The sequence below is a fragment of the Seongchinamella sediminis genome, from assembly GCF_003457605.1.
Taxonomy (GTDB): Bacteria; Pseudomonadota; Gammaproteobacteria; order Pseudomonadales; family Halieaceae; genus Halioglobus; species Halioglobus sediminis.
On record NZ_QRAN01000009.1, the window covers coordinates 62762 to 118210 of the forward strand.

Here is a 55449-nt window from a genome sequence, read left to right on the forward strand (position 1 = left end):
ACCCTCTCTTGCGCTTACAGCGCAATTCACCTTGTACCCCAGGGCACCCTCTCTTGCGCTTACAGCGCAATTCACCTTGTGCGCCGGGGTGACATTGGATTCGGCGCGGCTTACTTGACGATTTTGAGCGAGGGCCGTCCCTCGGGTTTGGGGGGTTCCGGTGGCTCATCGTCCGGAGGGGTCGAGCCGGGCTGTTCCGGCTCGAATACCATGCCCTGGCCATTCTCCCGGGCGTAGATGCCAATTACCGCGTTGACCGGCACATAGATGTCCGTGGCCACCCCGCCAAAGCGGCCGTTAAAGGCGACCGCATCGTTGGAGATGTTGAGCTCCACCACCGCCGTGGGGGAAATATTGAGCACGATCTGCCCGTCTTTCACGTACTGCTCGGGAACCATGACATCGTCGCTGCCGGCATCGACCAGAATATAGGGCGTACAGCCGTTGTCCACGATCCACTCGTAGAGAGCCCGCATGATATAGGGTCGACTGGGAGTCATGGACATCCGTGTGCGTTTGCCGCCTGGGCGCTCTAGGAGCGCATCTCCCGCTCCTGCTCGGACAGGCTGTCCTGGAAAGACTCACGGCTGAACAGCGAGTCCATGTAAGCCAGCAAGGGCTTGGTCTGCTTGGAGGAGCGGATATCAATACCCAGCGACGGCAGGCGCCAGAGGATGGGTGCCATGCAGCAATCCACCAGGGTGAACTCTTCACTCATGAAGAACGGCTTCTCGGCGAAAATCGGCGCAATCGCCGTGATCCCTTCTTTCAGTTCCTTGGTCGCTTTCTTGACCACGTTGTCGCTGCGGGTAGTGAGAATGGAGTCTACCAGTGAGCACCAGTCCTTCTCGATACGATGGATCAGCAGACGGCTCTCGGCACGGGCTACCGGGTATACCGGCAGCAGCGGCGGGTGAGGAAAGCGCTCATCCAGGTATTCCATCATCACCTTGGATTCATACAACACCAGGTCGCGGTCCACCAGGGTAGGCAGGCTGTTGTAGGGGTTCAGTTCCGACAGTTCGGCCGGCGGGTGGGCTGAATCAGCTTCAATCAGATCGACAGTAACACCCTTTTCGGCAAGGACGATACGTACTCGGTGACTGTAGTGACTGGTTGGATCGGAGAAAAAGATCATTGAAGATCGTTTTGCCACAACACCCATCGAAAATTCCTCAGTTGGTTTTGCAAAAAATAAAAAGCAGCGTGGCATCGCCACGCTGCCGCGACCGACCGGTCAGGATCAGTGCACGTCTTTCCAGTACTCGCGATTAAGCAGCCAGGCGAAGACGAAGAACAAGGTGATGAACAGCAGTACAAAGATACCGGTGCGCTTGCGTTCTGACGCAATAGGCTCGGCGGTATAGGCGAGGAAGTTGGTCAGGTCATACATCGCGCCATCGAACTCTGCAGCGGTCATGCTGCCCTCGGTGGTAATGCTGTACTGGCCGCAGGGGTCCTCGAGGATATCGTCGCCGGTCAGGGGGTCGCGCTTGACGCCACCATTGCCCGCCTTGACCGGGCCCATGGCGCACTCCTGCATACCCTGCACTTCCAGCATCACGTGCGGCATGCCCACGTCCTTGAATACCCGGTTGTTGACGCCATAGGGGCGGCTGTCATCGCGGTAGAAGTTGCGCAGGTAGGTGTACAGCCACTCGGGCTGGCGAGCGCGGGAAATCAGGGTCAGGTCTGGCGGTGTCGCCCCGAACCAGACCTTGGCAAGGCGGTCGTCCATGGCGTTGTGCATCAGTTCGCCGATCTTGACCTCCGGATCAAATATCAGGTTGGCTTCCATGATGTCGGCGGGAATGCCGAGGTCGGTCGCCACCCGGTTGTAGCGCGAGTATTGCAGCGAGTGACAGCCCATGCAGTAGTTCATATACAGCTTGGCGCCGTTCTGCAGCGATGCCTTGTCGCCGGGATCAGCGGTGAACTCGTCACAGGGGATGGCACCACACTTGTAGGCTGACTCGGCGCCCACCGCCTTCAGCGGCAGGGCCGTCAGCGCCAGGATCAGCACCAGGCCGCCAATACTGCCCCAGAAGCCAATGCCGCCGTCCATGGTGACGCGTTCCGGTACCGGCTTGGTCTTGTCCAGCGACGTCCAGATGGGCATCAGCAGGAAGAAGGCGAAGTAGATTACCGAGCAGATCTGCGCCAGCAGAGTGCGGGCAGGTGTCGGCGCTTTCACGCCCAGCACACCGAGGATCAGGAAGCTGGCAACAAACAGCACCAGCATGACCTTGGTGATATTACCCCGGTAGCGCCACGACTTGACCGGACTGCGGTCCAGCCAGGGCAGCAGGAAGGGAATAGCCACCGAGGCGGCGAAGAACACAAAGCCCCAGAACTTGTCAGGCACCGCACGCAGTACTGAGTAGAACGGGGTGAAGTACCACACCGGCGCAATGTGCGCGGGGGTCTTCAGGGCATTGGCCTCCTCGAAGTTGGCGTATTCCAGGAAATAACCGCCCATTTCCGGCAGGAAGAAGATCACCACGCAGAAGATGAACAGGAATACCGCAATCGCCTGCAGGTCGTGCACCGTGTAATAGGGATGGAAGGCCACGCCGTCCAGGGGCACACCGTTTTCATCCTTGTTCTTCTTGATCTCGATACCGTCCGGGTTGTTGGAGCCGACCTCGTGCAGCGCCAGCAGGTGCAGCACCACCAGGGCCAGCAACACGATGGGCAGGGCCACCACGTGCAGAGCGAAGAAGCGGTTGAGGGTTGCGCCGGAAATCAGGTAGTCACCACGGATCCAGGTAACAAGGTCCTCACCGACCACGGGAATGGCGCCAAACAGGGAGATGATCACCTGCGCACCCCAGTAGGACATCTGGCCCCAGGGCAGGACGTAGCCCACGAAGGCTTCGGCCATCAGCACCACGAAGATGAGCATGCCGAATATCCAGATCAGTTCCCGGGGCTTCTTGTACGAACCGTAGAGCAGGGCTCGGAACATGTGCAGGTAGACCACCACGAAGAAGGCCGAGGCCCCGGTGGAATGCATGTAGCGCAGCAGCCAGCCGTAATCCACATCGCGCATGATGTACTCGACCGAGGCGAAAGCTTCCTCCGCGCTGGCGGTATAGTTCATGGTCAGCCAGATGCCGGTGAGCAGTTGGTTGACCAGCACCAGCAGCGACAGCACCCCGAAGAAGTACCAGAAGTTGAAGTTCTTGGGCGCGTAGTACTTGCCCATGTGGGTGTCCCAGGCCCGCACGATGGGCAGGCGGGCGTCAACCCAGTCACGTAATCCAATCAGCAAATTATTCATCAGGCTGCCTCCGTATCCACGCCGATTACCAGCACGTTGTCGCCCTCGAACGAGTACGGGGGAACCACAAGGTTGGTAGACGCCGGCACGCCCGAGTAAACGCGGCCGGCAAGGTCAAACTTGGAACCGTGGCAGGGGCAGAAGAAGCCGCCCAGCCACTCGTCACCACCGAGGTCGGCGGCGCCGACTTCGGGGCGGAAGGTTGGTGCACAGCCCAGGTGGGTGCACAGGCCGACCAACACCAGGATTTCCGGCTTGAGCGAACGGCTGATGTCGGCGATGTAGGCGGGCTGGTCGGAGATTTCCGAGTTGGGGTCCTTGAGCAGGCCGTCCAGCTTGGACAGGCCCGCCACCTGCTCGGCGGTGCGGTGCATCACGTAAACCGGCTTGCCACGCCACTCCACCACGATCATCTGGCCCGGCTCCAGCTTGCCGATATCGGCCTTCACCGGCGCACCGGCGGCCTTGGCCTTGGCTGACGGGTTCCAGGAACCCAGGAAAGGCACCGCTATGCCCACTGCGCCGGCCACGCCCACCACGCTGGTGGCAGCCGTCAGGAACTTCCTCCTGCCGGAATTTACGCCATCGCTACTCATGCTTTTCTCCCCTAGACTTGAAGCAGTCGGCCCCTGGATTCGGCGCCCCGGATTCCGCTTCTTACAAAATGGTGCAAATACTAATGATTTTACCCCTTTGTGACAAGGTAAACGCCTGGATTCCAAAGACTATTGAAGCGTAACTTGAACTGAATCAATGGCAAATCCGGGACAGCAGTGACCCGCCATTTTGGCTCTGCAAGCCGTGAACCGGGGCTCACCTGGCCCGGCCCTGTTCGCGGGCAGGGCCTGCCCCGCTTTTTTGGGTAGAGCCTGCCCCGCTGTATCGGGCAGAGCCTGCCCCGCTTTTTGGGTATAAAAAAACGTCCACCCGACATCCGGGCGGACGTTTTCGAATCTGTACTGATACCCCGGCTCCCGGGGCCACCCCAACTTAACGCTTGGAGAACTGGGGACGCTTACGGGCTTTGCGCAGACCAACTTTCTTGCGCTCAACCTCACGGGCGTCGCGAGTCACATAACCGGCGCCACGCAGGGTGGGACGCAGGGACTCGTCGTACTCCATCAGCGCCCGGGTGATGCCGTGGCGAATCGCACCGGCCTGACCGAAGCTGCCGCCACCGGCAACAGTCACGTTGATATCGAATTTGTCATTCAATTCAACGAGTTCCAGCGGCTGACGCACAATCATACGCGCCACTTCACGACCAAAATACTGGTCCAGGGGACGCTTGTTGACAGTGATATTGCCCGCGCCGTTCTGCAGGAAAACACGCGCAGTGGAGGTCTTGCGACGTCCGGTTCCGTAATATTGGGTAGCTGACATAGATAATATCCGTTAAATGTTCAGTGCCTGGGGCTGCTGTGCGGCGTGGGGGTGCTCATTGCCCGCGTACACTTTCAGCTTCTTGAACATGGCGCGGCCCAGCGGGTTACGCGGCAACATGCCCTTGACCGCACCCTGGATAACACGCTCCGGCGCCTTGTCGATCAATTTCTCAAAGGAAATCGACTTCAGGCCGCCGGGGTACCCGGTGTGGCTGTGGTAAATCTTGTCGGTCGCCTTGGCGCCGGTTACACGTACTTTCTCAGCGTTGATCACGACGATGTAGTCGCCGGTGTCCACGTGAGGGGTGTATTCGGGTTTGTGCTTACCGCGCAGACGATGCGCAATTTCACTGGCCAGGCGCCCCAGAGTCTTGTCAGAAGCATCGACCACGAACCAGTCGCGGGACACGTCTTCTGCTTTAGCGCTATAAGTTTTCATCAATAACCGCCTCTTGGAGGGCTCCAATTTCGAGAGCGCGAATACTAATCAATAGACCACCCCTTTTCAAGCGGAAAAGCGAATAATTTTCGCTACTTACCGGGCGCCGCGGAGACCGCCGGATTGGCAATATTACAGCTTTTCCCCACCCGGCTCAGGGGCGGTGGCCCCGGGCCAGGTATTCGTGGGATTGCATCTCCTGCAGCCGCGACTGGGTGCGCTGGAACTCGAAGGCCAGGCTGCCGCCGGCATACAGTTCCAGCAGTGGCTTGGCCGCCGTCATCACCAGTTTGACGTTGCGATCATAAAACTCGTCGACCAGGTTGATGAACCGCCGGGCCTGGTCGTTGAGGTCGGCATTGAACTCCGGTACACCGGAAAGCAGCACCGCGTGGAATATCCGCGCCAACTCGATGTAGTCGTTCTGGGAGCGCGGTCCATCGCAGAGCTCGCCAAAGTCAAACCAGGCGACATCGTCCGCCAGGCAGCGCACGGTGAGGTAGCGGCCGTTGATCTGGATGCGCTCCCAGTGCTTGCCCGCCTCCACCGCCAGGGCGTCAAAGCTTTTTCGCAGGCTGGCGTCGGCCGCCTCGTCCAGCGGGCAATGGTACAGTTCCGCCTGCTGCAGGGTGCGCAAGCGGTAGTCGATACCGGCATCCACATTCACCACCCGGGTATATTTTTCCACCAGGGCGATGGCGGGCAGGAAGCGCTGGCGCTGGAGGCCGTTCTCGTATAGCTTTTCCGGGACGATATTGGAGGTGGCCACCAGGGTGACGCCGCGGGCGAACAAGGCCTCCATCAGGCCTCCCAGGATCATCGCATCGCCGATGTCGGTGACAAAGAACTCATCGAAGCAGACCACCAGGGCCTCCTCGGCCAGCCTGTCGGCCACCCGCTCCAGGGGGTTGACCTCCCCTTCCAGGTCGGTCAGCTCACTGTGCACCCGCTGCATGAAGCGGTGAAAGTGAACCCGCAGCTTGCGCTGGAAGGGCAGGCACTCAAAAAACGTATCGACCAGGTAGGTTTTGCCCCGGCCGACGCCCCCCCACAGGTAGAGGCCGATTTCCGGCTCCACCGGCTGCTTGCGGAACTTCCTCAGCAGCGCGGCAAAGCCGCTCTCCCGGCTGCCGTGCCGCGCCAGCAGCCGCTCGTAGAGGTCCTGCAACAGGCGCACCGCCTCCTCCTGGGCAGGGTCGTGGGAAAACCCCTCCCGCTGGAGATCGGACTGGTAGCGCTGCCAGGGTGTGGGCATGAGGTATCCTGTGGGTGATTCCGGGCGCCACACTTTAACCACAGCCCCCGTCGATGGCAACGCCGGGGCATGACCCTATGGCACCCCCCGGGATAAGGAGTATACTGCCCCACTTCTGATCTTGTCGGTAAGAGGAACACACCGTGTACAGCTTGACTATCGTTATCGTCGGGGCCATCGCCGGACTCATCGCAGGACTGGGCCTGGGCATGTTACTGGGGCGCAGCAGTTCCCCGAATGGCCAGAAATATCGCGAGGTGGAGCGCAAGCTGGACCAGGTGCTGCAGGAGAAAAAAAGCTACGAGGACGAGGTGGTCGAGCACTTTTCCGAGACCGCGCGCAAACTCAACAACCTGACCGAGAGCTACCGGGAGGTGCACAACCATCTCGCCAACGGTGCCGCAGAGCTCTGCCATGGCAACGGCCCGGTGGTGCTGGACAAGCTGCAAAACACCCAAGACCCGGCAGAAATTCCCGCCGACCTGGCGGCCATTCACCCACCGCTGGACTACGCCCCGAAAACCTCGCCCGACGAGAAGGGCATGCTCAACGAAGAGTTCGGGCTGGACCGCAACGCGCCGGAAGCGAAAACCGTGGAGACATCGCGGGGCTGAAGGGGCCGCCCTCAGACCGGGTTGTCCTCATCGAAAAACTGGTGGCGCAGGCCGAAGGCCCGCGCCAGCGCCTCTCCTACCGCCTGCACCCCGTAACGCTCGGTGGCGTGGTGACCGGCGGCAATATAGGCAATCCCCTCCTCCCTGGCTGAGTGCACCGTGGGTTCGGAAATTTCACCGCTGATAAATACATCGGCCCCCGCCGTGACCGCGGCGTCGATGTATGACTGGGCGGCACCGGTACACCAGGCCACCCGCCGCAGTTGCCGATCGCTGGCGCCGATCAGCAGCGGCTGGCGGCCGGTGAGGGCTTGCAAGCGCTGGCACAGCTCCCCGGCGCTGATGTCCAGTTCGCCCACATTGCCCACCGACGCCGGATCATCCGGTTGCAGGGGGCCGGGGTCAGCAATGCCCAGCAGTTGCCCCAGCCTGGCGTTGTTGCCCAGTTCCGGATGAGCGTCCAGCGGCAGGTGATAGGCCAGCAGGCTGACCTCATTGGCCAGCAGCGCCGCCAGCCGTCGGCGCTTCATCCCGACCACCGGCTGCGGCTCCCCTTTCCAGAAGTAACCGTGGTGCACCAGCAGCGCATCGGCGCCCCAGGCGATAGCGCGATCCAGCACCCCCTGGTTGGCGGTGACCGCCGTTGCCAGGCGGGCAATAGCGGGACGGCCCTCGACCTGCAAGCCATTGGGGCAATAATCGCGGTAGCGGGCTGGCTGCAGGGTGTCGTCCAGCCACTGCAGGACCGATGAGAGGGACGTGCCCATAGGTGCTATTTCCTGTTCGCGGGGAGTTGGCTTCATATACAATGGCAGTTTGGCCCGCCGTCAACGGACTGCCTCAGGGCCTTACTTTACCCCAGGACAGGGCTTAGCCACCACATGAGAGACAGCCTCAAGTATTTTACCTGGCCGGCGATCACCGGCCTGCTGGCCGCACTGTTAATCCTTGATCGCTGGGTCCTGCCCACTGGCGGTAACGGCGGCAACGGCGCCGACGCGCCCGTTACCTACGCCGCGGCGGTAAACAAAGCCAGCCCCTCGGTGGTTAACATCTACATCGCCAAGCTGGTCACCCCCAGCAACAACACCCTGCTCTACGAACGCATGGCCCGGCGCATGCCCCGCCAGCGCATAGAACGCTCCCTGGGTTCCGGCGTCATCATGACCGGGCAGGGGCACATCCTCACCAACCTCCATGTTATTGCCGGCGCCGACGCCATCCAGGTGCTGCTGCAGGATGGACGCACCGCCAATGCCAGTGTAATCGGCACCGACACCGCCACCGACCTGGCGGTGCTCAAGGTCAACCTGCCGGACCTGGTCCCGGCGGAGCTGGGGGACTCGGACCGCCTCAACGTGGGTGATGTAGTACTGGCGATCGGCAACCCGCTGGGCTTCGGCCATTCGGTCACCCAGGGCATTGTCTCTGCTTTGGGGCGCTATGGCCTGCAGCTCAATGCCTACGAGGACTACATCCAGACTGACGCCATCATCCACCAGGGCAACTCCGGCGGCGCGCTGATCGATACCCGCGGCCGCCTGCTGGGCATCAACTCACTGATTTACACCTCCAGCAGCGCTGGCGGCACCTCCGCCACCGGCATTGGCATCAGCCTCGCCATACCGATCAGCCTCGCCACCTACGTCATGCGCGACCTTATCGACTACGGTGAGGTGATTCGCGGCTGGCTCGGCGTCAGCGTGGAACCCATCCGCCTGACCACCGGGGGCCAGCAACAGGCATTGATGGTGGTGGCAGTGGCGGACAACAGCCCCGCGCAGCGGGCCGGGGTGCAGCTGGGCGACGTTATCACCCACATCGATGGGGAGGCGGTTGATAATGGCCGCCAGACCATGCACAAGATCGCGCTGCTGCGGCCGGGTGACACCATTGCCATTTCAATCCAGCGCGACCAACAGAGCGTGGACCTGCGGGCCATTGTTGGAATCCAGGGCCAGATCAGCCCCGTCGACTAGGCATCACCGGGGGGCTTGAGGCGCATTTCCGCGCTGCGGGCGTGGGCGGTCAGGGACTCGCCCCGGGCCAGCACCGAGGCCACCCGGCCCAGTTGCTGCACCCCCTGCTCACTGCACATGATCAGCGAACTGCGCTTCTGGAAGTCGTAAACCCCCAGCGGCGAGAAGAACCGCGCGCTGCGGGAGGTGGGCAGCACGTGGTTGGGCCCGGCGCAATAATCGCCCAGGGCTTCGGAGGTATACGGGCCCATGAAAATGGCGCCGGCATGGCGCACCTGCGGCAGCAGCCCTTCCGGATCCGCCACCGATAATTCCAGGTGCTCGGGGGCCAGGCGGTTGCTGATAGCCACTGCTTCGTCCAGGTCCCGGGTGAGCACCAGCGCGCCGCGGCCCGCGAGGGAGGCGCGGATGATATCGGCGCGCTCCATCTGCGGCAGCAGTTTGTCGATACTGGCGGCCACCGCGTCCAGGTAGTCGCTGTCCGGGCAGAGCAGAATGGACTGCGCGTTTTCATCGTGCTCGGCCTGGGAAAACAGGTCCATGGCCACCCAGTCAGGGTCGGTACTGCCGTCGCAAATTACCAGGATTTCCGAAGGGCCGGCGATCATGTCGATGCCGACCCGGCCAAACACCTGGCGCTTGGCGGTGGCCACATAAATATTGCCCGGACCGACGATCTTGTCGACCGCGGGCACGGTTTCGGTACCGTGCGCCAGGGCAGCCACCGCCTGGGCGCCGCCAATGGTGAATACCCGGTCGACCCCGGCAATGGCCGCCGCCGCCAGCACCAGGTCATTGAGTTCGCCTGCCGGCGCCGGCACCACCATGACGATGGTCTCCACCCCCGCTACCTTCGCCGGAATGGCGTTCATCAGCACCGATGAGGGATAGCTGGCCTTGCCTCCGGGCACGTAAATGCCCGCGCTTTCGAGCGCGTTGATCCGCTGGCCCAGCAGGTTGCCGGCGGCATCGCGATACTGCCAGCTATCCTGCAGCTGGTGCTGGTGATACTCGCGGATTCGCCCGGCAGCCTCCTCCAGCGCCGCGCGCTGTTCGGCACCGATACTGGCAAGGGCCTGCTGCAGCCGTTCCTGACCCACCTCCAGGTCGGCGACGCTGGCCGCCTCCAGGCGATCGAAACGCCGGGTATACGCCAGCAGCGCCTGGTCTCCCCGGGCGGCGATATCGGCGATCACCTGGCGCACGGTGTCATTGACCTCCAGGTCAAGCTCCTCTTCCCAGGCGGTAAGCCGGGCCAGGCGGGTATCGAAATCCCCGGCGCTGGAATCCAGTCGCTGCATCATGCCGACTCCACCGCGACGGCAAGGCGATCGACCAGCGACTGGATACCCTGGTAACGCGAGCGCATGGCCGCCTTGTTGACGATCAGGCGTGAACTGATGCTGGCGATCTCATCCAGTGGCTCCATGCCGTTGGCCCTGAGCGTGTTGCCGGTATCGACGATGTCCACAATCAGGTCTGCCAGGTCCATCATCGGGGCCAGTTCCATGGCGCCGTAGAGCTTGATCAGTTCGGCGTGGACCCCCTGGCGGGCGAAGTATTCCCGGGCAACATTAACGAACTTGGTGGCGACCCGGATACGCGGACCGCTGGGCTGCCATCCCACCGGCGCCGCTGTCATCAGGCGGCAGCGGGCAATGCCCAGGTCCAGGGGCTCATACACACCACCGGCCCCCTGCTCCAGCAGGATGTCCTTGCCCACCACACCCACATCCGCGGCACCGTGACGCACATAGGTAGGGACATCGGTACCGCGAATCACCACCAGCTGTACGCCCTCGGCAGTGGTCTCGAAAACGAGCTTGCGGCTCTTGCCGATATCCTCCAGCGGCGCTATGCCCGCCGCCGCCAGCAACGGCAGGGTTTCCCTGAGAATGCGCCCCTTGGTGAGGGCGATAGTAATGGTTTCACTCATAGTCAGCCCGGTACACGGCGGATGTCCGCCCCCAGTGATTGCAGTTTTTCCTCGATGGTCTCATAGCCCCGGTCGATATGGTAAATGCGCTCGACCTCGGTGGTCCCCTCGGCCACCAGGCCGGCGATAACCAGGCTGGCCGAAGCGCGCAGGTCCGAGGCCATCACCGGCGCCCCATTGAGTTTTTCCTGCCCGGTGATGATGGCGCTGTGCCCCTCGATCACAATATTGGCCCCCATCCGGTTCATTTCATGGGTCTGGATAAGCCGGTTCTCGAATATGGTCTCGGTGACCACACTGGTGCCCTCGGCAACCGCGTTCATCGCCGTGAACTGGGCCTGCATGTCGGTGGGAAAACCGGGATGCGGTGCGGTCTTGATGTTCACCGCCCGCGGCCGGCGCCCACCCATATCGAGCTCGATCCGGTCCTCTTCCTCGCGAATACTTGCCCCGGCCTCCTCCAGTTTCTTCAGCACCGCTTCCATATCCTGGGCGCAGGCGCCGTGCAGCCTGACTTTGCCCCGGGTGGCAGCGGCGGCCACCAGGTAGGTGCCCGCTTCGATCCGGTCCGCCATGACCCGGTAATTACATCCATGCAGGTGCTCGACCCCGTCGACGATGATGGTGTCGGTACCGTGGCCGCTGATGCGGGCGCCCATGGCGATCAGGCAGTTGGCGAGGTCCACCACCTCCGGTTCCCGCGCCGCATTCTCGATGGTGGTGCGACCCTCGGCCAGGGTCGCGGCCATCAGAATGTTTTCGCTACCGCCCACCGTGACCGTTTCCATCACAATGTGGGCGCCGCGCAAGCGGCCCTCGCTGGTGGCGTTGATATAGCCACCGTCGACCTCGATATGCGCGCCCATCGCCTCCAGCCCGCGAAGGTGCAGATCCACCGGCCGGCTGCCTATGGCGCAGCCCCCCGGAAACGACACGTGGGCCCTGCCGAAGCGAGCCAGCATGGGCCCCAGCACCAGGATCGAGGCGCGCATGGTCTTCACCAGCTCGTAGGGGGCGGAATAATCGCTGATGGTGCTGGTATCCACCTCGACATTGAGTTTTTCATCGACTGTCAGGTTGACGCCCATGCAGCCCAGCAACTCGATCATGGTGGTGATATCGTGCAGGTGCGGCAGGTTGCCGACGGTTACCGGCTCTTCCGCCAGCAGCGTCGCGGCGAGAATCGGCAGTGCCGCATTCTTGGCACCGGACACCCGCAGCTCCCCGGCCAGCGGCCGGCCACCCCGGATCAATAGCTTGTCCATGGTTACCAGCCCCGCCGATTCAGCCCTGGGACTGCCACTCATCTGGCGTGAAGGTACGGATATTCACCGCATGGATACTGCCCTCGGCAATCTCGTCGCTCAGGGCGCCGTAGACCAGCTGCTGTTTTTTCACCGGTCGCAGGCCCGCGAACGCATCACCGATGGCGGTAATGTCATAGTTTGCGCCCTCGCCCTGCACATGAAATTCACAGTCGGGCAGGTGAGTTTGCAGCAAAACCTTGACGGTAGCGGCATCCATAGTGGTCTCCAGATCAGGTAAACGTATTCGGGGGTGGCCGGGAAACGGCGTTCCGCGGCCACAGCAGGCGGCATTTTAGGAGAAATTGCCGCTATAAGCGACCGCGCAGTCTACTCGTCTATCTCGACCGTGGACCACTGGTCGATAACCGCGTCAAGATTGCCATTTTCCTTGCGCGCGGCGGCCTCAAACTGGTTGCGGTAAATCTCTCCCAGGTTGATATTCTCAATAATCATATTGCGCAACTTCCAGTCGCCTTCCCGGTCTCGTCCCATCTGGTACATCACTACGTAGGGCTCGGCCTGGTCGGAGAAAATCAGCTGTTCCACCGAGGCCCGGGACTGCTCGGCCTCATCGGGAGCGGGGCTGGAAATTTCAATGCGGGAGCCACTGAATGCCAGCAGACCCTTGCCATAGGTGCGCACCATACCGACGCGCATGACCTCGGAAAAACGATCCAGCTGGTCCCGCAGCTGCGCCCGGCCGGCCTCGTCCAGCGAGCGGTAGCGCTCACTGGTGGCGTAGTCGCCCATGACGCCGCGGGCGAAGCCGCGAAAGTCCACAACGCCATCAAGGATATCCTGGATCGCCCGGTAGTAGCGCTCCGGGTCCTGATCGGCATAGCTTCGGGCCTCTTCCACCACCGCCATGACCTCGCTGGTGGTCTGCTGCACTATTTCGTGCGCTGTCATCGCCGTGGCCTGGGCCCGGGCCCCTAGCGCCAACAGGCACAGCATGGCCAACGCCCCGGATATTTGTGACTTGAACCTCATTTCTGTTCCCCGCTTGAATTATTGCTACTATTCACCGTCGCAGCGCCCTGTATAATTCTCCCTCAACACCCTGGGCGTCTCATGCAGGCTGCGTGATTCTGAGACAACAGCCTCGCTCCGGCAGTTCCGGCACACAGCGCGGCGCATACTTTAACAGGAAACGGGTACATATGCTGTTAGCTGCCGCAGCCATTCTGGTCGGCTTTATCATCCTGATCTGGAGCGCGGACCTGTTTGTGGCAGGCGCCGCCTCCATCGCCGAAAACATGGGTATGTCGCCCATTATTATCGGCTTGACCATTGTTTCCCTGGGCACTTCCGCACCAGAGATCCTGGTATCGCTGACCGCGGCGGTTTCCAACGCCGGCGATCTCGCCATCGGCAATGCCATTGGCTCGAATATCGCCAACATCGGCCTGGTGCTGGGCATTACCGTGCTGGTGGCACCGATGATGGTGCACCAGAGCTGCATGAAAAAGGAAATGCCGGTGTTGTTGCTGGTCACCTTTGGCGCCGGCATGCTGTTGATCGACGACGAGCTGTCCAACCTTGACGCGGGCCTGATGATGGGCACCCTGGCGCTGATCATTATCTACATGGTGCGCAGCCAGCAACAGGATGCGGTGCTGCTCGAGGAAGCGGAAGAGGAATACCTGCATCACCTGAACCCGCTGCGAGCCTGGCTCACCTTTGCGCTGGGCCTGGCCCTGCTGATTGCCAGCTCGCGCATGCTGGTCTGGGGTTCGGTGACCATCGCCCAGACCCTGGGCGTTTCCGAGCTGGTTATCGGCCTGACAATTGTCGCCATCGGCACCAGCCTGCCCGAGCTGGCGGCGACCATCGCCAGTGCCCTGCGTGGTCACACCGAAATCGCCCTGGGCAATGTCATCGGTTCCAACCTGTTCAACCTGCTGGCGGTAATGGCGATACCGGGCATTGTCGGCCCCGAGAGCCTGGAGCATGCGGTCATCACCCGCGACTACCCCACCATGACCTTCCTCACCGTGTTCCTGGCCCTGGCGATTTTCATCAGCCGCAAGCGCAGTGCCTCCACCCAGGGACATTCCTACGTCGGCCGCACCGTGGGCATGTTGTTAGTGTCTTTCTACGCGGGGTATTATTACTGGCTATACCTCAGTCTTTGATCCGGGGGCACCTCTGACCATGACGGAAGCTCCGTCCACCACCTTCAGCAGCTCCGCGCTGCGCACCATCAGCATGGAGGCGGCAGCCGTTGCTGCCCTGGCCGGGCGCATTGGCGCCGACTTCGAGCAGGCCTGCCGGCTGCTGCTGGCCTGCCGCGGGCGTGTCATCGTCACCGGCATGGGCAAATCCGGGCATATCGCCCGCAAGATTGCCGCCACCCTGGCCAGTACCGGTACCCCCGCCCACTTCGTCCATCCGGGCGAGGCCAGCCACGGCGACATGGGCATGATCACCGGCGAGGATGCCGTCATCGCCCTGTCCAACAGCGGCGAAGTGACCGAGGTGGTGACCCTGCTGCCGCTGCTGAAGCGCCTCGGCGCCAGCATTATCGCCATGACCGGCAATCCCCAGTCCACCCTGGCCAGGGCCGCAGACGCCCACCTGGATACCGGGGTGGAAACCGAGGCCTGTCCGCTGGACCTGGCACCCACTTCAAGCACCACGACCGCACTGGTCATGGGCGACGCCCTGGCCATCGCCCTGCTGGAGGAGCGGGGCTTTACCGCCGAGGATTTTGCCTTTTCCCACCCCGGTGGCACCCTGGGCAAGAAATTGCTGCTCAAGGTCGGCGATGTCATGCAGTCCGGCGACGCCATACCCCGGGTTGCGGCCAGCACTACCCTGTCCCGGGCGCTGCTGGAAATCAGCAGCAAGGGCCTGGGCATGACCACGGTCACCGACGACACGGGCCGGCTGGCCGGGATTTTCACCGACGGCGACCTGCGCCGCACCCTGGACAGGCAGGTGGACATCAATACCACCCCCATGGCTGAACTGATGACAACCAGCGCCAAAACCGCCACCCCCGGCATGCTGGCGGCGGAGGCCCTGCATATCATGGAAGAAAACGAGATCACCTCGCTGGTGGTCGTGGACGACAGCGGCGACACCTGCGGCGTCATCCACCTGATGCACCTGCTGCACGCCGGTATAGCCTGAGCACCATGAGCGACTACTCTGCACAGGCCAGGAACATCCGGCTACTCGCCCTGGACGTGGATGGCGTGCTGACCGACGGCCGCATCTATTACGGTAACGATGGCGAAGAGCTGAAGAGTTTCAGCATCAAGGATGGGCTGGGCATCAAGCTTCTGCAGCGCGACGCTATCGAGGTGGTCATCATTACCGGCCGCAACTCGACTATCGTTGCCCGCCGCGCGGCGGAGCTGGGCATTGGCGAGGTAATCCAGGGGCGGGAAGACAAGCTGCTCGCACTGCAGGAAGTCTGCACCCAGCGTTCCCTGCGGCTGGATCAGTGTGCCTATATGGGCGATGACCTGCCGGACCTGGCGGCGGTGAAAGCCGTGGGCCTGGGCATGGCGCCGGCGGACGCCGTCGCGCAGCTGGTCGCCGCCGCCGACTGGGTCAGTGATTACGGCGGCGGTGGCGGCGCCGTGCGCCAGGCAGCAGAGCAGTTGCTCGCCTGGCGTGGCAGCCTGCACACAATGCTGGGCGACTTCGACTGATGCCCCGTCTGCCCCTGCAAATCCTGCTGGCCATTACCCTGCTGGTCGCGGCGGGTTATTTCTGGCGCCCGCAGACGGCCGGCACACCCGACGTCCAAACCACGCAAAGGCAGCGGGAGCTGCCGCAGACCTACCTGCAGACGGTGCGCGCCTGGAGCTTCGATGAAGACGGTATGCTCACCGACATCGTCGAGGCAGAACAGCTGGAACATTTTCCCCGGCGCAAGCTGACCCTGATCGGTGAACCCCGCTTCTACGCCCACAGCGGCGACGACAAGACCTGGTCCGCCAGCGCCGAGCGGGGGCGCGATGACGGCCGGCGCGAGCGCCTGCTGCTGCGCAGGAACGTGGTCCTGATCCACGACCAGACCGGCACCCGCCTGGATACCCAGGCGCTGAACATCGACCTGGACCGGCAAATCGCCAGTTCCGACCGCAGGGTCACCGTAGTCCAGGGCAACAGTCGCACCGTGGCCGACGGCATCGAGGTGCGGATGCAAGAAGAAACCATCCTAATGAAACCCAATGTGGAGAGCATTTATGCGCAAGCGCCTTGAGCGACTGCTGCCCGCACTGGCCCTGGCTATCGGCCTGGGCATACCGACAGCGACATGGGCTCTGCCCGACGACCGGGAGCAGCCGATTCGCATCGAGGCCGACGAGGCTCTGCGGGATGAGAAACAGGGCTTTACCCGCTACCAGGGTAACGTGCGCATGGATCAGGGCAGCCTGCATATCGAGGCCGAGCAGCTCACCGTCTACCACGATGACAAGGAAGCCGACCGGGTACTGGCGACGGGCAACCCGGCCAAACTGCAACAACAGCCGGAGGTGGACAAGCCGCCAATCAAGGCCAGCGCCGACACCATCGAATACTTCAAGCTCGAGGAGCGGGTACAGCTGCGGGAGAACGCCTACATCGAACAGGACGGTTCCATTGTGACCGGTGATTCCATCGATTACCTGATGAACGAGCAGCTGGTAAAAGCAGGCTCCGACAAGAACAGCGAGTCAAGCCGGGTCAAAGTCATCATCCCGGCGGGTGCCCTCAACCAGGAGGAGGAAACCAGTGGCCCGCCTGCAAGCGAATAATCTCGCCAAGTCCTATCGCGGCCGCGAGGTGGTGCGCGATGTCTCCCTGCAAATCGACAGCGGTCAGGTGGTGGGCCTGCTGGGGCCCAACGGTGCGGGTAAAACCACCTGTTTTTACATGATCATCGGCATCATCCAGGCCGACCGCGGCGTTATCGAGCTCAACGGCGAGGACATTACCGCCCTGTCCATGCACGAACGGGCCCGTCACGGCGTGGGCTACCTGCCCCAGGAAGCCTCCATTTTCCGCAAGCTGTCGGTGGGCGACAACATTCTCGCCATTCTCGAGACCCGGCCGGATCTCAACCGCCAGCAGCGGCTGGAACGCCGCGACCAGTTGCTGGAGGAATTTCACGTCCAGCACCTGCGCGACAGCCTCGGCCAGTCACTCTCCGGCGGCGAGCGGCGCCGTATCGAGATAGCACGGGCCCTGGCGGCGGAGCCGGACTTCATCCTCCTGGACGAGCCCTTTGCCGGCGTCGACCCGATCTCGGTCAGTGACATCAAGAAAATCATCAACCACCTCCGCGATCGCGGCATTGGCGTGCTGATTACCGACCACAATGTGCGCGATACCCTCGACATCTGTGAGAAAGCCTACATAGTGGGCGAAGGTCACATTATCGCCTCCGGCACCGCAGACGACGTGCTCGGCAGCGCACACGTGCGCCGTATCTACCTCGGCGACCAGTTCAAGCTCTGACCGCCGGCACCGGCAGGCGCCGCCGCGGTTTGTCAATAAGCAAATTTCGCGCCAGGCGCTTGCAGGTTCTCCGCAGGCGGCGCTACACTCAAGCTGTTGTTTGACCATGGCGCCCGCCGTTTTCCGGCGCCTGAGGCTTTACCAGACACTCGATGAAACAATCGCTACAGCTAAAAATTGGCCAGCAGCTGACCATGACGCCTCAGCTGCAACAGGCCATCCGGTTGTTGCAGCTCTCCACCCTGGACCTCCAGCAGGAGATCCAGCAGGCCCTGGAGAACAACCCCATGCTGGAGCTCAGCGAGGACGAGGCACCGCAGGACGCCAGTCCCGCCGAGGACAGCAGCGCGAGTACAAATGACGGCCCGCTGGAGAGCCTGGAACATACCGCCACCGGGGAGGGAACAACGGAAACCGCCACTGGGGAGGTTTCCGAATCCATGCCCGATGACCTGCCGGTGGACACCCAGTGGGATGACCTGCTGTCCTCCGGTTCGGCGCCCCCCGCCCCCAGTGGCGATGAGGGTCCGGACGGGGATTTCGAGTCCCGCAACGCGCCCGCGGAAAGCCTGCAGTCACATCTCCACTGGCAGCTCAACCTGACCCGTCTGTCCGACACCGATCGCTGCATCGCCCTGGCCATCATTGATGCCACCGATGGCAATGGCCGCCTGCAATCCAGCCTGGAGGACATTCACGAGTCCTTCGAAGCGGAACTGGATATCGAACTCGACGAGGTGGTGGCGGTACTGCATCGGCTGCAGCAGTTTGAACCCGCAGGCGTGTGCACCCGCGACCTGCAGGAATGCCTGCTGGTGCAGCTGCAACAGTTACCGGCAGGCACGCCTCACCTGGAACAGGCCCGGCTGATACTCAATCGCCACCTGCCGCAGCTGGCGAGCGGTGATTTCAACCAGATCATGCGCCGCACACGAATGAAGGAGGACCAGCTCCGGGATGCCATAGCGCTGCTCCAGACCCTGGACCCCAACCCCGGGGAAACTTTCGCGCCCCGCGAGGTCGAATACGTGGTGCCGGATGTTTTTGTCAGCAAGAAGGAGGGGCGCTGGTTGGTAGAACTCAATCCCGAGATCGCGCCCCGGCTGCGCATAAACAGCACCTACGCCAGCATGATCAAGCGCGCCGACAGCAGTTCCGACAATACCTTCCTCAAGGACAACCTGCAGGAAGCCCGCTGGTTTCTCAAGAGCCTGCAAAGCCGCAATGAAACCCTGCTCAAGGTCGCCACCCGTATTGTTGAACACCAGCGCAATTTCCTTGAGTATGGCGCAGAAGCGATGAAGCCCCTGGTGCTGGCGGAAATCGCCGAGGCGGTAGACATGCACGAGTCCACCATTTCCCGGGTCACCACCCAGAAGTACATGCACACCCCGCGGGGCATCTACGAGCTGAAGTATTTCTTCTCCAGCCACGTCGCCACCACTGCGGGCGGCGAGTGTTCATCCACCGCGATCCGGGCACTCATTCGCAAGCTGGTCGCCGCGGAGAACCCGCGCAAACCGCTGAGTGACAGCAAAATCGCCCAGCTACTGGAGGAACAGGGTATCAAGGTGGCCCGGCGCACTATCGCCAAGTATCGGGAAACCCTGCATATCCCGCCCTCCAATGAACGCAAGCGGCTGGTGTAAGGGATGACTGGACGGGGCAAGGAAATATACCGGCCACTGGTGGCAGTGGTCTAGACTTGGAAAACAAGAGAAAAATCCGGCATTGCCGGTCCCGGCGCCAGCCGGGCTAACCTGAAAAAGGAGCGACAATATGCAACTCAATGTCAGCGGACACCATGTGGAGGTCACCGATCCCCTGCGGGAGTATGTGGAGACCAAGTTCGAGCGACTGCAGCGACATTTCGACCAGATCACCAATACCGATGTCACCCTGATCGTCGAAAAACTGGTGCAAAAAGCCGAGGCAACCATCCACATATCGGGAGCCGACCTGTTTGCCCAGGCTGAATCCGAAGACATGTACGCAGCCATCGACGCCCTGACGGACAAACTCGACCGTCAGTTAATCAAGCACAAGGAAAAAGCCAGGGGCCACTAGGTCACCCAACGTTTATCACATGCAACCCTTAGCTCACCTGCTGACCCCGGAACGCACTGCCTGCCAGGTTCCGGGGCTCAGCAAAAAAAGACTTTTTGAAACCCTGGCCCGCATTATCAGCGACGACCAGATATCACTGCCCTACGATGAAGTGTTCGATCACCTGATCGCTCGCGAGCGACTGGGCAGCACCGGCCTCGGTGAAGGCATTGCCATTCCCCACTGCCGCATCGGTAACTGCAGCCAGCCACTGGGAACACTGATCACCCTCAGCGAGCCGATCGACTTCGACGCGCCCGACGGCCGGCCCGTGGATTTGGTATTCGCCCTGCTGGTGCCGGAGGAGGCCAATCAGCAACACCTGGACACGCTGGCCTCCCTGGCACGCCTGTTCAGCCAGGCTTCATTCTGCGACGACCTGCGCCGCGTCGACGACCCCGTCACCATGTACGAACTGGCCGTCAACGCCACGGCCATCGCCTCCTGACATGCAACTGATCATTATCAGCGGACGCTCCGGGTCGGGCAAAAGTACCGCCCTGCACCAGCTTGAGGATGAGGGCTACTACTGCATAGACAACCTGCCCGTTTCCCTGCTCCCGGCGCTGGTGGAGCAGGCCAGCAGGGAAGAGTTCGATCACTTCGACGGCATGGCAGTCTGTATCGACGCCCGCAACGCCTGGAAAGACCTGGCCAATTTCGGCGCGGTTATGGACGACCTGCCGGCAGAGGTCAACACGGAAATCCTGTTTCTCGACGCCCAGGAATCGGCCCTGATAAAGCGCTTTTCAGAGACCCGGCGCAAGCACCCGCTGAGCTCGGACACCATGCCCCTGGCCGAAGCCATCGACCGGGAACGCCTGCTGCTGGAGCCCATCGCCAGTGACGCATCGCTGACCCTGGATACCAGCCAGATGACGATTTACGAGTTGCGCGATGCCATCAAGCAACGTCTGCTGGGCGCCCGCTCGGGCACCATGTCGGTGCTGATCCAGTCCTTCGGTTTCAAGCGCGGGGTGCCCACGGACGCCGACCTGGTGTTCGACGTCCGCATGCTGCCCAACCCCCACTGGGTCAAGGAGCTACGGCTGAAAAACGGCCTGGAGGCACCGGTCAGGGAATTTCTGGAGGCCCAGTCCAGCACCGGCGAGCTGTTCGCTGACATCAGCGGCTTCCTGGACCGCTGGCTGCCGCGCTACCGCGACAGCAATCGCAGCTACATGACCGTGGCTATCGGCTGTACCGGCGGGCGGCATCGTTCGGTATACTTGGCCGATCGCCTGTTCCAGCATTACCGCGAACAGTACCCGGGCCTTCACATCAGACACAGGGAACTGCAGTAAGTGATTGAAACCCAGGTTACCATCGTCAACAAGCTCGGCCTCCACGCCCGGGCGGCAGCCAAATTTGTCGGCTGCAGTTCCGCTTTTTCCAGCAGGATACAGGCAGGCAAGGACGGCAACATGGTCGATGCCAAGAGCATCATGTCGGTGATGATGCTGGCGGCGGGCAAGGGCACGGTTCTCGACCTGAAGATCGACGGCTCGGACGAGCAGCAGGCCCTGGAAGCCCTGACCACGCTGATTGGCGACCGCTTTGGCGAGGCTGAGTAAGCGCTACCGCCAGCAATTCCGTTGTTGCCCTGCCCGGATTCCCGGATAATCTCCAGACGGCGGTCCACTGCCCACTGACCATGGAGAGTAACCCGGCATGCCACAACCCGTAGCCACACGAAACCAGACCCTGGACAAGCTGACGCTGGCCCTGGACAGCGGCGCCCTGGTGGATGTCCGGCGAATGCTCAACGGCCTGCCACCGGCGGAAATCGCCCACCTGCTGGAATCCTCGCCGCCCAAGTTCCGGAACATTCTGTGGAAGATGATCGAGGGGGACCTGGAGGGCGAGGTGCTCGGCGAACTCCCGGACGATCTCCAGGCCCACTTCCTGTCCCGCATGGATGCCGCCGAGGTAGCGAGCATTACCGAGGGCCTGGAAGACGACGACATCGCCGATATCCTCCAGCAACTGCCGGACCGCGTGACCTGGGAAGTCCTCAATTACATGGACCACCAGGACCGGACCCGTCTGGAAAGCGTCATGCTCTACCCGGACGAGGTGGCCGGTGGCCTGATGAACACCGACGCCATCACCATCCGGCCCAGCCTGACCCTGGACGTGGTAATGCGCTACCTGCGCCGGCACGAAGAAATTCCGGAGATGACCGACAACCTGATCGTGGTCAACCGTTCCGACCAGTTTATCGGCGTACTGCCGCTGCGCACCCTGCTGGTTTCCGACCCGGGGGTCACCGTACGGGAAATGATGATTACCGATATCGACCCCATACCGGTGGACATGCCCGATGACGAGGTGGCGCGCCTGTTCGAGCGCAACGACTGGGTCTCGGCGCCGGTGGTCGACGGCAGCGGCAAATTACTGGGCCGTATTACCATCGACGATGTGGTGGACGTTATCCGCGAGGACGCCGATCACTCCTTCATGTCCATGGCCGGCCTGGACGAGGAGGAAGACACCTTTGCCTCCGTGGGCAAAGCCGCGCCCAAACGCGCCGTCTGGCTGGGCATCAACCTCATTACGGCCTTTATCGCCGCCGCGGCGATCAACATGTTCCAGGACACCATCGACAAGGTGGTGGCGCTGGCCGTGCTTATGCCCATCGTTGCCTCCATGGGCGGTATTGCCGGCACCCAGACCCTGACGGTGCTGGTGCGCGGCATCGCCATGGGCCAGGTCGGCAGGAACAACCAGAACTGGCTGCTCAGCCGCGAGGTCACCATCGGCCTGCTCAATGGCCTGGTCTGGGCCGCCGTGGTGGCGGTGGCAGCTTCGCTCTGGTTTGATGACTGGCATATCGGCCTGATCATTGCCGCCGCCCTGATCATCAACCTGGTCACCGCCGCCTTCACGGGCGCCGCCCTGCCGCTGCTGTTGACCCGCATGAATATCGACCCGGCGCTGGCCGGCGGAGTAGTGCTGACCACCGTAACCGATGTGGTCGGCTTTGTTTCTTTCCTGGGTCTGGCGACCCTGTTTTACGCCTGAGCGAGTTATGCACGATTATCCGGACCACAGCGAAGAAGAACTGGCGGAGGGCCCCAGCAAATCTGCCGTCAAACGGCAGATGCATGCCCTGCAGGACCTCGGCAAGACCCTCAGCGAACTGAATGACAAACAGCTCGCGCAGTTGCCCATTGAGGATGAAAAGCTGCTGGAGGCGCTGCGCGAGACCCGGCGCATCCGCAGCAAGAACGCCCTCAAGCGCCACCTGCAGTATGTGGGCAAGCTGATGCGCGACGTGGAGCCCGAGCCCTTCGAGGCGGCACTGGAGGCGATGCGTCAGCCGGCACGGGAAGCCAAGGCCCTGTTTCAGCAACTGGAGCAGCTGCGCGATGAGGTGCTGGAAGCCGGTGTGGATGGGGTGGAAACAGTGCTAGCGCGCTGGCCGCAGGCAGACCGGCAACAGCTGCGCCAGCTGGTGCTGCAACACCAGCGCGAGCTGAGCCGGGGCAAGCCACCCGCCGCCAGCCGCAAGCTGTTTCGCTATCTGCGCGAGTTACTGGAAACCTACGGCGCCTCGGGCTGAGCGGCGCCCGGCTGCGCTGGCGGGGCCGCTGAATTGGGGGCCTCCGGGAGGTTCTCGCCATTGGACAGGCGCACCTCGTCGTCGAAGATGCGATCAAATTTCACCAGCGGGTCGTCCCAGGTCCCCTGAATGGTATACACGCCGCTGGACAGCCGGTTGACCTGCTTTTCGAACACCTTGCTCACCACAAACACCCCGGCGGCTACCGGCAAACCACCCGCCAGGGCGGCGACCCAGGGCAGGTTATTAGCCACCGGCAGGGTCGCCACCAGTTCCCCGTCCAGGCTGCGACTGGCAATGTCGGATACGCCGCTCATGGAAAACGCGCTGGAGCTGCCCTTCACGGTCAGCTCCGCCACTTCCAGGTTGCCGCCGTGGAAAAGTATCTCGCCGTCCATGTTGTGAAAATTGATGCCGGATTCAAACATGTGGGAGAGACTGAGGCTGGACACGATATCGGCCAGGTTGACGATCTCCACGACCTGCAGCGCACCGGCGGCCGCCGGCGTTTGCAGGAACCGGCCCGCTCCCACATCGACGCCTACACGGCCGCCCAGCCCGGCGAGGGATACCGCCTGCGGCGGGCCGGGCCAGTCCAGCTCAAGCTCAAGCCGGCCTGTTTCGGTTTCCAGGAACCGGGCGTAGCCCAGTTGCTCAAGCGTATCGCCGAAGTCGGCAAAGCGCGGCCTGGCCTGCAGTGTGGTGCCCTGCCCCGGCGTCCAGACCAGCTCCGCCGCCGGCTCCGGCAGCAGTTCCAGGCCAGCGACCTCACCGACGATGCCCCGGGCCCGCAGAGCGCCGCCAGCGGACTCGAGCACCAGTTGCAGCTGGCCGATCGCCCGGCCGTTGCGGCGCAGCTCGCTGACCCGCACATCGATAGGCGGCAGCTGCAGCGCTCCTGGCCGGGCGGCGGCTTTTTCCGCGGCTGTCCCCTCGGACACGGCCGGGGACAAATCCAGGTAATCCAGGTCCAGCCGGGCGCCGCTGCCGTCGGTATCCTGGCGATAGCTGCCCTGCAGGCGCTCGATACCGCCCTCGACCTCCCAGCCGCTGGCATCCAGTGACAGCTTGAACCTCGCATCTGCATACTCGCTGCCCCAGAGCAGCAGGCGTTCCGCGTGGGCCTGGTCAATCACCAGGCGCAGGCCTTCCCCCCCCGGCGCAGCCGGCGACCCGGCCGGCGCCGGGGGATCATTGGGATCGGGAGCCGCGTCTGCTGCCGGCAACAAATACTGTCGGGTAAATGCCAGCCAGCCGTCCACATCCACCAGGGGGGCCGTGCCCGCCACCTGTAACTGGCCGTCGAGCAATCCGGGGGGATGGGTATTCACCCCCAGCGCCCCACCCTGCAGGCTGCCCCCGGTGATATCCAGCTGCAGCGACAGTGCCTCGCCGAGGGCGAGGCCCAGAACCATTTGCTCCGGTCCCAGGGGCAGCGCCACCTCCAGCGGCACGGCCTGTTCCCGGCTTTTGGTCCAGGGTTGCGGCAGGTCCAGGGCCATTCCCTGCAGGGACGACTGCAGGGTCAACAGCGGCAGCTCGCCGGGCAATACCGCTATTTTCCCGCTGACCTCGGCGCGCCCGGCGGCCAGCGCCAGCGCATCTTGCTGCAACCAGCCCTGCAGGGCGCGGGCTTCCACGGTTCCTGCCAGGTCTATCTCCACCGCCGACTGGCCGAAATCAAAGCCCGCATCCTCGCCCAGCAGGGAACGCTGCCCGATCTCCAGGCGCACAGCCTCACCCCAGAGTTCGCCCTGAATATCCCGCGAGCGGAATCCACGCCGGGAGTCATAGCTCAACTCGCCGCTCAAATCGTCTACCGCCAGCCTGCCGGGATTGATCTCCAGGTCGACCTGCTGGAGGTCTACGCTGACATCCACCACCGGCGCCTCGCTGCTGTCTGCCAGGTTCAGCTCCAGCTGCAGTTCCGTTTCCAGCTCACCGCTGGCACGCCAGTCGGCAAAGGCCTCCCGGGTCAGGCGCCCCAGCAGGGAGTCATTGACCGCGCGCAGCCCGTCCTCGGCACTGCCGACCACCCAGCCATCGATCGCCAGCCGCATTTGCCCTTCCTCGTCCATCCAGGCTTCCGCCGACAGCCGCTCGACGGTGGACGAATACAGTTTCGCGCTATCGGCCCAGACACTGACATCGGTGTCGTCCAGCAGTACCGCTCCCCGCACAGCGCTGACCGGTGGCCAGTCGGGGTGGTAGGCCAGCGAAGTGTTATCCACGTTGAGCATCAACTGCACCGTGCGCAGGTCAGCGGCTCCGCGCTTCAGGCTGCCGCGCCAGATAAAGCCCGCCTGTTCCACTTCGCCCTCGCCCACCGCTGTCGACAGCCAGTCCAGCAGGTTCTGGTTCAGGGTGTAGGGGATGTACTTGACCCGGTGAATGGGGTGCGAACTGGCCAGCCCCACCATCAGGTCCATTTCCAGTCCCGCCTCGGTGCTGTGGAAGGGGATATTGAGGGAGAACAGCGCCTGGGCCGTTCCCTCCACCCCGGAAGCGGTGATCAGGCCGCTGTGCAGCAGCAGCCCGTCTGCATCCCAGCTCAGGCCCAGCGTACCGAAGAAGTCGTCATAGTAAAGCGGTTGCCGGTAAAGGGTGGGAAAGGACATGGTGAACTGCTGGCTGTCTATGACCACGTAGCCGCCGGTTTCCGACAGTTCGAAATAGCCGGTAGCGGAGCGAACCCCGGGGGCACCGCGCCAGGAATCCACCTGCAGGCGATCGAAGTTGCCCTCCACGTCCCATTCCGCGAGGGGGTCGGTGTAGTCGCCCACCCCCAGCTGCAGCGCGGTGAGCTCGCCGCGCGGCGCCAGGGTGGCAAATACCGATTGCAGGGTAGCCGGCATCCCCGGCAGTGACTGCAGTATCCGGTTCAGTGGCTCCAGGTCCACGGCGCCCGTTCTCAGCCGCAGCGAACTGCCCCAGGCATCCAGTTGCAGGCGCGGGATATTGACCTCGGCGTCGTCCAGACTGGCACTGAAATTGTCGGCGAACAGGCTGCGGTGGTTCCTGCCCTGTACCAGGGTCGCCTGGAAAGAGAGCGCATCCAGGGGCAGCGACCACTCGCCATCCGCCGGCTCCAGCAGCAGGTCGTAGATCTCGAAATCCATATCCAGGCCGGCCTCACCGCGATCCCAGGTGAGCCAGAACTCACTGTCCAGGCGACCGCTGGCGGACAGCGCCGGCTGGCTGGACAGCACCTGCGACAACGCCCCCAGGTCCCCCGCATCCAGCCTCGCGAACAGCACTCCCTCGAACTCTGCCGGGCGAAACGGATTGCCCAGCCCGCGTCCGGTGAGGTGGATGTCGGTACCGGCGGTGGACAGCATGTCGGCGCGCAAGTGCCTGACACTGCCCTCCCGGGCCAGGTGCAGGTCGAGGGCGAAGTCACGTTGCTCCCCGCCTGGCAGCAGCAGCCTGAGCTTGTTGTCGCGCAGGGTGATGTATTCGATATTGAGCAGGAAATCCTGCAGCCAGCCACCCAGTTCACCACCACTGCCGGTCAGGCCTGGAATCACCAGCCGACCCTCGGCATTGAGCTCGGCGACGAGCGTCAGCCCCTCCAGTTGCAGTGATGTGAACTGCAAACTGCGGGTGGCGATGGACCGGGAAACGTCTATACCCATGCGGCCGCCGGACAATTGCAGGGGCACGGCCTCGCGTTCGGGGAGAACCAGCTCCAGGCCGTCGAGCAGAATTTCCGGGGTGAAGGAATGCCACTCGCCGCTGATGCGCTGGGCGTGGATCTGGAACGGCACCCGTCGATTCAGCGCATCCAGCACCTGGTCCTGCCAGCCCTGCAGGTTGCTGCTGAGCAGGCGCCCGACACTGACATAGGTTGCCAGCAGCACGATTGCCAGCACCGCCAGGCCCCACAGAAAACTGCTCAGTTTGTGAAAAATCGATCGTTGCAAATGTTCGTGTCCCGGGTTGCTCGCCGCCCTGAATACAGTGCTTAGAGCAGCACTATATCGAAGTGTTCCGGATTATTGTCGGGCTCGACCCGGAGACTGATAGTTTTGCCGATGAACTCCTCCAGGTCCGCGACGTTGGCCGACTCCTCGTCCAGCAGGCGGTCGATTACTCCCTGGGTGGCCAGCACCATGAGTGTGTCGTTATCGTATGCCCGGGCGTCGCGCATGATTTCCCGAAAGATCTCGTAGCAGACGGTTTCGGCGGTTTTCAGTACGCCGCGGCCATTGCACACGGGGCACTCCTCACACAGGAGCTGCTCCAGGCTTTCCCGGGTGCGCTTGCGGGTCATTTCCACCAGTCCCAGTTCCGAGACACCGGTAATCTTGTTGCGGGCCGGGTCACGGGCCATGACCTTCTCCAGCGCCCGGTGCACCTGCCGCCGGTGCTCCTCGTCGCGCATGTCGATAAAGTCGACGATAATGATACCCCCCAGGTTGCGCACGCGCAGCTGGCGGGCCAGCATGGAGGCCGCCTCCAGGTTGGTCTTGAATATGGTTTCTTCCAGGTTGCGGCGGCCGACGTAGGAACCGGTGTTGACGTCGATGGTGGTCATTGCCTCGGTCTGGTCGATCACCAGGTAGCCGCCGGACTTGAGCTCAACCTTGCGGCTCAGGGCCCGCTGCAATTCTTCCTCGATGCCGTGCAGGTCGAACAGCGGCCGCTCACCGGGGTAGTGCTCCAGCAAGCCCGATACCTCGGGCATGTACTCGCTGCAAAACTCCTGCAGGGCGGTAAAGCTTTCCCGGCTGTCTACCAGTATGCGCTCGACCCCGGGGCGGGCCAGGTCGCGCACCGTGCGCAGGTGCAGGGCCAGGTCGGTGTACAGCAGTTCCGCCTTGCGCGCGGCCTTGCCCCGGCGCGACACCACCGTCCACAGGCGCTTCAGGAAGCGCAGGTCGGCGCGAATCTCTTCCAGGCCCGCACCCTCGGCGGCAGTGCGCAGAATGTAACCGCCCTGCCCCGTCATCTCCTCCTGTTCCAGCGCCTGGGCCAGCAACTGCTGCAAGCGCTGGCGCTCCTCGCCATCATCGATGCGCTGGGATACCCCGACGTGGCTGCTCTGGGGCATGAACACCAGGTAGCGCGAAGACACCGATAACTCGGTGGTGAGACGGGCGCCCTTGCTGCCCAGGGGGTCCTTGGTGACCTGGACGATGACTTTTTTGCCCTCGTGCAGATAGTCAGCGATCGCGTCGGAGGCCCGGGACCGGCCATCGGATCCGGGTACGTGGATGTCGGACACATGGATAAAGCTGGTGCGTTCGGCACCAATGTCGACAAAGGCCGCCTGCATGCCGGGCAGCACCCGGACCACCTTGCCCGCATAGATATTGCCGACCATGCCTTTGCGGGCACTGCGTTCGATGTGAATATCCTGGGTAGCTCCATTGTCGACCACTGCCACCCGGGTTTCCATGGGTGTTACATTGACCAGGATTTCCTCACTCACTATCAGGCCCCATTCACCTTAACCTCCAAGCGCACCGGCTATGCCCCGTGCCGACAACATCCGCCAGGTCTCGGCGAGGGGCAAGCCGACCACATTACTGTAACTGCCCTCGATGGAACTGACAAAAGCCCCCGCCAGGCCCTGGATGGCGTAACCGCCGGCCTTGTCCCAGGGTTCGTCGGTAGCGAGGTAGGCCTCGCACATTTCACGGCTGAGCTGGACAAACTCGACCCGGGTCGCAACCAGTTCGCATTCGCTGATCCCGTCCGGGCCATGCAGGCAGACTGCGGTGAGCACACTGTGGCTGCGGCCACTGAGCCGGGCCAGCATGCCCAGCCCCGCAAAACGGTCAGCCGGCTTCCCCAGCACATCCTCATCAATCACCACCGAGGTATCCGCCGCCAGCACGGCCAAGCCTTCATCGCGGTGCCGACCGGCAACCGCGGCGGCCTTTTCGGCGGCCATGCGCAGCACGTAATCGCCGGGCTTCTCCCTGTCCCGCGGAGTTTCATCGATGTCAGCGGGTTCACAGCGGTAGCGCACCCCTATCTGGTCCAGCAGCTCCCGGCGCCGGGGGGATGCGGATGCGAGAATCAGGTCCATATCAGGTCACCAGGAACGCGCGGCGCAGACTGCGCAGCAGGTGAAAAACAAGCGGCCACAGCAGGGCGCTGGACACCGCCGGCAACAGGAACAGCATGGTCGTGGCGCCGGCGCCTTCCAGATTCTGGACCCACTGGCAGATCATCAGGTTAATGCCCACCAGCACGAAGATCACCCCCGATTGCTGCAGCTGGCTGTACACCCGCAGCCGCTGGTACAACAGCAGCGCCAACAGGGCGACGACAGTGAGGGCGAAACCGTTCTGACCCATTACCGCACCCTCGACCACATCCAGCATCAGGCCGAGGGCAAGCGCGGTCACCAGCCCCATCCGGTGGGGCAGGGCAATCACCCAGTAGACGAGCACCAGGGCCGCCCATTCCGGCCGCCCCCAGGCGAGCCAGTGGGGTAGCGGCAGAATTGCCAGGCACAGTGCCAGGAAAAAGCTGGCCAGTATCAGCCAGTAGCCATGGGGCTGCTGGTCGACCACGAATCAGTCTCCTTCTGCTGGCCTGGCAGTGAACACCAGCAATACGTGGCGGCTGCGCTCCAGGGCGGCACTGGGGGTGGCGATGATACGGGCGAAGGCCTGTCCGGGATCGCGCTCGATTTCACTGACCACCGCCACCGGGTAACCCACCGGGAAGCGCCCGCCCAGGCCCGAGGTGACCAGCAGGTCGCCCTCCTTGATGTCGGTGGTTGCCGACACATGGTGAACTTCCAGGGAGGTGAGACTGCCGGTGCCCTCGGCGATCGCCCTGACGCCATTGCGATTGACCTGCACCGGAATGGAGTGGGTCGCGTCGGTGATCAGCAGGGCCCGGGAGAGCAGCGGGCTGACCTTGACGATCTGCCCCAGCAGGCCGCCGGCATCAATCAGCGGCTGGCCAACAAAGACACCGTCCTGCTCGCCCTTGTTGAGCACCAGCTGGTGGCGCACCGGGTCCGGGGATACCCCGATCAGCTCGGCCACCAGCACGTCGTCGCGCAACATGGCGGACGAGTTCAACAGCGCCCGCAGACGCACGTTTTCCGCCTGTAGCGACGCCATCTGGTGGGAGCGCCCTTCCAGCACCAGGTTTTCCCGGCGCAAGCGCTCATTCTGCTCCTGCAGCTCACTGCGACTCACCAGGTGCTGCTGGTTCCATTCCATGACCCGGGAGGGCAGGTCCGCCACCCAGTAAACTGGGGTAGCCGCCGTTTCCAGCAGCGAGCGGGCATTATGCAGGGCGTTGAAGCGCAGGTCGGCCGCGAGCAGAGCCACGACCACTAGCGCTACCAGGAACAGGCGCAGTCCCAGCGTGGACTCTTTAACAAATAGTGGCTTGATGTCGTCTCCTCAGCGATTCCTGCGGGAATTCCGGGGACAGTGTACTTATTCTGTCGACAGCAGGTCTATGGTTCGCCTGTCCATCAGTTCCATCGCCCGGCCGCCGCCGCGGGCAACACAGGTCAGGGGATCCTCAGCGACGATGACCGGCAGGCCCGTCTCCTCCGAGATCAGCCGGTCCAGGTCACGCAACAGGGCGCCGCCGCCGGTGATCACAATACCGCTCTCGGCGATATCGGCCGCCAGTTCCGGGGGTGATTGCTCCAGTGCCGACTTGACCGCCTGGACAATGGAAGACAGCGGATCCTGCAGGGATTCCAGGATCTCGTCACTGTCCAGGGTAAAGCTGCGGGGCACGCCTTCCGCCAGGTTGCGGCCGCGAACATCGATTTCGCGCAGGTCAGAGCCGCCAAACGCGCAACCGACTTCCATCTTGATCTTCTCGGCCGTGGCATCGCCAATCAGGCTGCCGTAGCGGCGGCGAACATGGGCGACAATGGCCTCATCAAAACGGTCGCCGCCGATCCGCACCGAGTCCCGGTAAACAATGCCGTTGAGTGAGATAATGGCGATCTCGGTGGTGCCACCACCGACATCGACCACCATGCAGCCGCTGGCTTCTTCCACATTGAGTCCGGCGCCGATAGCCGCGGCCATGGGCTCCTCGATCAACCGGACTTCGCGGGCACCGGCCGACAGGGCCGACTCGCGAATCGCCCGGCGTTCCACCTGAGTGGACATGCAGGGCACACACACCAGCACCCGGGGGCTGGGACGGATAAAGCGGCTTTCGTGGACCTTGGCGATAAAATGCTGGAGCATTTTCTCGGTCACCTGGAAGTCGGCGATCACCCCGTCCTTGAGGGGGCGGATGGCGGTGATGTTGCCCGGGGTACGGCCCAGCATACGCTTGGCTTCGGTGCCGACGGCCTCGATGGTCTTCTGGCCATTGTGGACCCGGATCGCCACCACCGAGGGCTCGTCCAGCACAATGCCCTTGTCGCGCACGTAGATCAGGGTATTGGCGGTACCCAAATCAATGGAGAGATCGTTGGAGAACACTCCACGCAATTTCTTCAGCATTAAGTCTTACTACCTTGTGAGTACAACGGGGGAACTGGGCCGGACAGTCCTGCATGCTTCCCTGGCGCCGCGCAACGAGTGCTAGACCCTTGAAATGCGGCGATTTTCGACCGTTTTTTTGGGTGGAAAATTATTCGGTCAACTGTAACAACCGCGGGGATTTTGGGCAAGGCGCAAATGTGATAAGTTTACGCCCCCTGCCGCATCCCGGCGGCTCTCTTCCCGGTTGTAACAACATGGCTATTGAGCAAGACGAAATTGAAAACATTGCGGAACTCGCGCGCATCCGCATCGCCGACGACCAGATAGGCGAGGTCACCCAGCGCATTACCGAAATTCTGGGTATGGTGGACCAGCTGCAGGCTGCCGACACCACCGGGGTTGCCCCCATGGCCAATCCCCTGGACGCCATCCAGCGCCTGCGCGCCGACGAAGTCACCGAAATCAATCGCCGCGAGGCTTTCCAGGCCATCGCCCCCGCCGTCGAGAACGGACTGTACCTCGTACCCAAAGTTATTGAATAAGGCTGCTCCAGGAAACCACAGCAATGCATGATATGACTGTCGCCCAGCTGGCCCGGGGCCTGCGGGACAAGACCTTTTCCAGCGTCGAGCTGACCGAAGCCTTTCTGCAACGAATCAGCGAGCACGACGCCAACTACAATGCCTTTGTCAGCGTTGACGGCGACCGCGCCCTGGCCGATGCCCGGGCGGCGGATCAACGGCTGGCCGCTGGCGATGCCGACGCGCTCACCGGCATCCCCGTCGCCCACAAGGACATATTCTGCACCGAGGGCCTGCGCACCAGCTGTGGCTCGAAGATGCTGGACAATTTTGTCCCGCCCTACAATGCCACCGTTATCCAGCGCTTCAACGACGCCGGCGCGGTCATGCTGGGCAAGACCAACCTCGATGAATTCGCCATGGGCTCCTCCAACGAGAACAGCTACTACGGCCCGGTGAGGAACCCCTGGAACCGGGACCTGGTGCCCGGCGGCTCCTCCGGCGGCTCTGCCGCCGCAGTGGCGGCGAGAATGGCGCCTGCGGCGACCGGCACCGACACCGGTGGCTCCATCCGCCAGCCCGCGGCCTTCTGCGGCATTACCGGACTCAAGCCCACCTACGGCCGGGTCTCGCGGCTGGGCATGATCGCCTATGCCTCCAGCCTGGACCAGGGCGGCCCCATGGCCCGCACCGCCGAGGACTGCGCCCTGCTGCTGAACGCCATGGCCGGCCACGACCCGCAGGACTCCACCTCGGCCGAGACCCCGGTGGAGGACTACTGCGCGGCCCTCGGCAATGACCTGCAGGGCCTGCGCATCGGCCTGCCCCGGGAGTACTTCGACGACGGCCTTGATAGCACCACCGACAGCTGCATCCGGGCAGCGCTGACAGAGCTGGAGGCCCTGGGCGCAGAATTGGTGGAGATCAGCCTGCCCAGCAGCAGCCTGACCATCCCCGCCTACTACATCATTGCCCCGGCGGAGGCCTCCACCAACCTGTCACGCTTTGACGGTGTCCGCTACGGTCACCGCTGCGAGGACCCGGCAGACCTGCACGACCTCTATACCCGCACCCGAGAGGAAGGCTTCGGCGACGAGGTGAAGCGCCGCATCCTGGTCGGTACCTACGCCCTGTCCGCCGGTTACTACGACGCCTACTACAAAAAGGCACAGCAGGCGCGCCGCCTGATCAGCAACGATTTCAGCCAGGCCTTCGAGGGGGTCGATATCATCGCCGGGCCAACCACCCCCGGCCCGGCTTTTGCCCTGGGCGCCAAGAGCAATGACCCGGTGGCCATGTACCTGGAGGACGTCTACACCCTGGCGGTGAACCTGGCCGGCCTGCCCGGCATGTCTGTTCCCGCCGGCCTGGCTGGCGGCAGGCCGGTGGGCCTGCAATTGATTGGCCGTCACTTTGCCGAGGCCGCGCTGTTGAACGTGGCGCACCGCTTCCAGCAGGCAACTGACTGGCATACCCTGACACCGGGACTGGGAGGGGCCAAGTGATGCAGTGGGAAACGGTTATCGGCCTGGAGGTGCACCTGCAGTTGGCCACCCAATCGAAGATATTTTCCGGCTCGCCCATTGCCTTTGGCGCCGAGCCCAACACCCAGGCCAGCGCCGTGGACCTGGCCATGCCGGGCATGCTGCCGGTACTCAACGAGCAGGCGGTGCGCATGGCAGTGATGTTCGGTCTGGGCATTGACGCGGAGATCGGCATGCGCTCGGTATTCGACCGCAAGAACTATTTCTACCCGGACCTGCCCAAGGGCTACCAGATCAGCCAGTTCTCCGACCCGATTGTCGGCCGCGGAGAGTTCGAAATCCAGCTGGAGGACGGCAGAACCCGGCAAATCGGCATAACCAGGGCCCACCTGGAGGAAGACGCCGGCAAGTCCCTGCACGAGGACTTTCACGGCATGACCGGCATCGACCTCAATCGCGCCGGAACCCCGCTACTGGAAATCGTGACCGAACCCGACATCCGCTCGGCGGCGGAAGCGGTGGCCTACCTCAAGGCCCTGCACAGCCTGGTCACCTACCTGGGGATCTCCGACGGCAATATGGCCGAGGGCTCCATGCGCTGTGATATCAACATTTCCCTGCGCCCGCCGGGCCAGGCGGCATATGGCACCCGGGCGGAAATCAAGAACGTCAACTCCTTCCGCTTTGTCGAGCGCGCCATACGCCACGAGGTGGAACGCCAGTCCGACATTCTCGAGGACGGCGGCAAGGTCGTGCAGGAAACCCGGCTCTACGATGCCGAGCGCGACGAGACCCGGCCCATGCGCAGCAAGGAGGTGGCCAACGACTACCGCTACTTCCCGGAGCCCGACCTGCTGCCCGTCGTGATCGACGACGCCTATGTGGCAGCGATCAGGGAGACCCTGCCGGAGCTACCCACCGCCAAGCGGCACCGGTTCATGGAGCAGTACGGGCTGTCGGCTTACGACGCCAACGTGCTCGCCGACAGCCGGGAACTGGCGGATTACTACGAGGCCGCGGTGGGCGCCTGTGGCGATGCCAAGATTGCCGCCAACTGGGTGCAGGTGGAGCTGCTGGGCCAGCTCAACAAAGCGGAACTGGGTATCGGCGCCAGCCCGGTCTCTGCGGCGGATCTCGGCGGCCTTATCGCCCGCATCCTCGACAACAGCATCTCCGGCAAAATTGCCAAACAGGTGTTCGAGGCGATGTGGAACGGCGAAGGCAGCGCCGATGAAATCATCAAGGCCAGGGGGCTGCAACAGGTCTCCGACAGCGGCGAACTGGAAGCCATGGTGGACGAGGTCATCGCCGGCAATAGCGCCCAGGTCGAACAATATCTCGCCGCCGACGAGGGCAAACGCAAAAAACTACTGGGTTTCTTCGTCGGCCAGGTCATGAAGGTTTCCCGCGGGCAGGCCAACCCGCAAATGGTCAACCAGCTACTGGCGAAGAAGCTGCACTGAACAAACCGAGAGTTTACCCATGAAGAAAGACAAGCAAAAAGTACTCGACGAGGTCTGGACCGAGGACCACGTGAAAAGCTTCCTCGAGGTGCGGCCCCACGACGGCAGCAACGAGGATTTCCACATGCTGTACAAGGCCTACCGGAGCATGCGGGCAGCGGATTTCGAGTTGTTCGTGGGCTTTTTCAGCAACCAGGGGCGGGACATCAACGCCCGCGGGCCCGACGGCGAGACCGTGCTGGACATCGTATCCGAACACCGTCACGGCGCCGGTTACGCCGCGGTACTGAAAGCCGCCGGCGCCGGCTGACGCGCTTACACCGCTGCCAGGAAGGCTCTTACCACCATCACCCACAGCGCCAGTGACGACAGCAGGTAGACCAGGAAGCGGTGCATCACCCGGTTGTAGCTGCAGTGGATGAAACTGTGCAGGATGCGGCCGGCGACGAATACCCAGGCACAGCCCAGGTGCAGGCTGTCCACCTGGCCGAACAGGGTCAGGTAGAAACAGGTGACATAAAATACCACCGGCACTTCAAACAGGTTCTTGAAGTTATTGGCGGCAGCGGAGACATCGCCGGGGATGAGCGCCTGGACATCCGCCGGGGTCTTCAGTCGTTCCGCATCCACCTTGTTGGCCGTCAGGTACTTCATCCGGGTCACAAACAGCGTGACCCACACTACCAGGGTTAACAGCAGCATGGTCGCTACCGGCAGGGCCAGCGCGTTACTCTCTAACTCCATTGATTCACCTCTCGTTACGGTTTGCCCGGAATGCCAGCGGGCGGCCAATATAGCATCGTCGCCGCTGATAATCAGAGGTGCCCTGCAGCGGCTGATTTGCTATTCTAGCGCCCCCAAAATAGCACGGCAGCAGGCTCCCGGTGATCACCGTATACGGCATCAAGAATTGTGACACGATCAAGAAGGCCCGGAAGTGGCTCGATGACAGAGGCATAGAGTATCGCTTCCACGATGTTCGCGAAGAGGGCCTGAGTACCGCCACCGTTGCCGGCTGGCTGGAGGAACTGGGCTGGGAAACCCTGGTCAACAAACGCAGCACCACCTGGAAAGGATTGGATCCGGCTGTGCGTGACAAAATGGACGACAGCACGGCCCTGCAGCTTATTGTCGAGCAGCCCACCCTGTTCAAAAGACCGCTGCTGGACATCGGCCACGAACGCCACTGTGGTTTTTCCGCCGCTCGCTACCAGGACATTTTCAATCACCACACCCTCTAGGGTGTATCGAACACAGGTAACACAATGACTGATTCCGCTTTTGCCTTCGGCCTGGGTGTGGGCACCCAGAACAGCAAGGGCGAGTGGCTGGAAGTATTCTTCCCCGCTCCCCTGCTGGCTCCCTCCGCAGAAATACAGACTGCAGTCGCCGGCCTGGACAGCAATACCGAACTGGATGAAGACGGCCTGCGAGCCCTGCAAAGCGCCCTCGCCGAGGCCGGGGCCAGCGAGCAGGCGACGCTGGCGGGCCGCCTGCGCGACAGTGGCCGCCCGGCCGTTGCCGTGCTGCTGGCGGAGGATTGCGCCCCCGCCAACGTCCCCGAGGGCTACCTGAAACTGCACCTGCTGTCCCACCGGCTGGTCAAGCCCCACGGCACCAATCTCGACGGCCTGTTTGGCGTGCTACCCAATGTCGCCTGGACCAATGAAGGCGCTATCGATCTCGAGGAGTTGCCCAAGCGGCAATTGTCTGCCCGCCTGCGCGGCGACCTGCTGGAAGTCAGCTGCGTCGACAAGTTCCCGAAGATGAGCAACTACGTGGTGCCCGCCGGCGTTCGTATCGCCCACACCGCCCGGGTCCGTCTCGGCGCCTACCTCGGCGAGGGCACCACTGTCATGCACGAGGGCTTCGTCAACTTTAACGCCGGCACCGAGGGCCCGGGCATGATCGAGGGCCGCATTTCCGCCGGCGTCATGGTCGGCCAGGGCTCGGACCTCGGCGGCGGCTGTTCCACCATCGGCACCCTGTCCGGCGGCGGCAATATCGTGATCTCGGTTGGCCGCGAGTGCCTGATCGGCGCCAACGCCGGGATCGGCATTCCCCTGGGCGACCGCTGCACCGTGGAGGCCGGCCTGTTCGTTACCGCCGGCACCAAGGTCAATATGCTCGATGCTGACGGCATGCCGGTAGAGACCATCAAGGCCCGGGAGCTGGCCGGCAAATCCGACCTGCTGTTCCGGCGCAATTCCAGCACCGGGGCGGTGGAATGCCTGACCAACCGCTCAGCGGTCGAGCTCAACGAGGAGTTGCACGCCCACAACTAGGGCCTGCTTGTACTGAGCATGGATAACACCCTGTCACTGTGCTGCGACCTGATTCGCCGGGCCTCGGTTACCCCCGAGGACAGGGGCTGCCAGGCGCTGATGATGTCCCGGCTGGAGGCCATTGGCTTCCACTGCACGCCGCTGCGCTTCGGCGAGGTGGACAACTTCTGGGCGGTGCGTGGCGACAGCGGCCCGCTGCTGGCATTTGCCGGCCACACCGATGTGGTTCCCACTGGCCCTGAATCGCAGTGGCGCACCCCGCCATTCGAACCCACCCTGGTGGGCGATACGCTCTACGGTCGCGGTACCGCCGACATGAAAGCCAGCCTCGCCGCCATGGTTGTTGCCTGTGAGGAGTTCGTCGCCGCACATCCAGACCACCACGGGCGCATAGCTTTCCTGATTACCTCCGACGAGGAGGGCCCGGCGGTGGACGGCACGGTGCGGGTGATGGAATGGCTACAGCAGCGGGATGAAAAGATTGACTGGTGCCTGGTCGGGGAACCCTCCAGCTCCAGTGCCCTGGGCGACGTGATCAAGAACGGCCGCCGGGGCTCGCTCAACGCCCGGCTGACGATAAAGGGTATGCAGGGCCATATTGCCTATCCGCACCTGGCGGACAATCCCATCCACCGCGCGGCGCCGGCGCTGGCGGTACTGGCGGCACAAGAGTGGGATGCCGGCAACAGTTTCTTCCCGCCCACCTCCATGCAGGTATCCAATATCAATGGCGGCACCGGCGCCACCAACGTGATTCCCGGTGAACTGGAGGTGGTATTCAATTTCCGCTTTTCAACCGAGGTCACCGATGTCGAGCTGCGCCAGCGCACCGAGGCCATCCTCGACGCCCACCAGCTGGATTACAGCATTGAGTGGAACCTCAGTGGCCAGCCCTTCCTGACGCCCAGCGGCGAGCTGGTGGACGCCGCGGTGCAAAGCATCCGCGAGGTCACCGGCCTGGAGAGCCAGCTCTCCACGTCGGGCGGCACCTCCGACGGCCGCTTCATCGCCCCCAGTGGCGCCCAGGTTGTGGAGCTGGGCCCGATCAACGCCACTATCCACAAGCTCAATGAGGAAGTACACGCGCCTGACCTGCCGCGGCTGACAGCAATCTACCGCGGTATTCTCCAGCGTCTGCTGGGGCCTGTTCACACTAACTGAGCTGGCCCTAGCCCAGGGCGGCCAGTAATCCCTGCACGCCCTTGCGGGCCAGCGCCAGGTTATCCTCTCCGGGCACGACCAGTACCTTGTCAGTGTTCAGCGCCGCCAGGCTGGCGGTGACCACTTCCTCCGCCTGCATCCACATCTCGTCCGGGAATGACTCTGTAGCGAAGCCCCTGTCCTTCATCGGCTGATGTATTTCCGTGCGCACCAGGCCGGGGCACAGGGCCTGCACCCGGATACCCGTGGCGGCCAGTTCCTGCTGCAGGCCCAGGCTGAAATAGCTCAGGAACGACTTGCTGGCGCCGTATACCGACAGCATCGGTCCGGGCAGGAACGCCCCCAGCGAAGACAGGTTGATAATCTGCCCCCGCCCCAGCTCGCGCATAAATGGCAGCGCCGCCCGGGTCAGGGTGATGCTGGCCTCGCAGTGGAGGTTGAGCATATCCCGCTGTTCGCCCACCGGCGCCTCGATAAAGTAGCCGTATGTGCTGAACCCGGCATTGTTCACCAGAATATCCACCGGCCCCTTCTGGCGCAGTATTTCCATGGTTTGGGCCACGCCCTCGACACTGAGCAGGTCGGCAGTCACAGGATGCAGCTCGGTTTCGCCTGCCAGTTCCTCGCGCAGCGCCTCCAGGCGATCGCGGCGCCGGGCCACGGCGATTATCCGCTCACAGCGGCCCGCCAGTTGCCGGCAAAATTCCTCGCCGATTCCCGAGGACGCCCCCGTCACCAGGGCGATACTCTGCTGTTGCGACATGGTGTGATCTCCTGTGGCTGGGAAGCCGGCAATGATAGTCGCTGCTGCCGACCCTGTCGCTGTCAATTGAGGCTGGAAAGCACGTGTACATCGTAGCGCACCGCCTTGCCTCTGATGCTGTGGGAGGGCGCAACGGCGGCCAGGGGAGCGGCTTTTAGCGGCCGCTTCACCACCACCCTGGCCACAGGGCAGCCCAGGGCCCAGCGCAACAGCTCGTGGTTGCTATCGGGCTCGGCCTGCAGCAGGTACTGGAACAGGGCCATCTCTTTTTTTACTGCCGCGCGCTTGTCCTGCTGCCTGAACATGGGATCGAGATAAATCACATCGCAGTTTGCCAGTTGTCCACCAGCCAGTTCCCGGGCATCGCCCGCCAGCAGCGTCATGCGGGCGGCGGCGTTGGCGAGCCAGGGGTCGGTGGAGGCCTGGGCCAGTTCCAGCCCGCTGCGCAGCATGGCCGCGACCACGGGATGACGCTCGCACAGCGTGACCTGTACCCCGAGATCAGCCAGCACAAAGCTGTCACGGCCCAGACCGGCGGTGGCGTCCACGACATGAAGGGCGGGCTTTTTGCCGATACCCACCGCCCTGCCCAACAGTTCATTGTGCCCGGCGTTACGCCGGTGACGCATGCTGGAGGCGCCGAAATCAACAGCAACAGGGCCCGGCGCCTGCCTGCCGGTGATCTGCAGGGCAATACCGTTGACATGGACCTGCAGCAGGGCCCCCGCCGAGTGGCAGCGACGGGGATCGGTCGCCAGGGGCAGCAGCGGCAGGTCCAGCTCCGCGGCCAGTTGCCTGGCCCTGTCCCGGGACAAATCATCTCCGGGGCAGACAGCCAGCAGGGCCGGCAATGAGGCCTCTCTCTTCACCGCGGCTGCAGCGCTCAGTCTTCGGAAATCGAGGACTTGCGCTTGCGCAGCAGACTGGCGAGGTCATCGAACATGGCCTCGGCGCTGGCGGCGGGCGGCTGCTCCTCGGCCGCCTGCACCGCACCCCCAGCTGTCGCGGCTTCTTTGGCGGTGGCTTGCGGAACCGCCGCCAGCCCGGCATCGTCCAGGCCCAGCAGCAACTCCTTGTCTTCCAGGCTGACCTTGAGCTGCAGGTTGTAGGCGTAGTGATTGAAACCGTGCTTGTCGACAATCCGGAAGCGGCGGGGCACGGACTCCCCTTGCTCATCGCGGGTTTTGCTGAGCCAGCACTGAATGGTCGATATCTGCTTGCTCGACAGCTGGGTCCCCACCACGGCCTCCAGCCCGCGGTTGCAGGCCGCCACAAAAGCCGGCGTGGACACCCGTTCAGTGGCCAGCGGTCCATCTCCCAGGCTGGTGAAGAAGTCGCCGATCAACAGTTGCCCGGCGGCGGCCAATTCGACCATTCGCGCCAGCTCAATGGTTACATCGCCGACGATGTAACTGAACACCGTGGGGTTGACGCCCTCAGCCTGGTAAAGCTCGTAGTGGCCGCCGACGTGGTAGGCAGCGCGGATCAGGGGCACGGTATTGCCACGCGAGGCGGCGCGCGCCACAGCGTTGTCCGCCACCACCAGCAGCATGAAATAAAACAGGTCCCGGTCCGCCTCCGGACCCAGGCTGCGATTCCAGATGTAGTAACCATCACCGGTGGTGGTGCGGGCGAAGTTGATTTCTATGCCCTGGGACAGCAGCTTGTTGTAGGCAGAATTGAGGGAATAGGACAGGCTGTTGAGCTGGCTCGCCTGCTCGAAGGGCGTATACAGCGAGAATTCGACAATATCGAACAGTAATACCGCCCGGTTCTCCACGTAGCTCAGGCCATAGCGCCGGATCAGTTGCTCCACCGCCTGCAGCACCAGCGGTTCCTCACTCAGGGCGGTATTGAGCTTGATAAAGGTGGGAGCCACCTCCAGCCGCCGCGACACAGCGAACATCTCCTCCCGGGTTTTGCGCCGCTGGCCGGAGATCATCTCCCGGATGTAGGCCTCGTTGCCACTGTGTTCGGCGCCCTCGGCACAGTAGTTGCCGAGGAAGTAGTGGGGCACGAATATGACCAGCAGCCCGCGCTCGTCGGCGCTCCAGCACAACACGATATTCTGGCCCAGCCGCCACTGCTTGCGCAGGGTTTTTTCCAGGGTCTTCAGGTTACCCCGCTGTACCAGTGATATCGCATCACTGGCCGACGCCTGTCCAGGCGTGGAACCGTTGCCGGTATTTACCGAGTCGGTCATCAGGCTTTCCATAATTTAATACATCCAATGTTATTATAGGTAGCCTGTGAGGCTGGGGCCATGACCAAATTGGCACCCTGACGCACAGGCCAATACTCCCGGGAGACAAGGAATGACGCGCTGGTTTCTGATAACCCTGCTACTGCTGTCCGGCGGCTGCAGTGACCTCGACTTCAAGGTTAACGACCGGGTCGTGTATTCGCCGCGGCCGCTGTTCAGCGATTTCGAGCTCGCCGATCCTGCTCTGCAGGCCTGTGTCGAGCAGGCAGTTGCCGACCAGAAGGTCACCCTGGCCAGGGAACTGACCAGCCTCAACTGCAGCCACGCGGGGATCAGCAGCCTGGAGGGTCTGGAGCTGTTCACCGGCCTGCAGCAGCTGAAACTGTCCGCCAACGAAATCCGTAACCTGGCACCGCTGGGCAAGCTGTCATTGCTGGAAACACTCTACCTGGACAACAACCAGGTGGTGGACCCGGTACCGCTGTATGAGCTGCTGTCCCTGAAAACGCTGGACCTTGCAGGTAACGGCTCACTGCAATGCCCGGCGGGCAATGCCCTGTTCCGTCTCGATGACCTGAGCCTGCCCCGGCACTGCGCCCGCTGATGTTGCTGCGCCTGCTCGCCTTGCTGCCCTTCAGCCTGCTCTACGCCGTGGCCTGGCTGTGCTACCTGCTGCTCTATTACGTCGCCAGGTACCGACGGGATGTGGTCAGGGCCAACCTCGCCAATGCCTTCCCGGAAAAATCGCCGGCTGAGCGCCGCCGGCTGGAAAAAGCTTTCTACCAGCGCCTCTGCCAGGTAGCGCTGGAAATCATCAAGGCCCGGCGCATGCCCCCCGAGGACTTCCTGGAGCGGGCCAGGATTACCAATCCCGAATTGCTGGAGCAGTACAGCGAGAATTTCAGCAAGTCGGTGATTGTGCTCACCATCCACCAGGGCAACTGGGAGTGGATGCTGCACGGTGCCACCACCCGCTTCCAGATTCCCATCGACCCGGTGTACAAGCCGCTGCACAACGCGGCGGTAGACAAACTGATTTACCAGATACGCAGCCAGTTCGGCTCGCGGCCGCTGTCCATGGACGAGTCGGTGAAGGACATCATCCGTCGGCGCCGGGAGTTCCGCATTTTCGTCATGGTGGCGGACCAGTCACCCATCCGCAGCGAGCGCGGTTACTGGACGCAGTTCATGAACCAGGAGGCCAATTTTTATCTCGGCGCGGAAACCATCGCCAAGATGACCCGCTTTCCGGTGCTGTTCGCCCAGTGCAGGCGCCGCCGCACCGGCCACTACGAGATCGAATTCAAGGAACTGGCCCGGCCACCCTACGACAAGCACAGCAACGACATTACCGACCGCTACGTGGCCCTGGCGGAACAGGCCATCAGGGAAGAGCCGGAGAGCTGGCTGTGGAGCAACCGGCGCTGGAAGCGCGACCGCGCCCGGGAAGAAGCGCGGGAGCAGCAGGCTTCCTGATCGACGACGGATTCAAAGCAAATTGCACCCGGGACTGGCGCAAGCTACCAATCGGCGGGAAATGGGCTACTCTTCTACCGACCATTCTCTGGAGATTGTCATGCGCAAAGCCACCGCCCTGCTGTTTGCCTCACTGCTTGTCCTGAGCCCGCTTTCCACTCTCGCCGCCAGCGACACCGAGCGCATCCAGATGCTGGAGCAACAGTTGCGCCAACAGCAGCAGGTGCTGGACGCCATGCGCCAGGAACTTGAACGGCTGAAGGCAGGTGAGGACAGCCTCGTCCAGGCTGGCACCGCGGCACCAGGGGAACAGGACCGGGCCCGCGCCGAACAGGAACCGGAACTGGCGCAAACCCGGGGCGACGCCAGCCTCAATGTCTATGGCCACATCCAGCTGGATGCCATCTACGATTTCAAGCGGGTCGACCCGACCTGGGAATCCACCCTGCGGCCATCGACCATTCCCACCGTGGAAGACACTTTCGGCGCCGATGGCAACACCATCATCAGCGTCAAGCAGACCCAGTTCGGTTTCAAGGGCACTACACCGACCCCGCTGGGCGAGATGAAATCCTGGTTTGAGTTCGACTTCTTCGGCACCGGCTCCGACGCCGGCGACACCAAGTTCAACCTCCGTCACGCCTGGATAGAACTGGGCTCGCTGGGTTTCGGCCAGACCAACAGTAACTTCATGGACATTTCCATTTTTCCCAACGTGGTGGACTGGTGGGGCCCCGCCGGCATGGTGTTCAACCGCAACGCGCAGATTCGCTACTCCTGGGCCGTGGATGACAGCGCGCAATTCGCGATCGCGGCGGAGAAGCCCAATGGCAGCTTCAACAGCGGCGAGTTCGGCGAGATATCCCCGGGCTTCGACGACATCGTCAAGGCCCGTACCCGCTACCCCGATATCACCGCCCGCTGGCGCGACGACTACGACTGGGGTCACTACCAGGTCGCCGCCGTTCTGCGTTATCTGGAAATCGAAGCCCGGGGGATCGCCGATGCCCCCTCACCGGAGAACGAGACCGGCTGGGGCATCAACCTCACCGGGGTCATCAATACCGTCGGTCGCGACCAGCTGAAGCTGGGCCTGGTGCATGGCGAGGGCATAGCCAGCTTTTTCAATGACGGCGGCGTCAACCTGGCCCCGGAGGACAACCGGGCCGAGGCGGTACCCATCACCGGGGTGACGGCCTACTACGATCGCTACTGGTCCAGCGAATGGTCATCCTCTATCGGCTTTTCCGTCAATGACGCGGACCCCCGCAAGCAGCAGGCTGCCGACGAGTTCGACAGCGGCGTCTACGCCAGCGTCAACCTGCTATACACGCCCTACCCCGAACTGCTGATCGGACCTGAGTTCCTGTACGGCAAACATGAGGACGTCGGCGGTCGCAGCGGTGAAGACTACCGGCTTCAATTCACCCTGAAACACAAGCTGGGCAGGACCTTCTAGGGCCTGTTCAGGCTGACTGGGCTGGCCCTGGCCCCGGATAATGGAGAAGCAATCATGAATACCAGCCACCGGGTAATCGCCCTGCTCGCGGCACTGCACCTGGGTGCCTGTGCCGCAAGCGACGCGCCGGAGACGGCGAGTCAGGAAGTCGACACCTTCACGGTGGTAGAGGCCAGCTTTGCCGACATGCAGGCAGCCATGGCCGGTGGTGAAACCACCGCAAAACAAATCGTGGCCCAGTACCTCGAGCGCATCGACAGGTATGAGCCCCAGCTGCGGGCCACCCTGGCGGTGAACAGCAAGGCCCTGGCCGAAGCCCAACAACTGGACCGGGAACGGGCCGCGGGAAAGGTGCGCGGCCCGCTGCACGGGATCCCGATCGCCCTCAAGGACAACATTCACACCACCGACATGCCCACCACTGGCGGAGCACTGGCCTTCAAGGACTATACCCCGCCCTACGAGGCCACCCTGGTCCAAAAGCTGCGTGACGCCGGCGCGATAATCATCGCCAAGACCACCCTGACGGAGCTGGCCAACTGGGTCGCCACCGGCATGCCCAACAGCTACAACGCTGTGCGCGGTTATGGCTATAATCCCTACGACCCCCGCCCCGACCCCCGCGACGGCTTCGCTGACGGCCGCGCGGTCATGGACACCGGCGGCTCCAGTTCGGGCATCGGCACGGCCGCCAATCTCTGGGCAGCCAGCGTGGGCACAGAGACCTCCGGGTCCATCGAGATACCCGCCAATAACACCATGCTGGCGGCCATCAAGCCCACCGTGGGCCGGATCAGCCGCCACGGCATTATTCCCATTACCGCCGACCAGGACACCGCCGGCAGCATGGCCAAGTACGTGGCCGACGCCGCCGCCCTGCTGGCGGCCATGGAAGGCGTTGACGAGCAGGACCCGGCTACCGGCAGCTGCCCGCCACCCGCCGATGGCAGCTATGCCGCGCATCTGCGCGCTGACGCCCTCGCCGGCGCGCGTATCGGCATCCCCCGGGCCTACTACTACCAGCCGGTAGTGCCCCCGGGGAAGACCGAGCCGGTGGGCGGTTTGTCATCCGGGGAGAGCGCCGCCATGAGCCGGGCGATTGAGCTGCTGCGCGCGCAGGGGGCGGTGATTGTCGATCCGGCCAATATTCCCAGTGTCGTCAACCCGGTCGCGGCGGATAACCAGCTGCTGTTCCAGAACTGCTACGACGTCGTCAACGGCAAGGGCCGGGACGAGAATTGTTCGGTCATTCTGAAGTACGGGATGAAGCGTGACTTCAATCGCTGGCTGGACAGCCTGGGGGACAGCGCGCCGGTGGCCTCGCTCACCGCCCTGCGCGAGTTCAACCTGGCGCACAGGGACAAGAATGCGATTCGCTACGACCAGGCCGAACTGGACATTTCCGATGAGATGGATGTGACCGCGGACAGGGCCCGCTGGCGTGCTGACCGCGACAAGGATATTCGCCTGTCCCGCAGTGAGGGCATCGATGCCGCCCTCAGGGCGCACCAGCTGGATGCCCTGCTCATGCCCTCCTGGAAAGGAGAGAACATCCTCAACAAGGCGGGCTATCCCGCGGTCGTGGTGCCGTTTACGACCGTCCCCAACCAGTTGCAACCGCCCCTGCCCGACGGCTTCGACCCCAGGCCCATGCCATTCGGCGTCAGCTTTATCGGCACCGCCTGCTCCGAGCCGAGGTTGATCGAACTGGGCTATGCCTTCGAACAGGCGACCCGGGCCCGCAGGCCCCCCGCGCAATTCCCGTGACCCGACTGGGCGCCGCCGTCGCAGCAGGCCTGCTCCTGGCCCTGGCCAGCGCCGGTGCGCCGGCTGCGGCGCTTGATACCGCGGCGCTGGAGGCCGCAGTCGACAGCGCCTATCGGGCCTACCGCGATCACAATGAGGGCGACCCCGCCCAGTATATCCCCGCCCTGGCGGCGGCGGAGCCGGACCGTTTTGGCATAGTCGTGATGACGGCGGACGGCAGGGTCATTGCCCGCGGCGACAGCGGCACGGCTTTCCCCATCATGTCCGCCGCCAAGCCGTTTACCGCGGCGCTGGTCATGCAGCAGCGCGGGCCCCAGGCTGTGGTCAGGGAACTGGGGGTGGAACCCACCGGCGACCCCTTCAACGCGCTGACCGGCATCATTCGCCAGCGCAATGAGCCACTTAACCCGCTGGTCAATGCCGGCGCCATCACCGCGGTCAGCCTTATCCAGGCCGCCGAGCCGGAACAACGCTGGCCGCTGCTGCTCGACTACTACAGCAGGTTTGCCGGCGAGCCACTGCACATACAGGAGGATGTCTATCGCTCGGTAGCGGGCAGCAACTACCGCAACCGGGCGCTGGTAAACCTGCTGCAGCAGGAAAGCTGGTTGCAGGCCGAGGCCGCTAGCACCCTGGATATTTACAACAAGCAGAGTTGCGTTGCGGTTACGGCCCGGCAACTGGCCGTCATGGGCGCTACCCTCGCCAATGCCGGGGTGAATCCCGCCACCGGCGAGAGAGTGCTGGAGGCGCCACTGGTCACCCACCTGCTGGCGCTGATGACCCTCAGCGGCTTTTACGACGAATCCGGCTGGTGGGCATTTACCGCCGGGCTGCCCGCCAAGAGCGGCGTGGGTGGCGGTATTGTGGCGGTGGCGCCCGGCAAACTGGCGATTGCGACCTTCTCGCCCCGGCTGTCCCCCGCCGGCAACAGCGTCCGCGGCATGCTCGCCATCCAGGCGATCTCACGGCAACTGGGCCTCAGCGTATTCAATCCCGGAGCGCCTTACCAGTCACCGTAGGCTCGCCGCACGCCGGCCACAGGGCCTACACCGGGAGCCAGTCGAAGCCGTCCTGCTGGTCTGCCCAGACCACCGCATCCATGGCGTCCAGCACCGGATCGAGGGCGAGTTCCGCACAGGCCCGCGAGTTGTTCTTTTCACTGACGTGGGCAACCACCAGGTGGTTCAAACGCTCTCTGCGGTCCAGCTGACGCAGCAATTCTGCTGCCTGCAGGTTGTTCAGGTGCCCCCAGTCGCCGCCCACCCGACGCTTGAGCTGGGGCGGGTACTCCCCCGCCTGCAGCATATCGACGTCATGATTGAACTCCAGCACCAGGCTGTGGCAGTCGCGGTAACTGCCCACCACATGCGGGGTGATACAGCCGAGGTCGGTGAGTATGCCCAGGGAGCGGCCGTTGGCGTTCAAGCGGAACTGGCAGGGCTCCGCGGCATCGTGGGGAACGGTCACCGTTTGCACCCGGAAGTCGCCGATAACGAGCTCGTCATCGGCATTGAAGCAATGCAGCCGGTGGGCGCCATCGAGGCGGCCGCTGGCCGCGGTGCCGTGGGTCAGGTAAACGGGGATGGCGTGCCTGGCCGAGAGCCGGGCCACGCCGGCGCAGTGATCACTGTGCTCGTGGGTGACCAGCACCCCCTGCAGCTGCTCCGGTGACAGGCCCAGGCGCTGCAGGCGGCGTGTCGTTTCCCGCAGGGAAAAGCCGCAGTCGATCATCAGCGTCGTCGCCCCGGCCTGCACCACCGTGGCGTTACCCTTGCTGCCTGAGCCCAGGGAGGCGAATCGCATGGGCGTCAGTCGATATTGCCCTTGATCATGGTCAGCAATGCCTGTTTTTCCCGTTTCTCCAGCGGGGAGGTGGCTTCCCCGGCATGCCGCAGGAAAATCGCCACATTGTTTTCATCTTCGGCGGTGACACTGACAATGAAGGGTTGCCCGGCCTGGGGATGATCGTCATCACCGCCCCACAGCCAGTCAAACCAGCCATCGTCGTCCTCGGCCTGCGGACCGCTGAAAGTCGCATAATAGACCCCACTGCTGCGGTCGCGGTCGGTGATGTCGAAGGTGGATTTCTCCAGACCCCGCCCCAGCGAGGCCCAGGCCCGGTCGAAGGGCAGGGTCAACAGGATGAAGGGCTCGCCGCCCGCGGTCTCCTGCAGGGAAATCTTGCCGGAGGCACTGATCGCCTGTTCGGCGACCATCGACACCGGCGCGGTGCCGGCACTGTTGGCGATGAACTGGGCAAGCGCCTTCAGCATTTCCGCTTCCTGTTCGGCATTGTCGGAGCTGTCGGGCCAGGCGTTGATATCGCCGGCCTGGTTCTGTTGCAGCACGTGCAGCTCGCTGTTGCCGCGCTGCACGCCCTGTTCTATCCGCACCCTGAAACGGCTTGCCATGGTGGCGCTCTCCAGTGCCAGCCAGCCGGTCTCCATGGTGCCGGCCCGGGCGTCGACCCGGGGGACCGGAATACCGGCGCTGGCAAAGAAGCTGCGCACCTGCGGCCAGACCTGTCCCGGCGCCTCTGCCACCAGGATCCAGGACTCTTCGCCCAGGCTCTGGATGCGAACAATCTCGTCCTCGGCACCGGCTGACAGCGGCGTCGGCCGCGGCACCTCGAACTCCTCGCTTGCCAGCAGGGCGTTTGCCACCGGCGGCACCGGGTATATTTCCTGCAGGGCTTCGCTGTCCTTGGTCTCGGGAACCGTGATTACCGGCATATCCGGCGCTTTTTTGTAGTCTTCGGACTTGTCCCTGAAAACACCCTGGTCACCAAACAGGTAGCCGCAGCCGGACAAAGAAACCAGCAGGGCGCCGGCGATAAGCGTACGAGTCAGGGGCGTGATATTCATTAAGCTGACGCCGCCTCCAGGGCGGCTTTGACCTCGGCGTGAAATTCAGGGTCCAGGGGCGTGAGCGGCAGGCGGATGCCCTCCTGGATCAGGCCCTGCTGCTGCAGGGCCCACTTTACCGGTATCGGGTTGGCCTGCAGGAACAGGGCCCGGTTGAGCGGGCTGAGGCGGTCGTTTATCGCGCTGGCCGCCTCGCGGTCACCGGCCACGGCGCTGGCACACAGCTGCGCCATCTGCCGGGGGGCCACATTGGCGGTCACCGAGATATTACCCTTGCCACCCGCCAGCATCAGTTCCATGGCGGTGGCGTCGTCTCCCGAGTAAATCGCGATGCGGTCGCCGCAGCGGGCAATGAGATCGCGCCCGCGTTCCAGGTCACCGGTGGCGTCCTTGACGCCGATAATGTTGGCAATGGAAGCGAGCTGCTCGACGGTATCGTTGAGCATGTCCACCGCGGTCCTGCCGGGTACGTTGTACAGTACCTGTGGAATAGCTACGGCCTCGGCCACCGCCTTGAAGTGCTGGTACAGGCCACGCTGGGTGGGGCGATTGTAGTAGGGGGTTACCAGCAGGCAGGCGTCTGCGCCCGCCTCGGCCGCGGCCCGGGTCAGCTCGATGGCCTCCCAGGTGGCGTTGGCGCCGGTACCGGCGAGAACCGGCAACCTGCCGGCGACATACTCCACGGTATGCCTGATCACCTGGCAGTGCTCGGGCACGCTCAGGGTGGCGCTTTCACCCGTGGTACCCACCGCACCGATGGCTGCGGTACCCGCTTCGATATGCAGGTCCAACAGGCGCTCAAGCGCTTCCCAGTCGATGCTGCCGTCGGCGTGCATTGGCGTAACCAGGGCGACGATACTGCCGGTAATCATTCGAACTCTCCGAAAATGCTGGCGGGGGCCACCTGCTGCGGTCCGCCCGTGGGGAAGAGGGCCATTATCCATGTAGACGCGGCAATGACAACCAGCTTGGGGCAAATTGCCAGCCGCTGTTATGCTTTGCAAATACACCCTGTGGAGGAAGCGACATGACCCCTTTACACCGCCTGCTGCTGGTCCTGCTGACCCTGGCATTGAGCGCCGGCCAACCGGCCCGGGCCCAGGATGAACTGACTGTCAGCGAACTGTCGGCACTGGACCGGCACTACATGCAGAGCCAGCGCCAGCAATTGAACGAGCTTGCCGCACGACACTACGGTCGCCAGTTCACCGGTGACCGGGAGCGGGACCTGGCCCTGATGCAGCGCCTGCTCGACGAGGGGGTCGTGCGCGGCAACCAGACCGGGCTGCTGCAGGGCATGGGCATTGTCCTCGGTGACCTGCTGGCGGCAGACCTGGACCTGGACTGGGTCGTCTACGAGGACAGGGCGGGCCGCAGCCGGGCCCTGCGCTACCGGGAGACGGACAGCTACCTGTTTCCGGTGACCATGATTTCCCGGCGCCGGGAGGTGGGCAATACCACACCGGTGAGCGAAATCTACCGGAAAGCCGAGGCGTCCATCCGCAGCTCCATACCGCCACTGCCCTTCCAGTAGCGGGCGGCATGGCTTTCACCAGCGGAAATTATTAGACTGACAGCTTTGCTGCCAGGCATTGCCAACGCATGAGTCAACTGCCACCCGGATTCGACCTGCTGACCGATGATCGGGACAGCGCCGTGCTGCAGCTGACCGGTGACTGGGTCCAGGGCCAGACTCACCGCGACTTCCAGGTGCTGAAAGACGAGCTGGTCTGCCTCACCGCCGCGGAGCTGGTGGTGGACGGCTCCCGGCTGGGCCGCTGGGACTCCATCCTCATGGCTTTCCTGCTCCAGTCCTACAACCAGTGCCTCGCGGACAACATCCGCTTCACCACCCGCGACCTGCCCGAGGGCGTGGAGCAGTTGCTGACCGTGGCCACCACCGTGCCCACCCACGAGCCACCGCGGGGCAGCGGCCAGCCATGGTACCAGGCACTCCATCCCGGGCGCCTGGCAGAGGAACTGCTGGACACGGGCAGGGAGTCACTGGCTTTCCTGGGCGAGCTGAGTATCGCCCTGTGGCGTCTGGCCCTGGGACGCGCCAACACCCGCTTCAGCGACTTCAGGCAATTCTGTTACCAGGCCGGCCCCAACGCTTTTGGCATCATCAGCCTGACCAGCGTGCTGGTGGGTATGATCCTGGCTTACCTGGGGGCCGTACAGCTGCGCCAGCTGGGGGCCGAGATCTATGTCGCCGACCTGGTGGTGATCGGCATGCTGCGGGAGATGGGGGTGCTGATGGCGGCCATCGTCATGGCGGGCCGAACCGGAGCTGCCTATGCCGCCCAGCTGGGCACCATGCAGGGCAACGAGGAAATTGACGCCATCAGCACCATGGGCATCTCGCCCATGGAATTCCTGGTGGTGCCCAGGCTGCTGGCGCTGGTGGTGATGATGCCGCTGCTCACCCTGTACGCCAACCTGCTGGGCGTCATCGGCGGTGGTATCGTCGCCGGCGGAATGGGCATTACCCCGCTGATGTACATAGCCGAGGGGGAATCGGCACTGAGCCTGCAGCACCTGGGGGTGGGACTGGTCAAGAGCGTGGTGTTCGGCCTGCTGATCGCCGTGGCGGGCTGTCGCTCCGGCATTAACAGCGGCCGCAGCAGCGCCGCCGTGGGCCAGGCCGCCACCGAAGCGGTGGTCACCGCCATTGTTTACCTGATCGTCGCCGACGCGGCCATCAACATCATCTGCCAGCAGCTGGATATCTGATGAGCGAGCCCCATATCCAGGTGCGCAACCTGACCATGGCCTACGGACCACTGGTCATCCAGCGCGACCTGGATTTCGACATCAATCGCGGTGACATCTTTGTCATCATGGGCGGCAGCGGCTGCGGCAAGAGCACCCTGCTCAAGCACATGCTGGGCCTGCTGCAGCCCAGCAGCGGCGACATCCTGTACAACAACGAGAGTTTTTTCCAGGCTGGCAGCAAGCGCCAGGACGAAATGCGCCAGCGCTGGGGCATCACCTACCAGAGTGGCGGCCTGTTCAGCGCCATGACCCTGGCGGAGAACGTCAACCTGCCGCTGCAGCTCTACACCAGCTACTCCGCCGCCGACCGGGCCGATATCATCGCCTACAAACTCGCGCTGGTGGGCCTGGCGGGCTACCAGGACTACTATCCGTCGGAACTGAGCGGCGGTATGCGCAAGCGGGCAGCCCTGGCCCGGGCCATTGCCCTGGAGCCCGAGATACTGTTTTTCGATGAGCCCTCCGCCGGCCTCGATCCGATCAGTTCGCAGCTGCTGGATGAGTTGATAGATCAACTGCAGGATTCCACCGGCGCCACCGTGGTCATGGTGACGCACGAACTGCCCAGTATTTTCGGCATTGCCACCAACTCGGTGTACCTGGATGCCAGCAGTAAAACCATGATCGCCTACGGCGACCCAAAACACCTCAGGGATCACAGCGACCAGCCCGTTGTGAGACAATTCCTGGCGCGCGAGTCGGGCTTGCCACGGAAGGAGCGAGTATGAGTGAGAAAACCCACACAGTTGCCATCGGCGCCTTCGTTTTCGGCGGCCTGCTGATCGCGGTCGGCGCCATCATCTTCGCCCTGGGCACCGGCTTTGGCAAGGAACGCTCTACCGTGGTGATGGTCTTCGAGGGTTCGGTCAAGGGCCTGACGCTGGGCGCCCCAGTGGCCCTGCGGGGGGTGCAAATAGGTCAGGTCACCGGCATTGAGCTCATCCTCGACTCCGACACGGCGGAACTGATCATGCTGGTGGAAGCCGAAGTGCGTGGTGAAAACGTGCGCCGCACCGGCACCAATACCGAGAGCCTGACCGAGGAGTTGATCGCCCGCGGTATGCGCGCCCAGCTCAATACCCAGAGCATTCTCACCGGCCTGCTCTACGTGCAGCTGGACTTTCACCCGGACAGCGAGCTGATTCTTGCCACCATCGATTCACCGCACCTGCAGATCCCGACCATTCCCACCGAACTGGAGCGGCTCACCCGCAAACTGGAATCCATCGACCTGGCGGCGGTGGCCAGCGACCTGGAAGAGATCGCCGAGGGCGTTAACACCTTCGTCTCCAACCAGGCCTTCCAGCAACTGCCCGCGCAGCTGCAGGGCACCCTGGCCTCGGTCAGCGGCCTCAGCGAGCAATTACAGGGCCAGCTGGCCAGCACCGGGCCCAAACTCGACGCGGTCCTCGACGGAGCAGCCATGACCGTGACTACCGCCAACGCGGAATTGCCAAGGCTGGCGGAAATGGTGGCGGCAAACCTGCAAGTGCTGGACGAGGCCATAGCCGCCTTCGAGGAGAGCATGCGCAGCATCGATGAACTGGTGGACTACGATTCAGCCACCGTGCACCAGCTCAACCGCGCCCTGCGCGATGTGTCGCAAGCCGGCCGGGCGCTGCAACAGCTGGGCCGGGCCCTTGAAGAACAACCAGAGTCGCTGATTCGCGGCAGGAGCAATGACCAGTGAGCAAAAGCAATCCGACCAAGCTGTGGCTCGCTCTGGCCCTGTTACTGGCCGTCACCGCCTGCGGTACCACGCCCCCCGCCAGCCACTACCGCCTCAGCGCCCAGGAGTCGCTACCCGCCAGCGCTGCCGGACCCGCCCTGGGCGTGGGCCCGGTGAGCATTCCCCAGTACCTGGACCGGGACGGTATGGTGCGCAGCGATGGCGCCAACAGACTGCAGATTGCCAGCAGCGAACGCTGGGCGGAGCCGCTTGACCAGGGTATTACCCGGGTCCTCAGCCTGAACCTGGCGGGCCTGCTGCAAACCCAGAATATCCAGCCCTTTCCCTGGCACCCCGAGCGCCACCCGGACTTCGGGGTCAAGGTTCGAGTGCTGGCATTGGATGCCGATGCCACCCGGGCGACCCTGGTGGCCGAGTGGCTGTTGTACCGGATCGACGATGACCAGGCCCTGGCGCGCCGCATGGCGGATTACACCCAGCCACTGTCCGGCGCGGAGGCCAAGGCCGGGGAAATTGCCGCTGCCTACAGCAAACTGCTGTACCAGCTGAGCCAGGACATCGCCAGCGCGCTCGCGCCGCCGGCCGCGGCGGATTAAAACTCGTCGCTGCGCAGCATGGCGTCGGAACCGCCGTCGACAAAAAACACCGAGCCGCAGACAAAGTCGGACTCCTCACTGAGCAGGAAGCGCATCACATTGGCGATCTGCGCCGGCTGGGCGGTACCGCCCCAGGGCACCATCTTGCCGAACTCCTGAATGGCCGGGCCCAGTTCGTCGTCCGCCATGACCTGATCCGACAGCGGCGTCTGGGTAATGCCGGGCGCCACCGCGTTCATCCGTACTCCCGCCCGGGCATAGGGCACCACATTGCGACGCATCCAGGCGGTTATCGCCCGTTTGGAGCCGCCGTAGGCGGTCTGGCCATCGCGGGTTTCCACATGGGCGCAGGCGGCCGCCTCGTCACCGGCCAGGCAGGCCTCGACAAACGGATCCTCCCGGGAAATCATCGGGGCCGAGTTGGAGGCCACGATCAGCACAGTGCCGCGCCGCATCGCCACCAGGTCTTTCACCCCCTCCACCGTGGCCACCACCGCGAAGTAGTTCACCTGGGCGATGAGCGACAGGGGCCGGGCCACCGGCGGCAGGCCGGCGCAGGCGATAAAACCCTCCAGGCCCTCCGGGGCGCGCTCGCGAATACCGGCAATGGCCGCCTCCCTGCCCTCAGCAGTAGACAGGTCGGCGATCACGTCGCCTTCCTTGATGTCCACGGATATCACCTCGTGCCCCGCCGCGAGCAACTGCTCCTTTAGGGCCGCGCCGATACCCGTTGCCCCGCCCGTCATGGCATATAAACCCATGGTAAAACTCCCGCCTGAAGAATGAGCGGACATTCTCACCCATGAATACCCGCCTGCCCATGGCCTGGGGACAGGCTTTTCAGGCTGGTTTAAGATTTCGGCTGGAAAATAGCGGATTGGCAGAAAAACTAATAAATAGTAGCGTTGCAGAATGCGACTGCCAGACTTCTGGATTAAACTGCCCCCGGGTACTACATAATAACCGACCAGTTGGAATAATAATGCACCGACCGGAGCTGCCGCGGGGATCGTGGCTTACTGGCCAAGGACCTGCAGGCCGCCAATCCGGAACCGGCGTAACACACTAACAATTGCGAGACCTGAAACAATGACAAGCACTCCCCATTTCCGCCGGGTAACTCCCGCGTGGACCTCGCCGCTTTCCCGGGCAGTGAAATCTGCCCTGTTGATCGTGGGCGC

Annotated in this window: 60 protein-coding genes (1 of these 60 running past the window's edge); 33 read left to right on the top strand and 27 right to left on the bottom strand. The window is 63.4% G+C overall.

The features are described from left to right. Positions 1-110: 110 nt before the first annotated feature. The 7 genes from DWB85_RS09915 to zapE form a co-directional block, all read right to left on the bottom strand. Positions 111-500, bottom strand: a complete 390-nt coding sequence (locus DWB85_RS09915; RefSeq protein WP_117954253.1) for a ClpXP protease specificity-enhancing factor — start codon at positions 498-500, stop codon at positions 111-113. A 32-nt stretch (positions 501-532) separates the two neighbouring features. Further along, on the bottom strand, positions 533-1165 hold the full coding sequence (locus DWB85_RS09920) for a glutathione S-transferase N-terminal domain-containing protein (RefSeq protein ID WP_117954080.1): 633 nt from the start codon (positions 1163-1165) through the stop codon (positions 533-535). A 78-nt stretch (positions 1166-1243) separates the two neighbouring features. After that, complete coding sequence (locus DWB85_RS09925) at positions 1244-3283, bottom strand: ubiquinol-cytochrome c reductase (RefSeq protein ID WP_117954081.1); 2040 nt, start codon at positions 3281-3283, stop codon at positions 1244-1246. Beyond that, positions 3283-3879, bottom strand: coding sequence for a ubiquinol-cytochrome c reductase iron-sulfur subunit (gene petA, locus DWB85_RS09930; RefSeq protein WP_117954082.1), 597 nt, complete (start codon positions 3877-3879; stop codon positions 3283-3285). Before petA ends, DWB85_RS09925 begins: the two co-directional genes overlap by 1 nt. A gap of 394 nt (positions 3880-4273) precedes the next feature. Then, positions 4274-4666, bottom strand: coding sequence for a 30S ribosomal protein S9 (gene rpsI, locus DWB85_RS09935; protein WP_117954083.1), 393 nt, complete (start codon positions 4664-4666; stop codon positions 4274-4276). A gap of 12 nt (positions 4667-4678) precedes the next feature. Then, positions 4679-5107 carry a 50S ribosomal protein L13 gene (gene rplM, locus DWB85_RS09940; RefSeq protein WP_117954084.1) on the bottom strand — a complete coding sequence of 143 codons (429 nt, stop codon included), beginning with the start codon at positions 5105-5107 and terminating at the stop codon, positions 4679-4681. A 154-nt stretch (positions 5108-5261) separates the two neighbouring features. Next, complete coding sequence (gene zapE, locus DWB85_RS09945) at positions 5262-6362, bottom strand: cell division protein ZapE (protein ID WP_117954085.1); 1101 nt, start codon at positions 6360-6362, stop codon at positions 5262-5264. Positions 6363-6505: 143 nt separating this feature from the next. Between zapE and DWB85_RS09950 the strand changes: the two genes are divergently transcribed. Further along, on the top strand, positions 6506-6976 hold the full coding sequence (locus tag DWB85_RS09950) for a Z-ring associated ZapG family protein (RefSeq protein ID WP_117954086.1): 471 nt from the start codon (positions 6506-6508) through the stop codon (positions 6974-6976). Between the two features lie 11 nt (positions 6977-6987). On the opposite strand, the gene DWB85_RS09955 is transcribed toward DWB85_RS09950, so the two are convergent. Next, positions 6988-7743 (bottom strand): Nif3-like dinuclear metal center hexameric protein, encoded by a 756-nt coding sequence (locus DWB85_RS09955; protein WP_117954087.1) that lies wholly within the window; start codon positions 7741-7743, stop codon positions 6988-6990. Between the two features lie 114 nt (positions 7744-7857). On the opposite strand from DWB85_RS09955, the gene DWB85_RS09960 reads away from it, so the two are divergent. Further along, complete coding sequence (locus DWB85_RS09960) at positions 7858-8955, top strand: S1C family serine protease (protein WP_117954088.1); 1098 nt, start codon at positions 7858-7860, stop codon at positions 8953-8955. Here DWB85_RS09960 and hisD read toward each other — a convergent pair. The 5 genes from hisD to DWB85_RS09985 form a co-directional block, all read right to left on the bottom strand. Further along, positions 8952-10256 carry a histidinol dehydrogenase gene (hisD, locus tag DWB85_RS09965; protein WP_205422713.1) on the bottom strand — a complete coding sequence of 435 codons (1305 nt, stop codon included), beginning with the start codon at positions 10254-10256 and terminating at the stop codon, positions 8952-8954. The genes DWB85_RS09960 and hisD overlap by 4 nt on opposite strands. Next, positions 10256-10891: an ATP phosphoribosyltransferase gene (gene hisG / locus DWB85_RS09970; RefSeq protein WP_117954090.1), complete on the bottom strand. Its 636-nt coding sequence runs from the start codon at positions 10889-10891 to the stop codon at positions 10256-10258. The genes hisD and hisG overlap by 1 nt, the downstream gene beginning before the upstream one ends. Before the next feature lie 2 nt (positions 10892-10893). Continuing rightward, on the bottom strand, positions 10894-12156 hold the full coding sequence (gene murA, locus DWB85_RS09975) for a UDP-N-acetylglucosamine 1-carboxyvinyltransferase (protein ID WP_117954091.1): 1263 nt from the start codon (positions 12154-12156) through the stop codon (positions 10894-10896). Positions 12157-12175: 19 nt separating this feature from the next. After that, positions 12176-12415: a BolA family protein gene (locus DWB85_RS09980; protein WP_117954092.1), complete on the bottom strand. Its 240-nt coding sequence runs from the start codon at positions 12413-12415 to the stop codon at positions 12176-12178. Between the two features lie 110 nt (positions 12416-12525). Further along, positions 12526-13188: an MlaC/ttg2D family ABC transporter substrate-binding protein gene (locus tag DWB85_RS09985; protein ID WP_117954093.1), complete on the bottom strand. Its 663-nt coding sequence runs from the start codon at positions 13186-13188 to the stop codon at positions 12526-12528. Positions 13189-13358: 170 nt separating this feature from the next. Here DWB85_RS09985 and DWB85_RS09990 point away from each other — a divergent pair, with 170 nt between their 5' ends. The 13 genes from DWB85_RS09990 (at position 13359) to yjgA (ending at position 23326) form a co-directional block, all read left to right on the top strand. Beyond that, on the top strand, positions 13359-14333 hold the full coding sequence (locus DWB85_RS09990) for a calcium/sodium antiporter (RefSeq protein ID WP_117954094.1): 975 nt from the start codon (positions 13359-13361) through the stop codon (positions 14331-14333). A gap of 19 nt (positions 14334-14352) precedes the next feature. Further along, positions 14353-15333 (top strand): KpsF/GutQ family sugar-phosphate isomerase, encoded by a 981-nt coding sequence (locus tag DWB85_RS09995; protein WP_117954095.1) that lies wholly within the window; start codon positions 14353-14355, stop codon positions 15331-15333. Positions 15334-15338: 5 nt separating this feature from the next. Then, complete coding sequence (locus tag DWB85_RS10000) at positions 15339-15860, top strand: KdsC family phosphatase (RefSeq protein WP_117954096.1); 522 nt, start codon at positions 15339-15341, stop codon at positions 15858-15860. Next, complete coding sequence (gene lptC, locus DWB85_RS10005; RefSeq protein ID WP_117954097.1) at positions 15860-16417, top strand: LPS export ABC transporter periplasmic protein LptC; 558 nt, start codon at positions 15860-15862, stop codon at positions 16415-16417. The genes DWB85_RS10000 and lptC overlap by 1 nt, the downstream gene beginning before the upstream one ends. Further along, the gene (lptA, locus tag DWB85_RS10010) at positions 16401-16952 is read left to right on the top strand and encodes a lipopolysaccharide transport periplasmic protein LptA (protein WP_162846075.1); all 552 of its coding nucleotides are present in this window, start codon (positions 16401-16403) and stop codon (positions 16950-16952) included. Before lptC ends, lptA begins: the two co-directional genes overlap by 17 nt. Beyond that, entirely contained in the window at positions 16930-17655 is a 726-nt protein-coding gene (gene lptB, locus DWB85_RS10015; RefSeq protein ID WP_117954099.1) for an LPS export ABC transporter ATP-binding protein, read from the top strand. Before lptA ends, lptB begins: the two co-directional genes overlap by 23 nt. 152 nt (positions 17656-17807) lie before the next feature. Further along, positions 17808-19304, top strand: a complete 1497-nt coding sequence (locus DWB85_RS10020; RefSeq protein ID WP_117954100.1) for an RNA polymerase factor sigma-54 — start codon at positions 17808-17810, stop codon at positions 19302-19304. A gap of 130 nt (positions 19305-19434) precedes the next feature. Continuing rightward, the gene (gene hpf, locus DWB85_RS10025; RefSeq protein WP_117954101.1) at positions 19435-19722 is read left to right on the top strand and encodes a ribosome hibernation-promoting factor, HPF/YfiA family; all 288 of its coding nucleotides are present in this window, start codon (positions 19435-19437) and stop codon (positions 19720-19722) included. A gap of 19 nt (positions 19723-19741) precedes the next feature. Then, positions 19742-20209, top strand: a complete 468-nt coding sequence (gene ptsN / locus DWB85_RS10030) for a PTS IIA-like nitrogen regulatory protein PtsN (RefSeq protein WP_117954102.1) — start codon at positions 19742-19744, stop codon at positions 20207-20209. A gap of 1 nt (position 20210) precedes the next feature. Beyond that, positions 20211-21065, top strand: a complete 855-nt coding sequence (gene rapZ, locus DWB85_RS10035) for an RNase adapter RapZ (protein WP_117954103.1) — start codon at positions 20211-20213, stop codon at positions 21063-21065. Continuing rightward, positions 21066-21335: an HPr family phosphocarrier protein gene (locus DWB85_RS10040; RefSeq protein WP_117954104.1), complete on the top strand. Its 270-nt coding sequence runs from the start codon at positions 21066-21068 to the stop codon at positions 21333-21335. A 97-nt stretch (positions 21336-21432) separates the two neighbouring features. After that, positions 21433-22785: a magnesium transporter gene (gene mgtE, locus DWB85_RS10045; protein ID WP_117954105.1), complete on the top strand. Its 1353-nt coding sequence runs from the start codon at positions 21433-21435 to the stop codon at positions 22783-22785. Between the two features lie 7 nt (positions 22786-22792). Beyond that, positions 22793-23326: a ribosome biogenesis factor YjgA gene (gene yjgA, locus DWB85_RS10050; RefSeq protein ID WP_117954106.1), complete on the top strand. Its 534-nt coding sequence runs from the start codon at positions 22793-22795 to the stop codon at positions 23324-23326. On the opposite strand, the gene DWB85_RS10055 is transcribed toward yjgA, so the two are convergent. The 6 genes from DWB85_RS10055 to DWB85_RS10080 are packed head-to-tail and all read right to left on the bottom strand — an operon-like array spanning position 23308 to position 31776. Next, positions 23308-27249: a YhdP family phospholipid transporter gene (locus tag DWB85_RS10055; RefSeq protein ID WP_117954107.1), complete on the bottom strand. Its 3942-nt coding sequence runs from the start codon at positions 27247-27249 to the stop codon at positions 23308-23310. The genes yjgA and DWB85_RS10055 overlap by 19 nt on opposite strands. Before the next feature lie 41 nt (positions 27250-27290). Next, on the bottom strand, positions 27291-28760 hold the full coding sequence (gene rng / locus DWB85_RS10060) for a ribonuclease G (protein ID WP_117954108.1): 1470 nt from the start codon (positions 28758-28760) through the stop codon (positions 27291-27293). 18 nt (positions 28761-28778) lie between these two features. Beyond that, entirely contained in the window at positions 28779-29363 is a 585-nt protein-coding gene (locus tag DWB85_RS10065; RefSeq protein ID WP_117954109.1) for a Maf family protein, read from the bottom strand. A gap of 1 nt (position 29364) precedes the next feature. Beyond that, positions 29365-29853 carry a rod shape-determining protein MreD gene (gene mreD / locus DWB85_RS10070; protein WP_117954110.1) on the bottom strand — a complete coding sequence of 163 codons (489 nt, stop codon included), beginning with the start codon at positions 29851-29853 and terminating at the stop codon, positions 29365-29367. 3 nt (positions 29854-29856) lie between these two features. Continuing rightward, positions 29857-30693 carry a rod shape-determining protein MreC gene (gene mreC / locus DWB85_RS10075; RefSeq protein ID WP_117954111.1) on the bottom strand — a complete coding sequence of 279 codons (837 nt, stop codon included), beginning with the start codon at positions 30691-30693 and terminating at the stop codon, positions 29857-29859. Between the two features lie 45 nt (positions 30694-30738). Further along, positions 30739-31776, bottom strand: a complete 1038-nt coding sequence (locus DWB85_RS10080; protein ID WP_117954112.1) for a rod shape-determining protein — start codon at positions 31774-31776, stop codon at positions 30739-30741. Positions 31777-32012: 236 nt separating this feature from the next. On the opposite strand from DWB85_RS10080, the gene gatC reads away from it, so the two are divergent. The 4 genes from gatC to DWB85_RS10100 are packed head-to-tail and all read left to right on the top strand — an operon-like array spanning position 32013 to position 35536. Next, positions 32013-32300, top strand: coding sequence for an Asp-tRNA(Asn)/Glu-tRNA(Gln) amidotransferase subunit GatC (gene gatC, locus DWB85_RS10085; RefSeq protein WP_117954113.1), 288 nt, complete (start codon positions 32013-32015; stop codon positions 32298-32300). A 23-nt stretch (positions 32301-32323) separates the two neighbouring features. Then, positions 32324-33784, top strand: a complete 1461-nt coding sequence (gene gatA / locus DWB85_RS10090) for an Asp-tRNA(Asn)/Glu-tRNA(Gln) amidotransferase subunit GatA (protein WP_117954114.1) — start codon at positions 32324-32326, stop codon at positions 33782-33784. Then, a complete protein-coding gene (gene gatB, locus DWB85_RS10095) occupies positions 33784-35226 on the top strand; it encodes an Asp-tRNA(Asn)/Glu-tRNA(Gln) amidotransferase subunit GatB (RefSeq protein WP_117954115.1) in 1443 nt (480 codons plus the stop codon). The genes gatA and gatB overlap by 1 nt, the downstream gene beginning before the upstream one ends. A gap of 19 nt (positions 35227-35245) precedes the next feature. After that, a complete protein-coding gene (locus DWB85_RS10100) occupies positions 35246-35536 on the top strand; it encodes a PA4642 family protein (RefSeq protein ID WP_117954116.1) in 291 nt (96 codons plus the stop codon). A 5-nt stretch (positions 35537-35541) separates the two neighbouring features. Here DWB85_RS10100 and DWB85_RS10105 read toward each other — a convergent pair whose 3' ends face one another. Further along, positions 35542-35970, bottom strand: coding sequence for an MAPEG family protein (locus DWB85_RS10105; protein WP_117954117.1), 429 nt, complete (start codon positions 35968-35970; stop codon positions 35542-35544). Positions 35971-36110: 140 nt separating this feature from the next. Here DWB85_RS10105 and DWB85_RS10110 point away from each other — a divergent pair, with 140 nt between their 5' ends. From DWB85_RS10110 to dapE, 3 genes are read left to right on the top strand one after another with little or no spacing between them, the layout of a single operon-like run. Then, positions 36111-36467, top strand: coding sequence for an ArsC family reductase (locus DWB85_RS10110; protein ID WP_117954118.1), 357 nt, complete (start codon positions 36111-36113; stop codon positions 36465-36467). Positions 36468-36491: 24 nt separating this feature from the next. Next, positions 36492-37511, top strand: coding sequence for a 2,3,4,5-tetrahydropyridine-2,6-dicarboxylate N-succinyltransferase (gene dapD / locus DWB85_RS10115; protein ID WP_117954119.1), 1020 nt, complete (start codon positions 36492-36494; stop codon positions 37509-37511). An 18-nt stretch (positions 37512-37529) separates the two neighbouring features. Next, the gene (dapE, locus tag DWB85_RS10120; protein WP_117954120.1) at positions 37530-38672 is read left to right on the top strand and encodes a succinyl-diaminopimelate desuccinylase; all 1143 of its coding nucleotides are present in this window, start codon (positions 37530-37532) and stop codon (positions 38670-38672) included. Positions 38673-38679: 7 nt separating this feature from the next. On the opposite strand, the gene DWB85_RS10125 is transcribed toward dapE, so the two are convergent. The 3 genes from DWB85_RS10125 to DWB85_RS10135 form a co-directional block, all read right to left on the bottom strand. Next, on the bottom strand, positions 38680-39435 hold the full coding sequence (locus DWB85_RS10125; RefSeq protein WP_117954121.1) for an SDR family NAD(P)-dependent oxidoreductase: 756 nt from the start codon (positions 39433-39435) through the stop codon (positions 38680-38682). A 62-nt stretch (positions 39436-39497) separates the two neighbouring features. Further along, positions 39498-40304: a class I SAM-dependent methyltransferase gene (locus tag DWB85_RS10130; protein ID WP_205422709.1), complete on the bottom strand. Its 807-nt coding sequence runs from the start codon at positions 40302-40304 to the stop codon at positions 39498-39500. A gap of 14 nt (positions 40305-40318) precedes the next feature. Next, positions 40319-41638, bottom strand: coding sequence for a hypothetical protein (locus DWB85_RS10135; protein ID WP_117954256.1), 1320 nt, complete (start codon positions 41636-41638; stop codon positions 40319-40321). Positions 41639-41750: 112 nt separating this feature from the next. Here DWB85_RS10135 and DWB85_RS10140 point away from each other — a divergent pair, with 112 nt between their 5' ends. From DWB85_RS10140 to glsA, 5 genes are all read left to right on the top strand, one after another. Further along, positions 41751-42242 carry a leucine-rich repeat domain-containing protein gene (locus tag DWB85_RS10140; protein WP_117954123.1) on the top strand — a complete coding sequence of 164 codons (492 nt, stop codon included), beginning with the start codon at positions 41751-41753 and terminating at the stop codon, positions 42240-42242. After that, complete coding sequence (locus DWB85_RS10145) at positions 42242-43114, top strand: lysophospholipid acyltransferase family protein (protein WP_117954124.1); 873 nt, start codon at positions 42242-42244, stop codon at positions 43112-43114. The genes DWB85_RS10140 and DWB85_RS10145 overlap by 1 nt, the downstream gene beginning before the upstream one ends. Before the next feature lie 100 nt (positions 43115-43214). Further along, positions 43215-44573, top strand: coding sequence for a DcaP family trimeric outer membrane transporter (locus DWB85_RS10150; RefSeq protein WP_162846076.1), 1359 nt, complete (start codon positions 43215-43217; stop codon positions 44571-44573). 54 nt (positions 44574-44627) lie between these two features. Next, positions 44628-46340, top strand: coding sequence for an amidase family protein (locus DWB85_RS10155; protein ID WP_117954126.1), 1713 nt, complete (start codon positions 44628-44630; stop codon positions 46338-46340). Further along, positions 46337-47362, top strand: a complete 1026-nt coding sequence (gene glsA / locus DWB85_RS10160; RefSeq protein WP_162846077.1) for a glutaminase A — start codon at positions 46337-46339, stop codon at positions 47360-47362. Before DWB85_RS10155 ends, glsA begins: the two co-directional genes overlap by 4 nt. A 25-nt stretch (positions 47363-47387) precedes the next feature. Here glsA and DWB85_RS10165 read toward each other — a convergent pair whose 3' ends face one another. Genes DWB85_RS10165 through dapA form a run of 3 tightly spaced genes read right to left on the bottom strand, consistent with a single transcriptional unit; the run spans position 47388 to position 50079 of the window. Continuing rightward, on the bottom strand, positions 47388-48146 hold the full coding sequence (locus tag DWB85_RS10165) for an MBL fold metallo-hydrolase (RefSeq protein WP_117954128.1): 759 nt from the start codon (positions 48144-48146) through the stop codon (positions 47388-47390). A 5-nt stretch (positions 48147-48151) separates the two neighbouring features. Then, entirely contained in the window at positions 48152-49207 is a 1056-nt protein-coding gene (gene bamC / locus DWB85_RS10170; RefSeq protein WP_117954129.1) for an outer membrane protein assembly factor BamC, read from the bottom strand. After that, positions 49207-50079: a 4-hydroxy-tetrahydrodipicolinate synthase gene (gene dapA, locus DWB85_RS10175; RefSeq protein ID WP_117954130.1), complete on the bottom strand. Its 873-nt coding sequence runs from the start codon at positions 50077-50079 to the stop codon at positions 49207-49209. Before dapA ends, bamC begins: the two co-directional genes overlap by 1 nt. 155 nt (positions 50080-50234) lie before the next feature. On the opposite strand from dapA, the gene DWB85_RS10180 reads away from it, so the two are divergent. The 5 genes from DWB85_RS10180 to DWB85_RS10200 all read left to right on the top strand — a co-directional run bounded on the left by DWB85_RS10180 (position 50235) and on the right by DWB85_RS10200 (position 54268). Continuing rightward, positions 50235-50741: a DUF3806 domain-containing protein gene (locus DWB85_RS10180; RefSeq protein ID WP_117954131.1), complete on the top strand. Its 507-nt coding sequence runs from the start codon at positions 50235-50237 to the stop codon at positions 50739-50741. Positions 50742-50809: 68 nt separating this feature from the next. Continuing rightward, the gene (locus DWB85_RS10185) at positions 50810-51940 is read left to right on the top strand and encodes an ABC transporter permease (RefSeq protein ID WP_117954132.1); all 1131 of its coding nucleotides are present in this window, start codon (positions 50810-50812) and stop codon (positions 51938-51940) included. After that, positions 51940-52710 carry an ABC transporter ATP-binding protein gene (locus DWB85_RS10190; RefSeq protein ID WP_117954133.1) on the top strand — a complete coding sequence of 257 codons (771 nt, stop codon included), beginning with the start codon at positions 51940-51942 and terminating at the stop codon, positions 52708-52710. Before DWB85_RS10185 ends, DWB85_RS10190 begins: the two co-directional genes overlap by 1 nt. Beyond that, positions 52707-53672, top strand: a complete 966-nt coding sequence (locus tag DWB85_RS10195; RefSeq protein ID WP_117954134.1) for an MlaD family protein — start codon at positions 52707-52709, stop codon at positions 53670-53672. Before DWB85_RS10190 ends, DWB85_RS10195 begins: the two co-directional genes overlap by 4 nt. Beyond that, positions 53669-54268, top strand: a complete 600-nt coding sequence (locus tag DWB85_RS10200; protein ID WP_117954135.1) for a PqiC family protein — start codon at positions 53669-53671, stop codon at positions 54266-54268. The genes DWB85_RS10195 and DWB85_RS10200 overlap by 4 nt, the downstream gene beginning before the upstream one ends. On the opposite strand, the gene DWB85_RS10205 is transcribed toward DWB85_RS10200, so the two are convergent. Then, the gene (locus DWB85_RS10205) at positions 54265-55029 is read right to left on the bottom strand and encodes an SDR family oxidoreductase (RefSeq protein ID WP_162846078.1); all 765 of its coding nucleotides are present in this window, start codon (positions 55027-55029) and stop codon (positions 54265-54267) included. The two genes, DWB85_RS10200 and DWB85_RS10205, sit on opposite strands and share 4 nt — an antisense overlap. A 328-nt stretch (positions 55030-55357) precedes the next feature. On the opposite strand from DWB85_RS10205, the gene DWB85_RS10210 reads away from it, so the two are divergent. Continuing rightward, positions 55358-55449: the 5' end (the start) of a TonB-dependent receptor gene (locus DWB85_RS10210; RefSeq protein ID WP_117954137.1), read on the top strand. The gene runs 2362 nt beyond the window's last position; the window shows 92 of its 2454 coding nt (coding positions 1-92); it begins with the start codon at positions 55358-55360; its stop codon lies off the right edge, out of view.

What these genes read in the sequence shown, in the direction of transcription:
- DWB85_RS09915 (WP_117954253.1), bottom strand. Translation starts at nt 500, where the DNA reads ATGACTCCCAGTCGACCCTATATCATGCGGGCTCTCTACGAGTGGATC.
- DWB85_RS09920 (WP_117954080.1), bottom strand. Translation starts at nt 1,165, where the DNA reads ATGGGTGTTGTGGCAAAACGATCTTCAATGATCTTTTTCTCCGATCCA.
- DWB85_RS09925 (WP_117954081.1), bottom strand. Translation starts at nt 3,283, where the DNA reads ATGAATAATTTGCTGATTGGATTACGTGACTGGGTTGACGCCCGCCTG.
- petA (WP_117954082.1), bottom strand. Translation starts at nt 3,879, where the DNA reads ATGAGTAGCGATGGCGTAAATTCCGGCAGGAGGAAGTTCCTGACGGCT.
- rpsI (WP_117954083.1), bottom strand. Translation starts at nt 4,666, where the DNA reads ATGTCAGCTACCCAATATTACGGAACCGGACGTCGCAAGACCTCCACT.
- rplM (WP_117954084.1), bottom strand. Translation starts at nt 5,107, where the DNA reads ATGAAAACTTATAGCGCTAAAGCAGAAGACGTGTCCCGCGACTGGTTC.
- zapE (WP_117954085.1), bottom strand. Translation starts at nt 6,362, where the DNA reads ATGCCCACACCCTGGCAGCGCTACCAGTCCGATCTCCAGCGGGAGGGG.
- DWB85_RS09955 (WP_117954087.1), bottom strand. Translation starts at nt 7,743, where the DNA reads ATGGGCACGTCCCTCTCATCGGTCCTGCAGTGGCTGGACGACACCCTG.
- DWB85_RS09960 (WP_117954088.1), top strand. Translation starts at nt 7,858, where the DNA reads ATGAGAGACAGCCTCAAGTATTTTACCTGGCCGGCGATCACCGGCCTG.
- hisD (WP_205422713.1), bottom strand. Translation starts at nt 10,256, where the DNA reads ATGCAGCGACTGGATTCCAGCGCCGGGGATTTCGATACCCGCCTGGCC.
- hisG (WP_117954090.1), bottom strand. Translation starts at nt 10,891, where the DNA reads ATGAGTGAAACCATTACTATCGCCCTCACCAAGGGGCGCATTCTCAGG.
- murA (WP_117954091.1), bottom strand. Translation starts at nt 12,156, where the DNA reads ATGGACAAGCTATTGATCCGGGGTGGCCGGCCGCTGGCCGGGGAGCTG.
- DWB85_RS09980 (WP_117954092.1), bottom strand. Translation starts at nt 12,415, where the DNA reads ATGGATGCCGCTACCGTCAAGGTTTTGCTGCAAACTCACCTGCCCGAC.
- DWB85_RS09985 (WP_117954093.1), bottom strand. Translation starts at nt 13,188, where the DNA reads ATGAGGTTCAAGTCACAAATATCCGGGGCGTTGGCCATGCTGTGCCTG.
- DWB85_RS09990 (WP_117954094.1), top strand. Translation starts at nt 13,359, where the DNA reads ATGCTGTTAGCTGCCGCAGCCATTCTGGTCGGCTTTATCATCCTGATC.
- DWB85_RS09995 (WP_117954095.1), top strand. Translation starts at nt 14,353, where the DNA reads ATGACGGAAGCTCCGTCCACCACCTTCAGCAGCTCCGCGCTGCGCACC.
- DWB85_RS10000 (WP_117954096.1), top strand. Translation starts at nt 15,339, where the DNA reads ATGAGCGACTACTCTGCACAGGCCAGGAACATCCGGCTACTCGCCCTG.
- lptC (WP_117954097.1), top strand. Translation starts at nt 15,860, where the DNA reads ATGCCCCGTCTGCCCCTGCAAATCCTGCTGGCCATTACCCTGCTGGTC.
- lptA (WP_162846075.1), top strand. Translation starts at nt 16,401, where the DNA reads ATGCGCAAGCGCCTTGAGCGACTGCTGCCCGCACTGGCCCTGGCTATC.
- DWB85_RS10020 (WP_117954100.1), top strand. Translation starts at nt 17,808, where the DNA reads ATGAAACAATCGCTACAGCTAAAAATTGGCCAGCAGCTGACCATGACG.
- hpf (WP_117954101.1), top strand. Translation starts at nt 19,435, where the DNA reads ATGCAACTCAATGTCAGCGGACACCATGTGGAGGTCACCGATCCCCTG.
- ptsN (WP_117954102.1), top strand. Translation starts at nt 19,742, where the DNA reads ATGCAACCCTTAGCTCACCTGCTGACCCCGGAACGCACTGCCTGCCAG.
- rapZ (WP_117954103.1), top strand. Translation starts at nt 20,211, where the DNA reads ATGCAACTGATCATTATCAGCGGACGCTCCGGGTCGGGCAAAAGTACC.
- mgtE (WP_117954105.1), top strand. Translation starts at nt 21,433, where the DNA reads ATGCCACAACCCGTAGCCACACGAAACCAGACCCTGGACAAGCTGACG.
- yjgA (WP_117954106.1), top strand. Translation starts at nt 22,793, where the DNA reads ATGCACGATTATCCGGACCACAGCGAAGAAGAACTGGCGGAGGGCCCC.
- DWB85_RS10065 (WP_117954109.1), bottom strand. Translation starts at nt 29,363, where the DNA reads ATGGACCTGATTCTCGCATCCGCATCCCCCCGGCGCCGGGAGCTGCTG.
- DWB85_RS10080 (WP_117954112.1), bottom strand. Translation starts at nt 31,776, where the DNA reads ATGCTGAAGAAATTGCGTGGAGTGTTCTCCAACGATCTCTCCATTGAT.
- gatC (WP_117954113.1), top strand. Translation starts at nt 32,013, where the DNA reads ATGGCTATTGAGCAAGACGAAATTGAAAACATTGCGGAACTCGCGCGC.
- gatA (WP_117954114.1), top strand. Translation starts at nt 32,324, where the DNA reads ATGCATGATATGACTGTCGCCCAGCTGGCCCGGGGCCTGCGGGACAAG.
- gatB (WP_117954115.1), top strand. Translation starts at nt 33,784, where the DNA reads ATGCAGTGGGAAACGGTTATCGGCCTGGAGGTGCACCTGCAGTTGGCC.
- DWB85_RS10100 (WP_117954116.1), top strand. Translation starts at nt 35,246, where the DNA reads ATGAAGAAAGACAAGCAAAAAGTACTCGACGAGGTCTGGACCGAGGAC.
- DWB85_RS10105 (WP_117954117.1), bottom strand. Translation starts at nt 35,970, where the DNA reads ATGGAGTTAGAGAGTAACGCGCTGGCCCTGCCGGTAGCGACCATGCTG.
- dapD (WP_117954119.1), top strand. Translation starts at nt 36,492, where the DNA reads ATGACTGATTCCGCTTTTGCCTTCGGCCTGGGTGTGGGCACCCAGAAC.
- dapE (WP_117954120.1), top strand. Translation starts at nt 37,530, where the DNA reads ATGGATAACACCCTGTCACTGTGCTGCGACCTGATTCGCCGGGCCTCG.
- DWB85_RS10125 (WP_117954121.1), bottom strand. Translation starts at nt 39,435, where the DNA reads ATGTCGCAACAGCAGAGTATCGCCCTGGTGACGGGGGCGTCCTCGGGA.
- DWB85_RS10135 (WP_117954256.1), bottom strand. Translation starts at nt 41,638, where the DNA reads ATGACCGACTCGGTAAATACCGGCAACGGTTCCACGCCTGGACAGGCG.
- DWB85_RS10140 (WP_117954123.1), top strand. Translation starts at nt 41,751, where the DNA reads ATGACGCGCTGGTTTCTGATAACCCTGCTACTGCTGTCCGGCGGCTGC.
- DWB85_RS10145 (WP_117954124.1), top strand. Translation starts at nt 42,242, where the DNA reads ATGTTGCTGCGCCTGCTCGCCTTGCTGCCCTTCAGCCTGCTCTACGCC.
- DWB85_RS10150 (WP_162846076.1), top strand. Translation starts at nt 43,215, where the DNA reads ATGCGCAAAGCCACCGCCCTGCTGTTTGCCTCACTGCTTGTCCTGAGC.
- DWB85_RS10155 (WP_117954126.1), top strand. Translation starts at nt 44,628, where the DNA reads ATGAATACCAGCCACCGGGTAATCGCCCTGCTCGCGGCACTGCACCTG.
- DWB85_RS10165 (WP_117954128.1), bottom strand. Translation starts at nt 48,146, where the DNA reads ATGCGATTCGCCTCCCTGGGCTCAGGCAGCAAGGGTAACGCCACGGTG.
- bamC (WP_117954129.1), bottom strand. Translation starts at nt 49,207, where the DNA reads ATGAATATCACGCCCCTGACTCGTACGCTTATCGCCGGCGCCCTGCTG.
- dapA (WP_117954130.1), bottom strand. Translation starts at nt 50,079, where the DNA reads ATGATTACCGGCAGTATCGTCGCCCTGGTTACGCCAATGCACGCCGAC.
- DWB85_RS10180 (WP_117954131.1), top strand. Translation starts at nt 50,235, where the DNA reads ATGACCCCTTTACACCGCCTGCTGCTGGTCCTGCTGACCCTGGCATTG.
- DWB85_RS10185 (WP_117954132.1), top strand. Translation starts at nt 50,810, where the DNA reads ATGAGTCAACTGCCACCCGGATTCGACCTGCTGACCGATGATCGGGAC.
- DWB85_RS10190 (WP_117954133.1), top strand. Translation starts at nt 51,940, where the DNA reads ATGAGCGAGCCCCATATCCAGGTGCGCAACCTGACCATGGCCTACGGA.
- DWB85_RS10195 (WP_117954134.1), top strand. Translation starts at nt 52,707, where the DNA reads ATGAGTGAGAAAACCCACACAGTTGCCATCGGCGCCTTCGTTTTCGGC.
- DWB85_RS10205 (WP_162846078.1), bottom strand. Translation starts at nt 55,029, where the DNA reads ATGGGTTTATATGCCATGACGGGCGGGGCAACGGGTATCGGCGCGGCC.